The 57,671-nt window shown below is 45.3% G+C and carries 50 protein-coding genes, 1 tRNA gene, 1 pseudogene and 2 CRISPR repeat arrays (1 of these 54 running past the window's edge); of the genes and pseudogenes, 33 read left to right on the top strand and 19 right to left on the bottom strand.

Going from position 1 to position 57,671, the window contains the following annotated elements:
* The 5 genes from VST71_08750 to VST71_08730 all read right to left on the bottom strand — a co-directional run.
* Window positions 1-1,570 carry the 5' portion of a DUF4388 domain-containing protein gene (locus tag VST71_08750; protein ID MEC4685802.1) on the bottom strand. Its footprint begins 161 nt before the window's first position, so the window shows 1,570 of its 1,731 coding nt (coding positions 1-1,570); the start codon lies at window positions 1,568-1,570; its stop codon lies beyond the left edge, outside the window.
* Window positions 1,571-1,751: 181 nt separating this feature from the next.
* Window positions 1,752-2,729 carry an acetyl-CoA carboxylase carboxyltransferase subunit alpha gene (locus tag VST71_08745; protein ID MEC4685801.1) on the bottom strand — a complete coding sequence of 326 codons (978 nt, stop codon included), beginning with the start codon at window positions 2,727-2,729 and terminating at the stop codon, window positions 1,752-1,754.
* Window positions 2,729-6,235 (bottom strand): DNA polymerase III subunit alpha, encoded by a 3,507-nt coding sequence (locus VST71_08740; GenBank protein ID MEC4685800.1) that lies wholly within the window; start codon window positions 6,233-6,235, stop codon window positions 2,729-2,731. The genes VST71_08745 and VST71_08740 overlap by 1 nt, the downstream gene beginning before the upstream one ends.
* Before the next feature lie 82 nt (window positions 6,236-6,317).
* Window positions 6,318-6,938, bottom strand: a complete 621-nt coding sequence (locus VST71_08735) for a class I SAM-dependent methyltransferase (GenBank protein MEC4685799.1) — start codon at window positions 6,936-6,938, stop codon at window positions 6,318-6,320.
* Between the two features lie 183 nt (window positions 6,939-7,121).
* On the bottom strand, window positions 7,122-7,559 hold the full coding sequence (locus VST71_08730) for a DnaJ domain-containing protein (protein ID MEC4685798.1): 438 nt from the start codon (window positions 7,557-7,559) through the stop codon (window positions 7,122-7,124).
* A gap of 195 nt (window positions 7,560-7,754) precedes the next feature.
* Here VST71_08730 and VST71_08725 point away from each other — a divergent pair, with 195 nt between their 5' ends.
* On the top strand, window positions 7,755-8,537 hold the full coding sequence (locus tag VST71_08725; protein MEC4685797.1) for a hypothetical protein: 783 nt from the start codon (window positions 7,755-7,757) through the stop codon (window positions 8,535-8,537).
* A 42-nt stretch (window positions 8,538-8,579) separates the two neighbouring features.
* On the opposite strand, the gene VST71_08720 is transcribed toward VST71_08725, so the two are convergent.
* Entirely contained in the window at window positions 8,580-9,710 is a 1,131-nt protein-coding gene (locus VST71_08720; protein MEC4685796.1) for a PAS domain-containing sensor histidine kinase, read from the bottom strand.
* 176 nt (window positions 9,711-9,886) lie between these two features.
* Between VST71_08720 and VST71_08715 the strand changes: the two genes are divergently transcribed.
* From VST71_08715 to VST71_08620, 20 genes are all read left to right on the top strand, one after another.
* On the top strand, window positions 9,887-10,135 hold the full coding sequence (locus VST71_08715) for a ribbon-helix-helix domain-containing protein (GenBank protein ID MEC4685795.1): 249 nt from the start codon (window positions 9,887-9,889) through the stop codon (window positions 10,133-10,135).
* Complete coding sequence (locus VST71_08710; GenBank protein MEC4685794.1) at window positions 10,116-10,529, top strand: pilus assembly protein; 414 nt, start codon at window positions 10,116-10,118, stop codon at window positions 10,527-10,529. Before VST71_08715 ends, VST71_08710 begins: the two co-directional genes overlap by 20 nt.
* 690 nt (window positions 10,530-11,219) lie before the next feature.
* Window positions 11,220-11,908: a CRISPR direct-repeat array (repeat unit 35 nt; unit sequence GTTCAAAAGAGCCGCTGTTAAGAGGCAACTGAAAC).
* A 364-nt stretch (window positions 11,909-12,272) separates the two neighbouring features.
* Window positions 12,273-12,707 carry a nucleotidyltransferase domain-containing protein gene (locus tag VST71_08705; protein ID MEC4685793.1) on the top strand — a complete coding sequence of 145 codons (435 nt, stop codon included), beginning with the start codon at window positions 12,273-12,275 and terminating at the stop codon, window positions 12,705-12,707.
* Window positions 12,704-13,159, top strand: a complete 456-nt coding sequence (locus tag VST71_08700) for a DUF86 domain-containing protein (GenBank protein MEC4685792.1) — start codon at window positions 12,704-12,706, stop codon at window positions 13,157-13,159. Before VST71_08705 ends, VST71_08700 begins: the two co-directional genes overlap by 4 nt.
* Window positions 13,160-13,782: 623 nt before the next feature.
* Window positions 13,783-15,360, top strand: coding sequence for a hypothetical protein (locus tag VST71_08695; protein MEC4685791.1), 1,578 nt, complete (start codon window positions 13,783-13,785; stop codon window positions 15,358-15,360).
* Window positions 15,344-16,090 (top strand): RAMP superfamily CRISPR-associated protein, encoded by a 747-nt coding sequence (locus VST71_08690; GenBank protein ID MEC4685790.1) that lies wholly within the window; start codon window positions 15,344-15,346, stop codon window positions 16,088-16,090. The genes VST71_08695 and VST71_08690 overlap by 17 nt, the downstream gene beginning before the upstream one ends.
* On the top strand, window positions 16,087-17,190 hold the full coding sequence (locus VST71_08685; protein MEC4685789.1) for a hypothetical protein: 1,104 nt from the start codon (window positions 16,087-16,089) through the stop codon (window positions 17,188-17,190). Before VST71_08690 ends, VST71_08685 begins: the two co-directional genes overlap by 4 nt.
* Window positions 17,190-17,684: a hypothetical protein gene (locus VST71_08680; GenBank protein ID MEC4685788.1), complete on the top strand. Its 495-nt coding sequence runs from the start codon at window positions 17,190-17,192 to the stop codon at window positions 17,682-17,684. Before VST71_08685 ends, VST71_08680 begins: the two co-directional genes overlap by 1 nt.
* Window positions 17,681-19,498 (top strand): RAMP superfamily CRISPR-associated protein, encoded by a 1,818-nt coding sequence (locus VST71_08675; protein MEC4685787.1) that lies wholly within the window; start codon window positions 17,681-17,683, stop codon window positions 19,496-19,498. Before VST71_08680 ends, VST71_08675 begins: the two co-directional genes overlap by 4 nt.
* A complete protein-coding gene (locus VST71_08670) occupies window positions 19,495-20,097 on the top strand; it encodes a hypothetical protein (GenBank protein ID MEC4685786.1) in 603 nt (200 codons plus the stop codon). Before VST71_08675 ends, VST71_08670 begins: the two co-directional genes overlap by 4 nt.
* A gap of 1 nt (window position 20,098) precedes the next feature.
* On the top strand, window positions 20,099-22,036 hold the full coding sequence (locus VST71_08665) for a TIGR03986 family CRISPR-associated RAMP protein (GenBank protein ID MEC4685785.1): 1,938 nt from the start codon (window positions 20,099-20,101) through the stop codon (window positions 22,034-22,036).
* Entirely contained in the window at window positions 22,014-24,215 is a 2,202-nt protein-coding gene (locus VST71_08660) for a hypothetical protein (protein ID MEC4685784.1), read from the top strand. Before VST71_08665 ends, VST71_08660 begins: the two co-directional genes overlap by 23 nt.
* On the top strand, window positions 24,199-25,164 hold the full coding sequence (cas6, locus tag VST71_08655) for a CRISPR system precrRNA processing endoribonuclease RAMP protein Cas6 (protein ID MEC4685783.1): 966 nt from the start codon (window positions 24,199-24,201) through the stop codon (window positions 25,162-25,164). Before VST71_08660 ends, cas6 begins: the two co-directional genes overlap by 17 nt.
* 200 nt (window positions 25,165-25,364) lie before the next feature.
* Window positions 25,365-26,568: a CRISPR direct-repeat array (repeat unit 35 nt; unit sequence GTTCAAAAGAGCCGATGTTAAGAGGCAACTGAAAC).
* A gap of 466 nt (window positions 26,569-27,034) precedes the next feature.
* Window positions 27,035-27,235: a type II toxin-antitoxin system Phd/YefM family antitoxin gene (locus VST71_08650; protein MEC4685782.1), complete on the top strand. Its 201-nt coding sequence runs from the start codon at window positions 27,035-27,037 to the stop codon at window positions 27,233-27,235.
* A gap of 143 nt (window positions 27,236-27,378) precedes the next feature.
* Window positions 27,379-27,579, top strand: coding sequence for a DUF2283 domain-containing protein (locus tag VST71_08645; GenBank protein ID MEC4685781.1), 201 nt, complete (start codon window positions 27,379-27,381; stop codon window positions 27,577-27,579).
* A gap of 109 nt (window positions 27,580-27,688) precedes the next feature.
* Window positions 27,689-28,045 (top strand): cupin domain-containing protein, encoded by a 357-nt coding sequence (locus VST71_08640; protein MEC4685780.1) that lies wholly within the window; start codon window positions 27,689-27,691, stop codon window positions 28,043-28,045.
* Between the two features lie 188 nt (window positions 28,046-28,233).
* Window positions 28,234-30,924 (top strand): UPF0182 family protein, encoded by a 2,691-nt coding sequence (locus tag VST71_08635; GenBank protein ID MEC4685779.1) that lies wholly within the window; start codon window positions 28,234-28,236, stop codon window positions 30,922-30,924.
* Between the two features lie 30 nt (window positions 30,925-30,954).
* A complete protein-coding gene (gene yedF, locus VST71_08630; GenBank protein ID MEC4685778.1) occupies window positions 30,955-31,563 on the top strand; it encodes a sulfurtransferase-like selenium metabolism protein YedF in 609 nt (202 codons plus the stop codon).
* Window positions 31,564-31,729: 166 nt separating this feature from the next.
* Window positions 31,730-31,804 (top strand) — tRNA-Val (locus VST71_08625).
* A 133-nt stretch (window positions 31,805-31,937) separates the two neighbouring features.
* Window positions 31,938-32,222: an HU family DNA-binding protein gene (locus tag VST71_08620; protein ID MEC4685777.1), complete on the top strand. Its 285-nt coding sequence runs from the start codon at window positions 31,938-31,940 to the stop codon at window positions 32,220-32,222.
* Window positions 32,223-32,334: 112 nt separating this feature from the next.
* Here the strand turns inward: VST71_08620 and VST71_08615 are convergent, their stop codons facing one another.
* From VST71_08615 to hisF, 3 genes are all read right to left on the bottom strand, one after another.
* Window positions 32,335-32,733 carry a hypothetical protein gene (locus VST71_08615; GenBank protein MEC4685776.1) on the bottom strand — a complete coding sequence of 133 codons (399 nt, stop codon included), beginning with the start codon at window positions 32,731-32,733 and terminating at the stop codon, window positions 32,335-32,337.
* A gap of 11 nt (window positions 32,734-32,744) precedes the next feature.
* Entirely contained in the window at window positions 32,745-34,739 is a 1,995-nt protein-coding gene (gene tkt / locus VST71_08610) for a transketolase (GenBank protein MEC4685775.1), read from the bottom strand.
* 67 nt (window positions 34,740-34,806) lie between these two features.
* A complete protein-coding gene (gene hisF, locus VST71_08605; protein MEC4685774.1) occupies window positions 34,807-35,652 on the bottom strand; it encodes an imidazole glycerol phosphate synthase subunit HisF in 846 nt (281 codons plus the stop codon).
* 98 nt (window positions 35,653-35,750) lie between these two features.
* Here hisF and aroB point away from each other — a divergent pair, with 98 nt between their 5' ends.
* The 6 genes from aroB (at window position 35,751) to VST71_08575 (ending at window position 41,272) form a co-directional block, all read left to right on the top strand.
* A complete protein-coding gene (gene aroB, locus VST71_08600) occupies window positions 35,751-36,830 on the top strand; it encodes a 3-dehydroquinate synthase (GenBank protein MEC4685773.1) in 1,080 nt (359 codons plus the stop codon).
* 85 nt (window positions 36,831-36,915) lie between these two features.
* Complete coding sequence (locus tag VST71_08595; GenBank protein ID MEC4685772.1) at window positions 36,916-38,400, top strand: cobyric acid synthase; 1,485 nt, start codon at window positions 36,916-36,918, stop codon at window positions 38,398-38,400.
* Between the two features lie 118 nt (window positions 38,401-38,518).
* A complete protein-coding gene (locus VST71_08590; GenBank protein ID MEC4685771.1) occupies window positions 38,519-38,815 on the top strand; it encodes a DUF1778 domain-containing protein in 297 nt (98 codons plus the stop codon).
* Window positions 38,793-39,308 carry a GNAT family N-acetyltransferase gene (locus VST71_08585; protein MEC4685770.1) on the top strand — a complete coding sequence of 172 codons (516 nt, stop codon included), beginning with the start codon at window positions 38,793-38,795 and terminating at the stop codon, window positions 39,306-39,308. Before VST71_08590 ends, VST71_08585 begins: the two co-directional genes overlap by 23 nt.
* Window positions 39,309-39,331: 23 nt before the next feature.
* Window positions 39,332-40,228, top strand: a complete 897-nt coding sequence (locus tag VST71_08580; protein MEC4685769.1) for an ADP-ribosylglycohydrolase family protein — start codon at window positions 39,332-39,334, stop codon at window positions 40,226-40,228.
* A 60-nt stretch (window positions 40,229-40,288) separates the two neighbouring features.
* Window positions 40,289-41,272, top strand: a complete 984-nt coding sequence (locus VST71_08575; GenBank protein MEC4685768.1) for a hypothetical protein — start codon at window positions 40,289-40,291, stop codon at window positions 41,270-41,272.
* Between the two features lie 22 nt (window positions 41,273-41,294).
* Here VST71_08575 and VST71_08570 read toward each other — a convergent pair whose 3' ends face one another.
* Window positions 41,295-42,035: a DUF481 domain-containing protein gene (locus VST71_08570; protein MEC4685767.1), complete on the bottom strand. Its 741-nt coding sequence runs from the start codon at window positions 42,033-42,035 to the stop codon at window positions 41,295-41,297.
* A 154-nt stretch (window positions 42,036-42,189) separates the two neighbouring features.
* On the opposite strand from VST71_08570, the gene purL reads away from it, so the two are divergent.
* A complete protein-coding gene (gene purL / locus VST71_08565; protein MEC4685766.1) occupies window positions 42,190-46,137 on the top strand; it encodes a phosphoribosylformylglycinamidine synthase in 3,948 nt (1,315 codons plus the stop codon).
* A 258-nt stretch (window positions 46,138-46,395) separates the two neighbouring features.
* Here the strand turns inward: purL and VST71_08560 are convergent, their stop codons facing one another.
* The gene (locus tag VST71_08560; GenBank protein MEC4685765.1) at window positions 46,396-46,971 is read right to left on the bottom strand and encodes a rubrerythrin family protein; all 576 of its coding nucleotides are present in this window, start codon (window positions 46,969-46,971) and stop codon (window positions 46,396-46,398) included.
* Between the two features lie 230 nt (window positions 46,972-47,201).
* Here VST71_08560 and VST71_08555 point away from each other — a divergent pair, with 230 nt between their 5' ends.
* The 3 genes from VST71_08555 to VST71_08545 all read left to right on the top strand — a co-directional run bounded on the left by VST71_08555 (window position 47,202) and on the right by VST71_08545 (window position 49,592).
* A complete protein-coding gene (locus VST71_08555) occupies window positions 47,202-48,023 on the top strand; it encodes a substrate-binding domain-containing protein (GenBank protein ID MEC4685764.1) in 822 nt (273 codons plus the stop codon).
* 85 nt (window positions 48,024-48,108) lie between these two features.
* Window positions 48,109-48,804 (top strand): ABC transporter permease, encoded by a 696-nt coding sequence (locus tag VST71_08550; protein MEC4685763.1) that lies wholly within the window; start codon window positions 48,109-48,111, stop codon window positions 48,802-48,804.
* 65 nt (window positions 48,805-48,869) lie between these two features.
* On the top strand, window positions 48,870-49,592 hold the full coding sequence (locus VST71_08545; protein MEC4685762.1) for an ATP-binding cassette domain-containing protein: 723 nt from the start codon (window positions 48,870-48,872) through the stop codon (window positions 49,590-49,592).
* Window positions 49,593-49,624: 32 nt separating this feature from the next.
* On the opposite strand, the gene rmuC is transcribed toward VST71_08545, so the two are convergent.
* Window positions 49,625-51,025: a DNA recombination protein RmuC gene (gene rmuC / locus VST71_08540; protein ID MEC4685761.1), complete on the bottom strand. Its 1,401-nt coding sequence runs from the start codon at window positions 51,023-51,025 to the stop codon at window positions 49,625-49,627.
* A 190-nt stretch (window positions 51,026-51,215) separates the two neighbouring features.
* Here rmuC and VST71_08535 point away from each other — a divergent pair, with 190 nt between their 5' ends.
* Together VST71_08535 and VST71_08530 are read left to right on the top strand one after the other, a co-directional pair.
* Complete coding sequence (locus VST71_08535) at window positions 51,216-51,644, top strand: peptidylprolyl isomerase (protein ID MEC4685760.1); 429 nt, start codon at window positions 51,216-51,218, stop codon at window positions 51,642-51,644.
* A 162-nt stretch (window positions 51,645-51,806) separates the two neighbouring features.
* A complete protein-coding gene (locus VST71_08530) occupies window positions 51,807-52,649 on the top strand; it encodes a M28 family peptidase (GenBank protein ID MEC4685759.1) in 843 nt (280 codons plus the stop codon).
* Here VST71_08530 and VST71_08525 read toward each other — a convergent pair.
* From VST71_08525 to VST71_08495, 7 genes and pseudogenes are all read right to left on the bottom strand, one after another.
* Window positions 52,646-52,879: a HypC/HybG/HupF family hydrogenase formation chaperone gene (locus tag VST71_08525; protein ID MEC4685758.1), complete on the bottom strand. Its 234-nt coding sequence runs from the start codon at window positions 52,877-52,879 to the stop codon at window positions 52,646-52,648. The genes VST71_08530 and VST71_08525 overlap by 4 nt on opposite strands.
* Window positions 52,880-52,977: 98 nt before the next feature.
* Complete coding sequence (locus VST71_08520; protein ID MEC4685757.1) at window positions 52,978-53,454, bottom strand: HyaD/HybD family hydrogenase maturation endopeptidase; 477 nt, start codon at window positions 53,452-53,454, stop codon at window positions 52,978-52,980.
* Window positions 53,445-54,110: a Ni/Fe-hydrogenase, b-type cytochrome subunit gene (gene cybH, locus VST71_08515; GenBank protein MEC4685756.1), complete on the bottom strand. Its 666-nt coding sequence runs from the start codon at window positions 54,108-54,110 to the stop codon at window positions 53,445-53,447. The genes VST71_08520 and cybH overlap by 10 nt, the downstream gene beginning before the upstream one ends.
* A 117-nt stretch (window positions 54,111-54,227) precedes the next feature.
* Window positions 54,228-55,937: pseudogene (locus VST71_08510) on the bottom strand (nickel-dependent hydrogenase large subunit).
* A gap of 93 nt (window positions 55,938-56,030) precedes the next feature.
* Window positions 56,031-57,125 carry a hydrogenase small subunit gene (locus VST71_08505; GenBank protein MEC4685755.1) on the bottom strand — a complete coding sequence of 365 codons (1,095 nt, stop codon included), beginning with the start codon at window positions 57,123-57,125 and terminating at the stop codon, window positions 56,031-56,033.
* 207 nt (window positions 57,126-57,332) lie between these two features.
* Window positions 57,333-57,560, bottom strand: a complete 228-nt coding sequence (locus VST71_08500) for a YjbQ family protein (protein ID MEC4685754.1) — start codon at window positions 57,558-57,560, stop codon at window positions 57,333-57,335.
* Window positions 57,514-57,654 (bottom strand): YjbQ family protein, encoded by a 141-nt coding sequence (locus tag VST71_08495; protein MEC4685753.1) that lies wholly within the window; start codon window positions 57,652-57,654, stop codon window positions 57,514-57,516. The genes VST71_08500 and VST71_08495 overlap by 47 nt, the downstream gene beginning before the upstream one ends.
* Window positions 57,655-57,671: the final 17 nt, after the last annotated feature.

The raw sequence follows: 57,671 nt of genomic DNA, 5'->3' as shown, positions 1-57,671 counted from the left end.
CCCTTGCCTTAAAACCAAGCATCAGAAAAACATGACCGAGTTCAGCGACATAATCGGCTTTTTGCGGGTTAAGTTTAACGGCTTCATTAATAGCCTTTGCTGCTTCCTTGAACCTGTTCAGTTTGCTGAGTGTAAGGCCGTGATAGTAGTGATAACTTGCGGTGGAGCTGTCAAAATATACTGCCTGGGCGAACAGGGTTACTGCATCGGAGTAATTTCTCATCATCAGCAACGTCCTTCCCTGATTAAACCTGGCTTTAGCCATTTCAGCCTTTGAAGCAGGTTTTTCCGGTTTGACGGAAAGAGACCCGTCGTATTCCCTTTTCTTTGCCTCGTTGGAAAGGGTTTCGTATGCCTCGGTAGCGAATGAAAAGATTGTGTTTATTTTTTCCTTAATATCGTCTGAGGGCAGGGAAAAATATTTGTCCGGGTGAAACTCTTTTGCTACCCTGTAATATGCCTCCCTTATCTCCTCTTCAGATGCCCCCTCATTTATGCCCAGGATTCCATAATATCCGAGGGTCTTATAGTTGTTGTTCATATTTTCTATCTTTTCCATGATTTCGTTATCTATCTCCAGCTCCTCTGCTGCCGGGACCGGACTTTCTGTTAATTCAATAGCTCCAATATTCAAAAGGGCATATATGGTCTTGAGTGTCTCTATGTCACTGGTTTGAGCGAGTGACGGTATCTCCTTTATTGAGTGCTTGCCGTCTAAATAAGACAGGATCCTCCTGTCGGTGTCACTCATGGAAAGGTGTTGAACGACTTCCTCCAGGTCTTTTGACAGACGCAATTCAATATCCGGCGGGGGGCACTCCTCTTTTAAATACAGGAGGTCATTGACCTTTTTATAACCATGAAATAGAAGATTGGTGGCGTTAATTCTGAGGGGGATCGACTCATTTGCATCAAGTGGACCCTCCTGAAATTCAAAATCGGCATCTGTAACATTAAAGCTGCTCAGGATAATCATTTCGACCTGGTTTTTTAATGCCCAGACGAATTCCTGTGGGGAGAGATAACCAAGTTCAGTCAGGATTATGCTCTGATTTTTTCCTGTTAGCTCTGATATCTCAACGGTTTTTTTATACTGGTCTATGGTAAGCTTGCCTGCTGTTAAGAGGGCTTTTGCAAGGCTCTCTTGTGCCTGGTTAGAGGAAGCAAAGATCAGGTCTCCATTTTTGATATAAATCTTTTTTTGTATTGAGTCGTTGTGGATTTCAAGGGTTCCTGTACTTGTGGTTTTCTGAAGCCCCTTCAGTACATCCGGCAGTCTGAAATCCTTTAACGAACCTCTAAGGTTATCAACTCTCCTGATGCCGACCTGTAAATCAGGGATCACTTTTTTTGCCCATACAACTTCACCAAGAAACTCTATTCCAAGTTCATGACTCTTTATGTTGACCGTGGTACCAGATATGATAGAAGAGGCATCTTTGATGACGGCGCAGATACCGTCTGAATAATCAATAATTCTGCCTTTATATGCTCCTGTGTTGGCCTTAAGTATCAGTTCAGCCTCTTTTTTGTATCTCTTGAAGTTCCTTTTATCCTTATCGTCTTTCAATATTTAATCTCCATTCTCAAGCGGGATAGCCTTTTAAGCAAAAAATTCTTATCAAGGGAGACGTTTTTATAGTGCATGTTTTCAATTTATGTAATTATATTATAAAGAAATGTTATAAGAAAAATACAGGAGCATTGTAAATATATCTTATAATTGATATGAGTTGAGCAGTGAATAGTGGTTAGTATTCCTGTTTGGAGAACTTACCTATACGTCTTAACTTTTTGTATCTCTCTTCAATGAGCTTTTCGATGTTTTTGTTTCTGAGTTCTTCAATCGTTGTAAGGACGGTCTCTTTTATTTTTGCAGCAGCGCTCTTTGGGTCTCTATGGATACCGCCGGGTGGTTCGGGAATAATGTCATCAATAATCCTGAAATTCAAAAGGTCCTGTGCTGTGAGTTTCAGTGCTTCTGCGGCCCTTTCGAACTCCCCTGTGTCAATATCTCCGTTTTTCCTCCACAGTATTGCTGCACACCCTTCCGGTGATATTACCGAGTAAACAGAGTGTTCAAACATATAGAGTCTGTCTGCCACGGAGATTGCAAGGGCTCCGCCGCTGCCACCTTCACCGATGACAATTGAGATTACAGGGATTCGCAGTCTTGACATCTCCATGAGATTTACCGCTATTGCCTCAGCCTGCCCCCGCTCCTCAGCGCCAATTCCCGGGAAAGCCCCTGGGGTGTCTACAAAGGTCAAAAGGGGTTTGTTAAAGCGCTCTGCAAACTTCATAAGTCTGAGTGCCTTTCTGTAACCCTCTGGTTGGGGCTGGCCGAAGTTTCTGTTAATCCTCTCCTTTGTCCCTCTGCCCTTCTGGTGGCCGATAATCACCATGCTTGTTCCTCCAATACTTCCAATGCCGCCGACAATGGCCGGGTCATCCGAGTATCTTCTGTCACCATGGAGTTCCATAAAATCATCAGTAAGCATATTTATGTAATCAAGGGTATAGGGCCTGTCGGGATGTCTTGCGATCTGTGTCTTCTGCCAGGGGGTGAGTCTTGAGAATATGTCATCCCTCATCTCCCCGGCCTTTTGTTCAAGTTTTTCAAGTTCGGCCGTTATATTGAGGTCCTGTCCGTTGCTGAGGCGCTTAAGCTCTTCGATTTTCAGTTCAAGCTCCTGGATGGGTTTTTCAAAGTCAAGATAGTATCGCATCATTTACGGGTTCTCCTGAAGGAGTGGTTATTGTTGGCATGGTGTGTTTCCTTATGCCCGTTCAGCCTGAGGAGTTTTACAGTTCCGATACCTGTAATGCCTTCCAGGGTATCAATAATTTCAACATCGGGTTTTATGTTGTATTCAGTAAGCAGTGTTGTTTCATAATCACCCGAGTTAAGCTTTATATATACAGGACAATTACCGCTGTGTTTATATAACAAATCCTTGATCTCTTTCAGTGTACTCTCCTCCATGATATCTTTATCGAGCCTCATTTCAAGTTTGAACTCCTGGTTCAGAAAGGCATCCTCCGGGGTGGTTATCTCCCTGGTGAGTATTTTTATCCCCTTTTCGCTCTTATCAATCGTTCCCCTGACCAGGATAAGGTTGTTTTTTACTATCAGATCGGAATAGTTTCTGTATATTTCCGGGAAGGCGATGCATTCAACCGTGCCCTCGTCATCCTCAAGCACATACACTGCCATGGGCTCTGATTTCCCCTTGGTAAGGGTTTTTTTAAGTGTATTTATTATACCTGAAACTGCTACCTCAGTGGTATCACCGAGCTCTTCGAGCCTTGATGTCTTTAAAATGCCCATGAGTTTAAGAAGCTTTTTATATTTATTTATGGGGTGTCCTGTTATATAGAAACCAAGGGCTTCCTTTTCGGCGTTCAGGAGCTCTTCATCACTCCACGGCTGCACTTCTTCTGCGTCGTCACTGCCGAAGAAACTCTGCTGACCGAAGAGGGAGAGGTTGTTTTTGCCGTCCATCAATCTGATTGTCCTCTTCATGGCCATGGCCCGTACCATATTGATTTCTGATTTTTTGGAGTCCCCATTCTGTGGCTCGGAATCCACAACGGGTATCAGGCTGTCCAGTGCGCCTGCCTTTACAAGACTCTCCATTACCTTGCGGTTAACCTTTCTCGTGGCGATCCGTTTTATTAAATCCTCGATTGACTCAAATTGTCCGTCCTCTCTTGCCATCAGTATCTGCTCTACAGCGGCCTCACCTACACCCTTAACGGCATCGAGACCAAACCTTATTGAGTTTTCCACCACAGTGAACCGGCTTTCGCTCAGGTTTATGTCAGGCGGAAGAATCTCTACTCCCATAGTCCTGCACTCATTAATAAGCCGCACGATCTTGTCGGTCGAGTCCTCTTGCGAGAGGTTGGCGGCCATGAACTCAACAGGAAAGTGGGCCTTAAGGTAGGCGGTCTGATATGAGAGATAGGCATAGGCGGCAGAATGAGACTTGTTAAATCCATACTCTGCAAAGAAGGCCATGAGGTCAAAAACCTTCCGTGCCTTTGCCTCTATAATACCGTTTGCCATGGCCCCCCTGACAAACTCCTCAAGGAGTTTGTCCATCTTTTCCCTGTCCTTTTTTCCCATAGCCTTTCTCAGTACATCCGCCTGGCCCATGCTGAAGCCTGCCAGCTTGTTGGCGATCCGCATAACCTGTTCCTGATAGAGTATTACTCCATAAGTCTCGTCAAGGACTTCCTTCAGTTGAGGGAGCTCATATTCAGTCATTGTCAGTCCCTTTTTTCTACTGATGAAGTCATCTATCATTCCACTGCCTATAGGGCCGGGACGATAGAGGGCTACAAGTGCAATCAGGTCTTCAAACCTGTTGGGCTGCATCTTTACCAGTATCTCCTTCATTCCCGAGCTTTCAAGCTGGAACACCCCGGTGGTATGTCCGTCGGAGAGGAGCTTGTAAGTCTTCAGGTCATCAAAGGGGATTGATTTGATATCGAGCGCCTTATCAGTGCCCTGCAGGTATTTCAGTGTTTCTTCTATCACTGTAAGGGTTTTCAGTCCAAGGAAGTCGAACTTCAGTAACCCAATGGCCTCAATGGATTTCATGTCAAACTGAGTAGTGACGGTCTCATCTGAAGGGGATTTATACAGGGGAGTGTAGTCAGTCAGCGGGGTAGGGGATATGACCACACCGGCGGCATGGGTAGAGGCATGTCTTGAAAGACCCTCCAGCCTTTTGGCAATGTCTATCAGCTCCTTTATCTCGGGCTTGGTCTTGTATACATCCCTGAGCTTTGGCTCTGCTGCCATTGCACTGTCAATAGTAACGCCTGGGCCGCCAGAGATGAGCTTTGCAATCCTGTCCACCTCTGCATAGGGGATATCAAGTGCCCTGCCGACATCCCTGATAGCCGCCCTTGCAGCCATGGATCCAAAGGTTATTATCTGGGCAACGTGTTCAGAGCCGTATTTTTCAGCTACATAGTTTATGACCTCGGGTCTGCGGTCCTTACAGAAATCCACATCAATGTCAGGCATGCTGATGCGGTCGGGGTTTAAAAAACGTTCAAAGAGCAGGTTGTATTTAATCGGATCAATCTCGGTAATGTCCAGACAATAGGCCACGAGACTGCCTGCTGCAGAGCCCCTGCCCGGGCCAACGGGTATTCCCCTGTTACGGGCAAAGTTTATAAAGTCCCAGACAATAAGAAAATAGGATGCAAAACCCATCTTCTCGATCGTCTTCAGCTCATAATCCAGTCTTTTAAGATAGACCTCCTCAGGTTCTGAGCCAATCTTTCTCTGCAGGCCTTCCACTGAAAGCCTTTTGAGGTAATCCTCAGGTGTATCCCCGCTTTCAACCTCAAACCTCGGCAGGAGAAACCGGTCAAGCTGAAATTCAAGATTGCACCGTTCCGCTATCTTCCGTGTATTCAGTACGGCCTCAGGTGTTTCACTGAATGATGCTTTCATCTCCTCAGGGCTTTTGAAATAGAGCTGGTCGGTTTCAAACCTGAGCCTTTCACGGGCATTAATGGTCTTTCCTGTCTGTATGCACAGGAGGATGTCGTGGGCCTTTGAGTCCTCTTTTTTGAGATAGTGACAGTCGTTGGTGGCTACCAGGCCTATATGGAGTTCTTTTGAGAGTTCCTGGAGTTTTTTGTTTATTTCATACTGGACCTCAATTCCGTTGTCCTGTATCTCCAGATAGAAGTTTTCAGGGCCAAGGATGTTTTTGTACCGAAGTGCAACCTCCCTTGCCTCATCAATCATGCCCTGGGAGAGATAATACGGTATCTCGCCGTGCAGGCAGGAACTGAGTGCAATGAGACCTCCGCTGTACTGTGAGAGCAGGTCTGCGTCAATCCTTGGTTTGTAGTAAAAACCCTCAAGATACGCCTTGCTCACGAGCGTGACGAGGTTTCTGTAACCGTCCATGTTCCTTGCAAGGAGTATGAGGTGAAAGGCATTTTCTCCGGAGGACGAGGATTTTTTGTTTAGTCTGCCGTCAGGGGCAACATAGACCTCGCAGCCGATTATGGGCTTGATCCCGGCCTTTATGGCAGCGCTGTAGAACTTAACAGCCCCAAAGATATTGCCATGATCCGTTATGGCTACTGCGGGCATCCTGTATGCAGTAGCCGTCTCGATCAGTTCCTTTATCTTTATTGCTCCGTCCAGGAGGCTGTACTCTGTGTGTACATGGAGTGGTACATAATCTGCATGTTGCATGGATTAATATTAACCATACAGAGGATTCCAAGTCAATCAGAGACCCTGTTTCAGACCGTGATATCACTACCGGCCTTGCTCTTCAGTGCTCTGTTGAGGCCTTGTCGCGTCTTCGCATCAGGCATGCCCAGGAGCGGGGTGCCTCAGGAAGTTTAGAGTCAAAAGATGTGGTCTTCAGGGAGATGATCTCAAACCATGATTCCACTGCCGATACAATATCAAGGGCAGACCGTGTTGGTGGTCCGGATTCCCGTTTGGGTCCGTCGCTGCTGGCAATGAGGCTGAACCAGTAACCTCCGGGATTCAGGTGTCTCCATACGATTTCAGCCAAACGTGATCTTTCTTCCGGGAGATCAAAAGTATGAAAACAGCCACGATCAAATACGAAACCAAAAGGACCTGAAGGTATTTCGTCTCTGAGAATATCTGCAACAATGAATTCAATCTCTACACCGGCTGCTGCGGCCTTTTTGCGGGCTATCCCGATTGCAGTCGGCGACATGTCCAATGCAGTTACTCTAAAACCCTGCTGTGCCAGCCAGATAGCATCACTGCCGGTTCCTGCACCAAGTTCCAGGGCAGGGCAGGGGGCTATTTGCTCTTCTCTTATAACAAGCTCAAGGTTTTTGTCATGTCTTCCGGTATCCCATGGCAGGTCTCCTTTCCTGTACCGCTCATCAAAGTCAGTTCTCATTCTGTTCATTAACTATACCTTTTGAGGCTCTTGCAAAAGTCTTCTATTTGTCACCCTGAACTTGTTTCAGGGTCTCTTAACTTATTGTTTTTATTAGATTCTGAAACAAGTTCAGAATGACATTTTGCTATGTTTTCAGACTTTTGCAAGAGGCTCTTTTGATTGTATTTTGAAACTCTCCGTGAGGAATGTTTAGTGCTGAGACCTGTTTCCATTACTCTTTCTGATAACTTCAAGGGTATTATTAAGTCTGAGTGTCAACTCCTCAGCCTTCTCCTGGAGTTCTTCGTTCAGGTGACTGACCTTATCAGGGTGACATTTGGAGATTTTCTCTTTGTATGCCTTTTTTATCTCCACCCATGAAGCATCAGGTGAGACCCCCAGGGTCCTGTATGCTTCCTCCAGGCTTAGGAGCCTGGTATCCTGCTGACGGGATTGACTGCCGGCATTATCTCGGTTATTGCTGTGTGAATAGGTCCCCTGTTTTTGCCGGGCCGTCTTCCTGTAAGATAAGTAATATAACAACCCAATGGCGATAAGATCGTCAAAGAAGCCCGGGAAAAGGTCCAGAGGGCTGATAATATAGATAATCAGGACTATTAACCATATATAATACGAGGCATTGCCCATAGTATTTTCGTTTCTCCCCTGTGTTTATATAAATAAAATTCCTGTCAGGACAATATCTATTATAAAACATATCGTTCAAACTGTACACGTACAGAGCACAGGAAGGCAATTCGACCTGTTGCTAATAAAGGCGTAATCGCTTATGATATGTTTATGGTCGGATTAGGGAAACCTGATAGGGAGATATAAAAACATATGGTCCATTCCTTGAATATCGTTGCTATTCGTAATACACCTGAGAATAAAAATAACGCTGCAGCAATTCTTGGTGAGATTATTGGTACAACACTGTACGAGGCAGGCTCCCGTTTACGTGTTGCCGGAAAGTTTCCTGTTATTGTTGCCGTGTATGCAGAACCTGCATCTGCAGATGAAACAGCAGCCAAACTCAGGTCTGCAGGCTTTGAAACGGTTGTTTTGGACCCGGAGGAGATTGAGTCTGATACGAGCCGTTTTATCGTACGAAGCTTTTTCCTTGATGATATGCAACTGCGTGTTGAATCGAGAGAGGGTGAGAGTCTTGTTGTTGATTACAGCCGAATAGGGATCATATTGCGTGGCACCTGCATAGAGCAGTTCACCAGGACCACGATTGAAAAGGAGAAGAAATTAAGTCTGGGCCGTGCCGTAATTTCCGGCGGGCTTGTAATGAGCAAGTCTACGGAAAAGCATCACGTGGATACTTTGGAAAACCGCGAAGGTTTTCTTAATTTATATGCCGGAATGAAACACATAATCGCATTTCGGGAAAATTCCCTGGTCTATTCATCCCTTGGTTCCATGCTGAAGCCCACCCGATCAGCAAACTTTGCATTTATTACTGCTGAGCTGAAGCGCCGGTGTCCTGATGCGTCCTATAGTGACTCTCTTTTGAACAGGTCAGCACAGGCTCAGATATTAGGGCCTTTATTCAACCCTGTTGAGTATCTGGATATTGCAATATCACTCATGGCAAAGTCTCTTCGCCGGAAACAGTAAAACAGAAACATGAAAGTAAAACTGTAAACCCTGTCTGTCCTTTCATAAGGGCACGGAAAACGTGAATACCGTTCCTTCTTCCTCGGATGTTGTAAAACTCACCTGTCCGCCAAGGATTTGTTCCCCGAATAATTTCATGGAATATGTGCCGATTCCCCTTCCTGCACCCTCTTTGGTGGTAAAATTGCGTTGAAATACCCTTTGAGCGATATCCTGTGGAATCAGTTGCCTGTTCCATACGTAAAAGGAGAGAAGATTGTCGTTGTGGTCCAGCCATACTTTTACCGTACCGTTCTCCCCAGCGGACTCAAGGGCATTCGTGAGCATGTTATAAAGGACACGCAACAATAATGACATATCTGTATTGATTGACAGGGCAGGGTAAGATGTTGGAAATTGCAGGTTTTTGTTGCGGGCTACCGGGTGGTTGACGAAAAATGATTGAAGTTCTTCCAGTATCTGTCCTGTTGAGGTTTCGTGTATCAGGGGATGATATGTATAGGTTTCGCTTTGTGAAAGGCTTCTTTGTATCTCCACTTCTTTTTTCAGACGTAACGATGACTGGTGAATGATTTTGATCAGATTCTCCTTGTTATCTTCAAGTGAAAGCATTTCACTTGCCCCAACAAGTCCTGTCAGCATGTTGTTGACATCATGAAAAAACGTTCTTTCCAGTGCTGCCCTTTGCTGCTGGATGCTGATATCCTGCAGGAAGAGTAAAAGGAATCTTGTTCCGGAGATATTTATCGGGTGAGATCTAACCAGCAGTGCAATATCAACTGTCCGGCCCCCTCTGTTTGCCGTTAGCGCGCAGATTCTTTCAACAGGCTTGTCCTGGCTAAGGCTGGAGACTATTGCTATTGCGGCCCCGCAGGTTGAACAGAATTTGGTGGTGCCGCATCCGGCAGGTTCGTCCTGGGCATGAATACACTGCAGCGCTTCCCCTGTCCGCAATCCCAGGGCTTCAGCCGGATCCTTAATGCCAAGCATTTTCAGAAATGAATCGTTCAGGGTAATAATCTGCCGGTGTTCATCCAGGATGGCGAGTAATCCGCTGATTGAATGGAGCAACCCGGACATTACAGGGTTTCTGTTTACTGTCTCAATTTCCTCAATAAGCTCTTTTTCATTGGCCCGTTCTGCAGGGGCGAAGTAGGTGTCCATCTTTTTCATAGCTCAGCAACAATTACCCCTGACCTGATTTGTCATAACATCTGTCCTCACCGTCAGCTAATCCTCACACACCTCACCATAGCATAGAAAAGACTAAAAATCAACAGGGAAAAAACGACAATTGACTTTCTCACCTCCTTGTATTACAATATGTAATACAAGGAGGTGAGATTACTATGTTAACTGTCAGATTACCAAAAGAAATGGAAGATGAAATAGACAGAATAGCTGCTTTAGAAAAGGCCACAAAATCCCAGATAATAAAAGAAGCTTTAAAAGCATATATAAAAACAAGGAAAATGGAAAAGACCCCATATGAACTTGGAGTGGATTTATTCGGAAAGTATGAATTTAAAGATACAGAACTTTCACAGAATTATAAAAAGAAATTAAAGGATAAATTAATTGAAAAAGGTTCTCATTGATGCTGGCCCAATAATCGCATTGTTTAACAGAAAAGACAAATATCACAATAGAGTAACAGAATACCTAAAAAGATATGCAGGGAAATTAATTACTACATGGCCTGTTATAACGGAAGCAAGTCATATGCTGGATTTTAACGTAAATGCACAAATTGCATTTTTGGAATGGATAAATAGAGGTGGAGTTGAAGTATTTGAAATATCGGTTAACAAAATAAAAAGAATAATAGAAATTACTAATAAGTATAAGGATATACCAATGGACCTTGCTGATGCCAGTTTAATTATAGTTTCAGAAGAAGCTGGAATAAAGGAAATACTAACAATAGATAACGATTATTATATTTACAGAACCATAAAAAAAGAAATGATAAAAAATGTTTTGGATTATTGAATCATCAATAAAGACTGTCACCCTGAACTTGATTCAGGGTCTCTCATGATATGTCGAATCCTGGAGATTTCCCGGTATTTAACCGCAGAGAGTAATGCTTTTTCAGGGATGTGCACAATAAGCACATCCCCATTATGGTTATCGAATAAAAATACCCAACCAGACAGTGCACCAGACCGGAAGGGTTGGCGGTCCTGGTTGAGAGGCATGAGTCCCTTCCATCTGGTGACCAGCACGTTATCTGTAAAGGGAAGGAATTTGGGGTCGAAACATTTGACATAAGAAGTAAAAACAGGGGATGCGGGTTTCGTTATGTTGAATGTTGAGACCCCTATAAATTGCATTCAAGGCAAGTGCATTTACTGTCTTCGGTCTGCCCCTGTATCCACTATTATAGTGTATAATGGAGAGATAGTTATACAACAAGCGGATTCGGCAGATACCGCTTGAGTACCGCCTGAGAAATACGAATATAAGGTAACAGTTTAACAAAAGGCGAGTAACCTGGGGAATTTTAAAGAGAAAAAGAGTGTTTTTTATAAAATCTCTCAGGCGGGCGTTGCAAACACTGGTTCTTTGACAACTTTAAGGCTGTTTTTGGTACAATTTTAAGGGAAATGGAAAGAGAAAATTTAGACAGGCGGGAATTGCTCTGTAGAGGCTTATGTATCAAGGGTTTACAGAGGGAGGGTTCAAAAGAGCCGCTGTTAAGAGGCAACTGAAACTATCCATTTCTCTCTTGTTTGGCGTGGAAGTTATTTCATGTGTTCAAAAGAGCCGCTGTTAAGAGGCAACTGAAACTTAGTTTCAAACTCCTCTTCGGAAACAACCCGAGAGTTCAAAAGAGCCGCTGTTAAGAGGCAACTGAAACTTCTCCGAAAACCTTCCACTCTGTGGACGAACCCTGTCGTTCAAAAGAGCCGCTGTTAAGAGGCAACTGAAACCATTTTTTGAGTAATATCCACCATAACAGGAGAAAGTTCAAAAGAGCCGCTGTTAAGAGGCAACTGAAACCCGGTGGCGGTATCTGAGGACAAGTTCCCCAGCATCGCGTTCAAAAGAGCCGCTGTTAAGAGGCAACTGAAACTCTGCTCCTGAGCTATCTTGGGGGCGTTCTGCTCAAGATATGTTCAAAAGAGCCGCTGTTAAGAGGCAACTGAAACGGGATCTTGTCTTCCGCGCTGAGTGACCAGACTGCGTTCAAAAGAGCCGCTGTTAAGAGGCAACTGAAACGTCTTCATCCTCTTGATTGTTCATCTTTGACTCATTTTTGTTCAAAAGAGCCGCTGTTAAGAGGCAACTGAAACATCCGATCCTCCTCCCCGAAAAATGAAAAATTGCATTGTTCAAAAGAGTCGTAAGTAAGGGCGACTTAAAACCTTGCATCGGTCCAGTTACAGGTTGAATATGCGGAAAAGCATTTTGACTGTTGTCAGATTTATTCCTGCCTGTCAGAAGTCAATGTTTCCGGGCAATCCAGCCAGATATGTACGCCCTGAAATTACACTTCCCGGGTGCAGGTAAAGGGTTTACCAGCTATAGACGGTATATTTTTTGTTGACAGAAATGGTAGCATTTTGCTATATGCTGAAAGTTGCACTTCAAAGCAGGAGGGTAAAAGTGGGGCTTGAAATTAAAAAAGATAGAAGCTATACCCTGGGATGTTGTGTTTGACGAATTCAATATTGTTCAGCCCGAATGATCTTCTGGCCAGGTTCAGGTGACTGAGGAAAAGAGGAGAAGATGAGGAAGGAAAGGTTTGACAGGATTTGTAAGGACTACGGGATACTTGCGGCCTATATTTTCGGCTCCAGGGCTGAGGAGGGTGCTGCCTTTCTCGAAGGCAAGGAATACGAAAAGACGGAGGATCCTCTTGCTGATATAGACATGGGCGTTGTGTTCCTTGAAAGACCGTTGAGTCCAAAAGAGAGGATAAGGACCTACGGAAGGCTCTATTCAGAACTGAACGAAATACTCTCGCCTTTTACGCTGGATCTTATCTTCCTGCAGGAGACCGGCGTTATTCTTCAGTTTGAGGCGATCAGCGGTTTGGTGGTCTACAGTTGTGACGAAGACCGGAGGCTTGAATATGAAGAGATGGTAATAAAGCTCTATCAGGACTGGAAGCCTGATTACGACCGGTACACAAAAGAAGTGCTGGAGGCTATAAGCGGATGAAGTTGAATATGGAGATGCTGACAGGGAGAATCGACGCCATAAGAGTTGCGCTTTCACGTTTAAGAGAACTGAGTGAACTGTCAAGGGAAGAGTTTCTTGAAGACTATAAAAACCCTGCCTCTGCTGAGACGTTTATCCGGCATTGTCTTGAGGCAATATTTGATATCGGAAGACATGTTCTTGCTAAAACAGGCAAGGTCAGGTTGACACATGAATACAAAAACATAGCAAAGGGACTTGGAGAAAGCGGGATTATATCAAAACCACTCATGTATAAACTCATGGAGATGGCAGGTTATCGTAACAGGATTGTCCACTTTTATCATGAAATCACGGATGAAGAATTATATGAAATACTTCAGAACGACCTGAAAGATATAGAGCATTTTATTCTGGAAATTGGAAGGTTTATAAAGGATTATAAGGTAAAAGAAAATACGATGAGGAATTGAGAAACGAGACTTTCAAAGTCAAACTTAGAGTTCTTTAGCAACCTAAAAAAATTAAGCTCAGAAAAGAGTTCGGTCCGTTTTTTTTATAAAATCTCTCAAGCGGGCGTTGCAAACACCGGCTCTTTGACAACTTCAAGGCTGTTTGTGGTGCAATTTTGAGGAAAATGGAGAGAGAAAATTTAGACAGGCGGGAATTGCCCTGTAGAGGCTTATGTATCAAGGGTTTACAGAGGGAGGGTTCAAAAGAGCCGTTGTTAAGAGGCAACTGAAACATTCCTCCCCTTACTACCTGAAAACCCATAATATACCGTTCAAAAGAGCCGTAAGTAAGAGGCGACTTAAAACCTTGAATCGGTCCAGTTACAGGGTGAATATGCGGGAAAGCATTTTGCCTGTTGTCAGCTTTATTCCTGCCTGCCAGAAGTCAATATTTCCGGGTAATCCAGCCAGATATGTACGCCCTGAAATGACACTTCCGGGGCGCATGTAAAGGGTTTGCCAGCTATGGACGGTATATTTTCATTTGACATGATTCGGATACTGTGCGTGCGTGTGTGTTGACATTCAGAGACGGAACAACTATAATTTCAACACGACTACATGAAACAAAAATAGAGAGGGCAATGTCTGAATATGTCTTCATAGACTGTAACCGCATACAGGAATACGTCTTTGCTTCCAGACGTCTGAAAGAGATATGCAATGCCTCGTTATTACTTTCCTGGATAGAGGATGAAAATATTCGGGATATAGCTAAACGCTCCAGATGCAAAATCATCCGTGCTGGCGGTGGAGTGGTTATAGCTGAATGTGATAGTTATCAGAACGCAAAGGACTTTGAAATTAAGGCTATCAATTCATACAGAGAATATGGAATCTCTGTAACCTCACAAATCTTTCCTCATTTATCAAGCTCACCTGCGGACTTTTATAGAGAAGTACTAATGCCGATGTTTAGGGAGATGCAGGTGAGGAAGAGCCAGCCATGTGATAATGAGCTAATCATCTCATCTATCTTATCGGTACCCTGTGAAAGTTCAGGCATTGGAAACGCTGAAAACGTTGTAGTTCTTCCAGGCAATAAAGAGAGAAGATTCAATACATCTGAAGCAGAGAAGTTCATATTTGACAAGAAAAATCCTGATAACAAGTATTCTGAAGTAGAAAAGCAACTCATTGATTATTTTAAATATTCCCTTCCGAAAGATTTTGGCGGTATTGTAAGTTGGAACAATAGGGAAGATATACAGATAAAAGAAGCCGGCACTTCTGAGAAGAGGATAATGGGGATTATCTATGCAGATGTGAACGGACTCGGTAAGTTAACAAAAAATGTAGGAAAAAACAAAGACCTTTATGAGCTTTTCTCCCCTGAACTTACAAAAATAATAAAAGACTCTCTGTTTGAATCTTTTAAGGTTGTAATCGAACCTGCGATTAAAGCGAAGCTACCTTCTCCTGGTATTACTGCACTACCTGTAAGGGTCCTATATATTGGGGGCGATGACCTTGCTGTGGCTATACAGGGGTGTTTTGCACTGGATGTGGCATCTTCTCTTCTTAATACTTTTGAAAAAAAATCAAAGAAACTTATGGAAACGTTTAAGGATATTCAAGAGTCAGATAATGATCTTCCTGAATACCTTACCATGTCCGCAGGTGTAGTTCTTGCTCCATATAACTATCCAATCCAGAACTTTAACCACATAGGAAAAGAGCTTGAGACAAGAGCAAAGGTTTATAGCAGAGTCAGTTCCGATAGTATCAAGCCTTCCCTTATTGACTTCTGTCTTATAAAAAACCAGACATCCGGTGACTTAAATTCCATAAGAATACGTAGGATGACAAAAACCGATTCTGGAAATGTAGATCTTATGCTCTATGGGGGGCCATACACACCTGATGAGATTATTAAACTTACGGAAACATCTCTTGAGCTTATTAGTGATGAATTTCCCATGAACAAACTGAAAGATCTGGCGATTCTGCTGGCGCAGAAAAGAGATGAAGCAAAAAAGGACTATAAACTATGGTACGAACGTTTGAGCGACAAAAATAAAGATTATATAGATACCCTGACTGGAAGATTTTCATTAAATAATGATCTTCCGGTGAAACCGAATATCATCGGGGACTCTACCCCGATAGTAGACATCATAGAGATGATGGAAATTTTCGGTCTGATTGAGGAAGGAGGATAAACTGTATAACATTCAATACAAGATTGAATTCTCTTCTCCCTTTATTATAGCTTCTTCAGTAACAGATCCTGGGAAGTATGATATGGTTTCTCTCCTTTCAGACGGAGTTCCCTATATCCCTGCCTCAAGTGTAAGGGGAAGGGTTAAGGCATCCATCTGGCAACATTGTTATGAAAATAAATACTGGGGGAGCTATGATCTCTGCGATGCTCAATCCAAAGGAGAAGGTAAGTACTGTCAGCCTGATTACGGAAAGGATAACTTCAGTCTTTGCCCTCTTTGTCGCATATTTGGGATACCTGGAGGCGAAATAAAAAGGAGTTTTGACTTCTCAGGAGCTTATGTTACGAAACCATATGATCAAATTTTCAAGAACTTATTCGAGTCTACCGGAGATATTTATACACGACGTGCACGGAACAGTATCGATCCCTTACTGAGAAGAGCGAGAGAGGATGCACTTTTTTCATCAGGACTGATTGATATGCCGGTTGGTCTTGTGGGGAACATATTAGAAATGCCTGACCATAAACGATATTCTGATGATATACGTTACTTTGATTATTCATTGGCTTTACTCTGCCTTAGACTGATAACTGAAATTGGTGGGAATAGAAACAGGGGGCTCGGTCAATGCCGGGTTATCCCTGAAAACGGTTGGAAATCACATATCAATAAACATATAGCCGATTGGAAGAATGCTATAAGACAGGCAGAGAGAGTGTTATGATTTATCCTGTCAGGGCTGAAGTTACTGAAGAAATCTGCCTTTCACAGAGGCAGGGATTTGGAAATCAGTATGAAACTCTTCCTTTTATCCCCGGCAGGATTCTATGGGGAACTGTAGCCTCATTAACAGGTATCAGGCCTGGGGACAAACCTGATAAAAATTTCATGAACATTTTTTACTCCGGCAATGTAGTATTCTCCAATCTTTATCCTGAAGACAAAGGCGGCTATAGGACAAAACCAGCACCTCTATCTGCAAGGACATTCAAAAGTGCCCCTGGGTTTAAAAGTGACGGGGTTGACTATTCACAAAACGGTTATGCAGATGGTGTTGATGACTGGCTTTTAAGGGGTATTCCCGAGAACGTTGAATATGAGGATTACGTAAAACATCAGGGGTTTTACTCAGGGAATCCCCCTGCGTGCAATACATTTCATCTATCTTTCAACCAGCTTACACAACATGAACGGGACAATATAAGGGGAGTTACCAAAGCAGGAAGGCTCTTTTCAAGAATAACGATACCAAGAGGCACTGTCTTTATTGGATATATAAAGTCAAATATAAATGATTTAGATAAGACGTTAGAGGATACACTTAAAAAAATGGGTATAATAGATGGCATTGAAATTCCCATTGGTAGAAGTCCCGGCAGGATTTTTTTGAAGAAAGAGGATGATGTTACCAAGGTTCTGAATGAAAATATAAATTTTTATCCAGAATACTTCAGTATTAGCTGTTATTCAGACACCATATTACCTGATTCATTCCATAGGTATCTGACTTATGTGCCTGAAACAATTATATCGGATATTGTCAGGGATACGGTTGAATTTTGCAAGCTTGAACGATTTTTTTCATCTAAGAAAGTTGTTCATGGCTGGAATGGCGCCTATCAGAGACCCTTGGAGGCAGAGATTGCCATTTCAATGGGGAGTTCTTTTCTCTTTCGATTTGAACTTAAGAGGGATAAGAACCAAAGTGATTTGATAGGGGCTTTTAAAGAACTACAGGCTCATGGATTGGGATTAAGAAGACAGGAAGGATTTGGAGAAATAAGGATTAATGACCCATTTCATTTTCAATCAGGGGTTATGTAATGAATGAACGCTTCCGTAAGAGACTAATAAAAGAAGCCGTAAAGCTGGGAGCAAGAAAGGCAATTGACCACGTCTCAATATTTGCAGAGATTCTTGATAATAACAGAGCAAAAGGGGAAGAAATTAAATACTTTTTATCAAAGTTTAAGGGGGCTGAAACTAAAACCCAGAATGAGCAATTCATAGAACTTATTTTCAGAGACGATGAGGTTAAAAACTGGGCCATGTTTTTTGCACATGAAAATCAAAAGGAGGAAAGTGCCTGGAAGAGTAATATTGTTAAAGAGTTAGCCGATAAACTTCCATCATGGTCTAAAAAAGAAAGAAATGAATATACTGATAGCAGATTGGAAGATAATCTCGGGAGTTTTATTAAGGAAACAAGTGATATTGATATAAATTCTTTTGAATTACGTCGAAATGATTTTATGGAATGGAGAAGGGATATTTTGCGAAGTATTATTAGAGATATTTTAAAGGGTATTGCTTCATGAAGAGTCATTATTTTAAAGGTGAGCTTGTTCTTCAAAGTCCACTTCATCTTGGCTCTGGTGAAAAAGATGATTATATTGATAGTCTTGTCTTACGAGAAATGGATGGAGTTCCTGTAATTTCCGGAACGTCCATCTGTGGCATAATGGCATCCCTTGCAAAGAAAAGACTGAGACTTGAAAAAGTGCCAACAGAGAATATTGATGCTGAACCTGTTTTTAAGGCGCTCTTTGGGTCAGCAGCAGAAGAAAGGAATGGCAGAAACGAAGGTAGAGAATCAAGACTTATTGTGCATGACGCACAGTTAATTCCTGCTTCAATGGGCACGTCATTTATACAGGATAGAACTTCCATCAACCGGGAGAGGGGTAGCGCTGAGGAGCAGCATCTTTTCCATGATGAAGTTATTTCTTCAAAAAGCAGATTCAGTTTTTCCTGTGTATTTAGAGAAAAGAATGTTATTGAGGAAGAAAAAGCTCTTCAAGACCATGGCAGGGGACCAGATAAAGAAGCATTCCATTTATTCCTTGACCTGCTTGAATTAATGGAAAAGGGCTGGGCTTCTATCGGGGGAAAGACAGGCACAGGTCATGGAGAATTTACGATTGAGAATTTAAAATGTTCCGTATTCGATAGTTCCAACCCTGAAGATGTCTTAAGGTTTGTGCTCGATGGAGTAGACGCCTTGGAACAGATTAATTTAATAAATTTAAGAGACAATTTAAAAACCAATCCCTTAAGAACAAGCAATCACTCAGGTGATAAGTATCCTGGGCCAGAGGTTCTCATTATAGAAGGTGTGCTCAGACCCATTGATCCGATTATGGTAAAGACAGGTTATTCTCTTGAATCAGTCAGTTATAAAGGATCTAAAAAGGAGGAAGGACAGCCAATTGATAAGTTGCAAGATTTTCCACCCCTTAATGATCTAATATCGGTTGATTCAGCTTTCTGCCTTAATGAAGAAGGGATACCATATCTTCCGGGTTCTTCAATTAGAGGTTGCCTCCGTTCCCATGCAGAGCGGATGGTACGAACAATGATCTTCGAAAGATTTAAGAATAATGATCCTTTTAAAAATGACAGGGACGGCAGATTTACTCTGAATGCCATCTGGGATTTGAAAAGACTTAGAGACAAAGGTAAAGAGTTTAAAAAAGCAGGTTTTAATGATGTATATGATAATGCCTGTATTATCAGTAAATTATTCGGTTTTCCTGCAATGGGTGGAAGGATATATTTTTCTGATGCCGTCCCGATAGATGCAAATAAATTTAAAAATAGGCTCAAACTCCTTGACCATGTGGCAATTGACAGGTTCACTGGTGGTGCGGCTCACGGCAAGAAATTTAATTCAAGACCTTTCTACCCATTCTATGAAGTGGGTAGATTCCCTGAAAATGATGACCTGCCGGATGATTCAGGAGATATCTGTTTTAAGATAGAAATCCATGACTTTAAATTGTGGCACTTCGGGCTTGTATCATTATTGCTTAAAGACCTCCATAATGCCAGGATTTCGGTAGGTTTTGGGAAGAATAAAGGCTTCGGTAGAGTAAAACTCCTTCCGGGGAGTACAAGGATGGAAGCGATTACACATGGTAACGGTGTGCTTTCTGAAATGGCTACTACTCCTACTTCAAAGGTTGGAGGATTTCGGTATGTCTCTGCAACAATAAAACCAGATAGGTATTTCTGGATTTCACCTGAAAACGGGATATTGTATGAGGTCGTTAAGAATGCAGTCTCTTCATTCAGAGAAAAAGTCTTAGAATGGACCCCTGAAAATATAATCCCGGAGGCTGAGATAAAGTGAATTTAACTGTAATAGCAGGAATAGTTGATGGAAGCTCACTTCAATCTTGGCTATATAGTGAACCTACAAAAGAACGGCTTAAACAGGCAGATAATATCCATGCCCTTATTGAATATGTTCACCGCTATAATTTTGCCGACCTTGGAAGATTATTTGCTGACTTAAACTGTGAGCAGATTGCAGAATATGGGCTTAAAGGAAGGATATTCTGGGATAAAGGACAGCTTGAATGGAGAAGGCTTTATGAAGGTAAATTTTCACTCTTAATATTGATAGAAGATGGTAATTGGGATGAATTCCCAGAAGCATTTAAGCCAGAGCAAGACTTTGATAAAGATATAGCTTCTTTTAAAGACAGAAACCTGATGCTCTGGGGAACATATAATGACAAGGAGAAAGCCTACTACGAACTCAGGGTCGCTGGTTCAAGACCGATTGAATACCCTGATGCCATAATGAAACTTCAAAAAAAATATCCAGTATTAAAGATAAGGGAATATTTCAATAAGCAAAAAGAGCCCGTCCTCTGGAGGTTCTTATACCCTGAGGCTAAGGATATCGAAGAGCTTAAATTAAAGGAAAAAACCGTGGAGGATTAAAATGAAATTCATTTATCCATATAACTTTGTCCCCTGCGAAGATGAAACAAAGAGGGATAAATTCAAACCAACTCATCTATATAATGGGCTATCCGGACGTATAGAATATAGACTTAAAACTTTAACTCCCCTTTTTATTCCTGACCCTGAAGGAACCACAGTTTACCAACTGGCAAATGAAGCTGAAAAGAAAAAAACCCATAAAGTTATGGACTTCTTTAATGTTAATGACCGCCTATGTCTGCCCCCGACATCAATAAAGGGAATGGTGCGCAATGTGGTGGAGGCAGCAACGAATAGTAGTTTTGGAGTACTATCATCTTATCCATATCCTACGGTTAGAAAGCCACCTGATCAAGCTGAACCTCTTGTTGTTACAAAGGAAGGAAAAGACAATGGAAACGGGTGGGAATTTAAGGAGGCCGATGCTTTTAAAGTAAATAAAGATTGGTGTGGAGAGAGTGAAGGAGACAGCAATTACATACCATATTGTGCTGAAATAGAATTCAGATCATCAGGTAGAAAAGTTGTTTATCTAAAATATGAAAATGAAGGTAAAAGTATAGAGAAGGGAAATAAAACAGAAGGTGATATATACGGAAAAGGTTTGCTTTACAGGCCCGTTAAACCAATAGAGGATCAGCCGAAATTGTTTAAGATAATCTGTCATTTTGATGGAGAGAATAACACAGCTGATTTAGACTTTTCAAAAGTTGCAAAGAGAACCGACATTTCTAATAGAATGATTAAACAGTATAAAGAGGCATATCCAGAGTGGAAGTTAAAAAAACATTCTATACTATTTTTCATGAAAAGATTTCATTTTAGTAATGAAGAGACATGCGATAAACCTACAATTGGAAGAGTATTAGCACATAAAATGGTAGAGGAGTGTTCTGTAGAAGATCTAATAAAACATTCCACACGATCTGCCCTTTATCCAAAAACTCCAGAACGGCTCTGTCCCGCAACAAGGCTTCTTGGTTGGGTTCCGGAAAAGGAAGGGTCTGAACAGGGCATAGCTGGCCGTGTCAGATTTAAGACGGCGTGGTCTGATAAAAAGCTTGAAAATACCATACTTATACCACTGAAGATACTTGCCAGCCCAAAGCCAAAATATTATCCTTTCTATCTTAAGCCAAAAGACAACAACATCGATCCCAACGAAAAGGCTGCCTATTACACAAAGTCCGAAAAAGAGTGGGCTAAAATACCGGGGACCATAAGAGGTAGGAAGTTCTATCTTCACCACCCTGCAGCAATGAAAGATGACTGGCAAACACACATAAGCTACGAACATGAACATCTTTCAGAAGAAGGGAAAAAAGAGCCTACACAGCCACATATCAACCAGAACTCAACCTGTGCTGTTTTACCACCAAATGCTGAGTTCAAGGGAACTATTGAGTTTGAGTCCCTTGATGAATATGAGCTTGGTATGCTTCTCTGGTGTTTGACATTATCAGACAATCCTCTTAAGGCTTCACAAGACTTTGCACATAAACTTGGCATGGGGAAGGGAATAGGAATGGGAAGTGTTCAGTTTAATATTGAAACTGTTGTTATTGAAAGACCTGAAAAGAGCTGGTTTGACATGGAAAGCACTGAAGTAGAACTTGACTCTATTGATACTAACCCTGTAACAGAAAGCAATTTACAGGAATATGTCAGAAAATTCAAGGCATGGCTGGTAACAGGTTCTCCTGAAGGAGAGGATCGAAGCAACAACTTTAAAGAGTTACCATTCATAAAAAATCTTCTTTTGATATTCGAGAAAAACCTTGCAGGTGATACACCTGTTCAATATTATCCGCCTGGAACTTACGCTGATAAAGGATTTGAATATTTTATGAAACAAAGGGCAAAAAGGCTGCAAAATAATGAGGAACCCCTTAAAACCCCAGCAGCAATAAAGAGTGGGAATCATCAGAAAGGATAATATGGAAATCCACATCATTACAGTTGGCACCTCTCTATTAACGAATACTGGCTATCTAAGAAATAAAAGAAGCAACCAGACAGATAAAGTTAAAAAACTAAATGACAAGTGTAACAAGATTGAGGAAGCAATCATTAACGGGCAACCACCTACAGAGCATGATATTAATGAAGTGCGAGATCTTCTATCTCAGTTAAACCCGGAAGATGAGATCAATTTAAGACCTCCTGACCTCAGACAACCTAGAGGAACTGACAGGCTCCCACAGGAGTTAAGCTATCTATGGATAAGAAAAAGGGATGAATTAAGGACGCAACCTGAATTTCCCGAATTGGTTTATCTCCTTCCATCAGGCACACCCGATTCCATGTTCTGTGCAGAAGTTATAAAAAGTTATATAAATAAACATGTTGAACTTAGCAACTACTTCAAAGCAGTCGACATCTGTCCTGTAGAAGGCATAAATGCCTTTGAGGGCATACAATTTAGAGACCAGGGTGTCAAAAATCTTTTTGAGGTTATTTATAAGCTGATTAACTTATATTCAGATAAAGATACAATTTACCTGAATATAACAGGTGGATATAAGGGAATAGTGCCTTATACCACACTTCAGGGAATGCTGCATCCCTCGGAAAAGGTGACAATCTGCTACCTTTTTGAGAGTTCACAGGAAATTATAAAAATCCCTTCCTACCCTATAGGGGTTGACTTTCAGCTCTGGCACAGAAATGCCGTGAGATTGAAGATGGTTTGCGAGCACGGGATAGCGTGCTTCAAGGAAAAGAATCTTGATCCTAAGTTAAAGGAGCTTATAAAGGATAATAACCTCGACGCACTTGGAAAGCAACTTGAACAAAAATACATTAAACAATCAAAAGAACAGCCTCTCGAGGTCTATTCAAAAGAGATAGTCAGAATCATCTTGTGTGATGATTCCAATGCTTCCGAATACATAGAGATACTTGAGGGTATCATCAACAAAGCAGGCGTCAACATCTGGACAGGCGACAAGATTCCAGAGATGGTTGAACATGCAAGGAGGCATCACCACAACCTTCTTGAATTTGCCGAGATGTTTCTCACCCCTATATTTGCAGAAAATAACACATTCCTCAACATAAAGGAAAGATTCTGTCTGATAGCTGCCATCCTTCTGCATGACTGCGGGCACAGTATTGATTATATGGATACTGGAATGAATAGGTTCGGTCTTGTCCCTCTCTTTCCCGGCGAAATACGGAAGTATCATCATCTGCTTGCCCCCAGGCGGCTTGAGGATCCCGATCTGGGGAAAACAATAGGATGGGTGAAAAAAGAATATCCAAAAGAAACAGGGATAGATGAGAAGCTCCATGACGCCGTCATGACGGTATGCCGTTACCATAGAAGGAGCACGCCTTTCAATGAAGATGAAGAGGAGTTTAACAATCCCTTTACTGGAGAAACCTTTCCACCTTTGATTAAATATAGGAATACTTTTAAAGATATCGGTGTTGACATCATGAAGGTTGCGGCCATGATACGCCTCATTGACGGATGTGACAATCAGGCCAGCAGGACGGGCACTAAAGAGGATGTAGAAATAACCCTTGAATTGCTGAAGAAGGATTACGAATCCACACACAAACGAGCAGAAGAAACCCTTGAGGCTTATAAGCATGTATGCATTGCCATAAAAGACAATACCGATGATGAGCTAAAAGAAGGCTGTAATTATATAGACTATATAAATATGAAACTTAAGGATGAATACATGGACTTCCGCATTAAATGTCTTGAAACACTGAAAAACACTAAAAACGACGGAGATAAGACCCTTGCCCGTCTATGGCTTGCTGCTGCTGAACTGGTAGACAGGGCAGACATGAAGCATAAGCAAGATGAGCACTATCTGAAACATCAGTGTGTAGAAAGGGTAATGGTGATCCCTTCAGGAAATTTTAATAGTAATGATAATTTTGAATTTAATATTGTGTTATACAAAAACGATGAAATTGCTGAAGAATATCTTGGTAATGAAAGGAAAGGATTCATCGAAGATGAACTGAAATCCGAGTATAGTGCAATTGAGGAATACCTATTAAATGAATGCAAGCTCAGGATCAGATACTGGTGGGAAGAAGGATATAAGGAAATGAGTAACGGGGGACAGCCTTTTTATGAATACCATGGATAAGGCAGATTTAAATTTATGCAATACTTCCAACATAATCCAGTCACTGAGCGGTTTTACTTTAACACCACTTGAATTTACACTCTCCCCTCTTGAAAAAATCCATCTCGGCCCTGACGAGGTTAAGGGCGACAGATGGCGTGGCGGATTCGGGGAGGCACTGAGGAATCTGGCATGTTTTTATAGGTGGGAGGAGACCGAGTGCACTCAGTGTAACCTTACACCAGATTGTTTCTACTTCTTATACTTTGCTACAAACAGACCCCATCCATACATAATGCGTCCCAAGCTCGATTCAAAAAGGGTGTATAATTCAGGGGAAGATATGTCACTTGAAATTGTTCTGATAGGTGAAGCAACTGGACATGCGGATAAGTTTATTAAAACTATTGAGGAGCTTGGCAGGACAGGTATCGGAACAAGAAGAGGAAGATTCAGGATAAAAGATGTAGAGGTAAGAAAACCCGTGAGTTTCAGAGGGTTTTTTCACTCAGAGGTTCAATCAATGGAAGAACTTACAATTGAACTCCTAACCCCCTTAAAAATAAAGGATGAAGAAAAGGGTATTTATTATACAGAGGTATCTTTTGAAACCCTGTTCAGACTTTTAATAAAGAGGATTATAAACCTTAACAACCTTTACTGCAATGGCAGGAGTTTTGACAAGGAGCGGATCGAACCCGAAAAACAGGACCTTTTAACCTTGGCCGGTAAGATTGAAACAAAAGCATATACAGAATGGCGGGATTTTAACAGATTTTCCTCAAGACAGCATAAATCCCTGAAAATAGGTGGACAATTAGGGATAATAAGGTATAATGGAGAAATAGGCCGGTTTTATCCATATCTTAAGATGGGAGAGGTGCTCGGAGTCGGGCAGCATACAACAAGCGGATTCGGAAGATACCGCTTGTTGCCGCCTGAGAAACAGGAATATAAGGTAAGAGTTTAACAGAAGGCGAGTAACAGGGGAATTTTAAAGAGAAAAAGAGTGTTTTTTATAAAATCTCTCAGGCGGGCGTTGCAAACACTGGCTCTTTGACAACTTTAAGGCTGTTTTTGGTACAATTTTGAGGAAAATGGAGAGAGAAAATTTAGACAGGCGGGAATTGCCCTGTAGAGGCTTATGTATCAAGGGTTTACAGAGGGTGGGTTCAAAAGAGCCGATGTTAAGAGGCAACTGAAACTTGATTATTTTAACACTAGACCAGTCCACGATCTCAACTGTTCAAAAGAGCCGATGTTAAGAGGCAACTGAAACCTTGAGCTTGCGCGTCAGACATAAAACCTCCTTCTGTTGTTCAAAAGAGCCGATGTTAAGAGGCAACTGAAACCCTCCCTGACTTCTCGGACAACCCAGTCGAAACTGAACGTTCAAAAGAGCCGATGTTAAGAGGCAACTGAAACTGCCTGTAGTTCTTTTTGCTGTTACAAGCTCCTTCTTAAGTTCAAAAGAGCCGATGTTAAGAGGCAACTGAAACGGAATGCTTCCCCTCCGGGAACCTCCCATCTCTGGGACGAGTTCAAAAGAGCCGATGTTAAGAGGCAACTGAAACAAATAGCGACCGCAGTTAGTCCAGTCGGGGTGGAGGGGTTCAAAAGAGCCGATGTTAAGAGGCAACTGAAACTAAAGGCCTCCTCCGGATCCGTAGGCAAGACTCCATTGGTTCAAAAGAGCCGATGTTAAGAGGCAACTGAAACATCCTGAACAACTGCTGTTAGCTCACGGCTGGAAACTGCGTTCAAAAGAGCCGATGTTAAGAGGCAACTGAAACTGAGTAACCAGTCGTGCCTAATGCCGCAATGACTTCACCGTTCAAAAGAGCCGATGTTAAGAGGCAACTGAAACTCTATTTCTTCTTCGCTCATCTCCGCCATTGCGGATCGTTCAAAAGAGCCGATGTTAAGAGGCAACTGAAACATGAATCTCCTTCCGCAATGTTAACCCCGTCTTTCGCGTGTTCAAAAGAGCCGATGTTAAGAGGCAACTGAAACTCCCAGTCGGGAAATTCCATAAAACTTGATGAATCGTGTTGAAAAGAGCCGCTGTTAAGAGGCAACTGAAACCACCATTGGCAAAGGTGATACTGCAATCCTCGCGTTGAAAAGAGCCGCTGTTAAGAGGCAACTGAAACACGCAGTTATCTTTTCCGAGCAACTGCAATGCTTGTTGAAAAGAGCCGCTGTTAAGAGGCAACTGAAACTTCAGCATCCTTAATAACTGATTCGACGTGAAAGTAGCCAGGTTGAAAAGAGCCGCTGTTAAGAGGCAACTGAAACATCATTTCCGTACTCACCATCAGTCAACTTAATTGACATAAGTTGAAAAGAGCCGCTGTTAACGTATAAGACTTAGGGGACGTTATTGACTACGTTGACTAACTATGTTATAGTAATGCAGTCAGGGGAACGTAATTACAAAAAAAACGACTACAACACGGAGAAAAAAATGCCACGGCTGACAAGGCTTGATGCACCGGGAACACTGCACCTTATTAACCCGGCAAATAAAAACAGCGTTTTTTAGCTGGTTAAGGGGTAGATATTACAGACACGCAGGTTTTTCTGAATAAGAGCCGTGGTAATAGAAGGAAAAGAGAAGAGGAACACACCCCTTAATCCCCTCTTGATAGAGGGGAGAGTTCTTGTCATTCATGTTTTTACGGGTAAGAGCGGAACGAGGTAAGGTGGAAGGCAGGTAAAAAAACAGTCTTGAGAAGGCAGGGAGAGTAGGTCAAGGGTATTGTTTGAACTTGAAGATGAGAAGATAATAATATATAGAATAAGTCATAGAAAAGAAGCATATAAGTAAGGAGAGGAAGATGATTACAATAAGACCTAAAATACTTGAAAAGGATGGAAAGAAAGAGTTTGTGGTTCTGACCTATGAAGAGTTTATGAAAATACAAGAAGAATTAGAAGATTATGAAGATTTAAAGGAGCTCAGAAAAACGAAACAGGAAGAGGCAAATGCCCCCACAGTTGATTTAAAAGAGGCGAAAAAAGAATCAGGATTAGAATAGCATATGGGGGAAGATAACAATACTCATTACTTCAAAAATATTTCAGAACATGAGGGGAGAATTCTGCATGTAGTTGTAAACCCTCGTGTTTCACCAAAGAAAGTGGTTACAGTATTTTTTGACCGCAGAGCAAGGAGGCAAAAATGAGATTAAAAGTTGACAAAGAAAACGATGCTCTTTATTTCCGACTGGATGAGTCGTCCATCGTAGAATCAGAAGAAGTCCAGCCAGGTGTGATTCTGGATTTCAACGCAGATGGCAAAGTAGTGGGTGTTGAAATGCTCAATCTCAGTGCCAGAATAAACCCCGAGCAGTTAAAAGTCCTTCAATTCGAGACAGTATAATATCCGCTAACGAAATCCAGTTATCTGACCGGGACCAGCCCTTGAATCGTGACAAAATAATCATAAAGTCAAAAGAGTGATTAAATAAAAAACAGTCCGGGGGGGATAAATGCAAAACAGGGACTTCTTCCCCGATATCATTACAAGCCTTCCACAGGCTGACATTCCTGCAAAAGGACTGACTTCATATCTTCTTCAATGCACAAATCACCAGGTTGCCTTCATGATCTTTGAAGAAGATATTGAAATACCCGAGCATTCGCATGAAGCACAATGGGGAGTTGTTCTGGATGGAGAGATAGAATTGACGATAGATGGGGAAAGACAAATCTACAGGAGAGGTGATACATATTTTATCCCTGAAGACATTCCACATAGTGCAAGGATAAAGGCACGTTACAAGGACTTAACCTTTTTCAATCAAAATGATAGATTTAAGGCTGGAAATAAACCGGATCGATCATGATAAAATGTACAATGAACGAATTTTTGAAATCCCTGAATAACAATACCTTCCAACGGATTGCAAACAGCATTTGCTGAACCATCAAAACGGAGAAAAGAGGGGTTGAGAAAAAAACAACTCCGGAGGGTATTGTCTTTCTGATTTTCCGGGATGGACTAAACTGCCGGGTCACCTTTATAATATAGCCTATGAAAAGAAATGTCCTCTTCATTGTGCTTGTCTCAGCCCTGCTTGCCCTGATACTGAGTTTTTTCACCTCCCTCAGCTTCTACACTGACTGGCTCTTTTTTAAGGAAGTTGGATATGAGGCGGTATTCAGGAAGAGTTTTCTTGCAAAGGTATTCACCGGCCTGGCCGCAGGCGGTATTGCAGCCCTGTTTCTTTTGATAAACATATTCATTGCAAACAGGCAGGAATTTCCCCAGGGCCGTATCTACAGCATTGAGAAAGAGCTCTATGGCTTAAAAAAGTTTGATATGAACAGGCTGATCAAGCACCTCGGTCTGTATCTTTCAGTTCTTGCCTCTTTGGTAGCAGTCATTGCTGCAGGTGGGTACTGGAAAGAGGTGCTTCTGTTTATGGGGGCTCAGCCCGCTGGTCTGGCAGACCCTGTATTCAGCAGGGATGTCTCCTTTTATCTCTTCAGACTTCCACTGATTGATTCCATAAACAGTTTTCTGAGTATTCTGCTCTTGACAGGCATTGTCTTTACTGCCCTGAATTATATACTCAGAGGCGGTATTACCTATATAGAGGGTTTGATAACCATTGACAGGAGGGTCAAGAGACACCTATCCCTTCTCGTGTCCATCTGGATTGTCAATCTGGCCCTGAAATTCTATCTTGACAGGTACGCACTCCTCTTTAATGAACACGGTGTGCTTTACGGGGCCTCATACACGGATGTCAATGCACGGCTCCTGATGTTGAATGTGCTCACTGTGGTCTCTCTTGCCACTGCTGTTGGGTTTTTTGTCGGTGTGACAAGGAGGTCCAAATATGCTGCCATCCTTCCTTTGGCCATTCTTGGTGGCGCCTACTTTCTGGGGATTGGTCTCTATCCATCCCTGCTGCAGAATTTTAAGGTCTCCCCCAATGAGATTGTCCTTGAAAAGCCTTACATTGAGCAGCATATAAAATTTACCAGATACGGCTATGACCTTGAGAGGATTCAGTCAGAACCTTTTGATGTGAGTGAGAAGCTTACATTTACAGACATCAACAGGAATATCTCCACCATCAGAAACATACGCCTCTGGGATGAGGGGCCACTGCTGAAGACATACAGCCAGCTCCAGCAGATAAGGACTTACTACAAGTTTGTTGATGTTGACAATGACCGGTACGATATAGAAGGCAAATACACACAGGTGATGCTCTCTCCAAGGGAACTCTCCTATGAGGACCTGCCCGGGAAGTCATGGATAAATGAAAGACTCGTCTTTACCCACGGCATAGGGCTTGCCATGGGGCCTGTAAGCGGCATAACAAGAGAGGGTTTGCCGGAATTTTTTATAAAGGACATTCCCCCTGTATCAACAACCAATGTCAAGGTGACACGTCCCGAGATTTACTATGGTGAGAAACCCAATGATTACGTGATTGTAAAGACAAAGGTAAAAGAGTTCAGCTACCCGACCACAGAAGGGAATGTCTATACGATTTATGAAGGCTCAGGCGGTATCAAGCTCTCATCCTTTATCAAGCGAATGCTGTATGCCACGTATTTCGGCAATTTCAAGATATTCCTCTCAACCGATATAACCTCGGAGAGCAGGATACTCTATTACAGAAACATAATCGAGAGGGTCAACACCATTGCACCCTTTCTCCTCTATGATTCAGACCCCTATATGGTTGTTTCTGAAAAAGGAAGGCTGTACTGGATTATAGATGCCTATACATTCACTGACAGGCTCCCGTATTCAAAGCCACTGCAACAGGGGATAAATTATATACGCAACCCCATTAAGGTAGTGGTGGACGCATATGATGGTGCGACCTCTTTTTATATTGTTGATGATGATGCGGATATCATTGCCCGTACTTACGGAAAGATTTTTCCCACACTCTTTAAACCCTTAAGTGAGATGCCTGATGGTCTCAGAAAACACATCCGTTATCCCCGCAGTCTTTTGAGGGTTCAGGCCAAAATGTTTTCACTCTTTCATATGACTGATCCAAGGGTTTTCTACAACAAGGAAGACCTCTGGGAAATACCGGTCTATAAGGGCAAGTCCATGGAACCTTACTATATAATAATGAAGCTTCCTGCCGGTCAGGAAGAGGAGTTTGTACTCCTGTTGCCGTTTACCCCGTCCAAACGGGATAACCTTGCTGCATGGATGGCGGCCAGGAGTGATGGAGATAATTATGGAAAGGTTGTAGTATACACGTTTCCCAGAGACAGGTTGGTCTTTGGTCCCAGACAGGTGGATGCCCGTATCGACCAGAACGCCTATATATCTCAACAACTTACTCTTTGGGGACAGAGTGGTTCTGATGTGATCAGGGGCAGTCTCCTCGTAATCCCCATAGAGCGGTCTCTCATCTACGTCCAGCCGCTCTACCTGGTTGCTACAGACAGGGTAGGGTTGCCGGAGTTGAGGCGGGTCATAGTGGCCTATGGCAATAAGGTTGTCATGGAGGACAATCTTGAGGCAGCCCTGAGAAAGCTTTTTAAGGGCTCATTGCCTGAGTTGAAGATTCCGGAGAAGGTTGTAGCAGAGCTTTCGCAGAAGGAACTCGGCAGAAAAGCCCTTGAGAGTCTTGAAAAGGCACGTGAGGCCCTCAGGAAAGAGGATTGGTCGGCATTTGGTGAATATCTGAAGAAGACGGAAGAGCTGCTCAGGGAGTTTTCAAAGCAATCAGGACGCTGAATATAGTATCTGCAGAAAAGGGAGGTCTTGATGAAGAGAGTGGATGCCAGGGGACTTGGATGTCCCAAACCGGTTGTGATGGCTGAAGAGGTGCTTGATACAATTGAAGAGGGAACCGTTGAGGTGCTTGTTGATAATGAGGCATCGGTGGGCAATCTTGGCAGGTTTGCCAGAAAAAATGGCATGCATGTAAAGACCGAAAAGAAAAACGGATATTGGTCTGTAAGGATTACAAAGGGATATGTATGCGATTTTACCCCTGAGGAGACCGTGAGCAAGGAAGAGTCGGCAGAGGAGAAAACCGGAAAGGATATCCTGATGATAATCGGCACCGATACCCTCGGCAAGGACGAGGAGCTCGGAAAGATACTTATGAAGGGGTTTTTTGAGACGATGAAAGTGACCCGCGACTTGCCTGACATGATTTTCTTCCTGAATGCAGGAGTGAAACTCACCACGATAAATGAGGAGATAATCCCGAGCATACGGGATATTGAATCCATGGGGGTAGAGATATTTTCCTGCGGCACATGCCTTAAACACTACGGCCTTGAATCAGAGCTGAAGGCAGGCTACAGGGGGACTACAAATCATATTGTAGAGGGAATAAAAGACTTCGGTAAAGTAGTCTGGATTTGACAGCCTGCCACTGATTTCTATATAATTTCAACAGCTATTTAGCCGCAGATATATGCAGATGTCCTCATATGTTCAGGATATTTAAATACGTTCTTTAAAATTTATGTATCTGTGTTTATCTGCGAAATCTGCGGCAAAAAAGTCTTTTTAATCTTTTGTACAACGTGGGCGATTAGCTCAGTGGGAGAGCGCTGCCTTCACACGGCAGAGGTCGGTGGTTCGAAACCACCATCGCCTACCATCATTTTACCCTTATTTCAGGTCAGCTCCATCCGATATCATCCTCCAAACCTGCGTAAATCAAAAAAATTTTGCCTTAATATGCAGAAATCCTGTAAAATGGTAGCATTATTAAAATATAAGGAGGTTTATTTATGAACAAATCCGAATTAATTGAGAAGGTGTCCGTTGCACTGGAGACCACAAAGACAGAGGCTGCAAAGGCAGTAAATGCTATGCTCAGCACCATAACCGCAACACTCAAAAAGGGTCAGAAGGTTACAATTGCCGGGTTCGGCACCTTCAGTGTTGTAAAACAGAAGGCAAGAAAAGGGAAGAATCCAAGGACAGGAGAAAGCATAAAGATACGCGCCAGAAAGGCTCCTAAATTTAAAGCCGGTAAGGGGTTAAAAGAGACCGTTGGCGGTAAGAAGAAGTAACTGTAGTTCATCCTGTTTCAGATAATCATAATCATAACGTTACTTTAATCTATAAATCAGGGGCATGGAGTGGATAAACTTTCACGCATGCCCCTTTCTGTTTTGTCTTTATTCAGCTCATTGCACTGAGAATCAGATCTGCAACAATTGCAGCTATGGATAGCAGGAATATGATAGCGTAATTAATGTCTTCAAGCGAGGCCTTGATGGAAGAGAGCAGGTACAGGAGGACCTTCCTGTCCTCATCCGACAGAGGGGCCTCGGATTTCAGTTTATCTATCAGCCGGAACCCGTCAACCGTCCTTTTCCTCTTCTTTGAGATTCCGTACCGGTAGAGGAAGAAGAAGCAGTATCCTATCGTACCTGTATACCATACAGGTCTTACCCATTGGGGATTTAAATGCTGAAATACTATTAATGACCTGAAGGCTACAGCAGAAATCAGACCAATGAGAAAGAATCCGTAGATAATCTGTTTAGGGACAATGTGAGGTTCTTTAGTCTGCATCATGAGACAACGCGCTATCCTGAGCTCAGGAGTTTCCCGGCCCTTTCAAGGATATTTTCAACTGTGAAGCCAAACTTTTCAAGCAGCACATTGTGAGGTGCAGATGCACCAAACCTGTCAATCCCGAGGATGTCTCCCTTTAATCCAACATATTTGTGCCAGCTCAATGAGCAGCCGGCCTCTATTGCAAGCCTTTTCTCGCATCCTGAGGGCAATACGCGTTCCCTGTATTTATTGGGCTGTTTGTCAAAGAGTTTAAGGGATGCCATATTGACGACCCTCACCTTTTTCCCTTCCTTCTTAAGCTTCTCCCAGACCGAGAGGGCGAGATGAACCTCAGAGCCTGAGGCCATAAGGATCAGGTCCGGTGTCCCTCTTGTATCTGCAATGATATATCCTCCCCTGTCTGTTCCATCTGCCGGGGCATATTTTTTCCTGTCTATTACAGGCAGTTTCTGTCTTGTAAGTATAAGGGCAACCGGGCCTCCTTTGTGCCGGAGGGCTGTTTTCCATGCCTCCCTTGCCTCGTTGGCATCAGCGGGGCGTATCTCTATAAGGTTCGGGATCGACCTTAGTGAGGCAAGATGCTCTATCGGCTGATGAGTCGGGCCGTCTTCTCCAAGACCGATGGAGTCGTGGGTAAAGACGTAGATGACATGCAGTTTCATCATGGCGGCGAGTCTTATTGCCGGCTTCATGTAATCTGAAAATACCAGGAATGTTCCGCCATAGGGAATGATGCGTCCTGAGAGGGCCATTCCGTTCATGGCTGCTGCCATGGCATGTTCCCTTACGCCAAAATGGAGGTTCCTGCCGCCTTTCTTTATCCCGAAATCAGCATATTTTTTCAGATATGTATTATTGGAGGGTGCAAGGTCTGCAGAACCACCGATGATATTATGCATTCTGTCGGCAAGTGCATTGAGCACTTTTCCTGATGCAGAACGCGTGGCTATTGCTCCATCCCCCGGATTAAATTCGGGCAGCCCGGCATCCCATTCGTCAGGCAGAATGCCGTTGTTGAATTCCCTCCACTTTATATAAAGCCCGGGATATTTTTTCCTGTATACCTTTAAGCGGTTCTTCCATTTACCCTCTGCTTTTTTCCCTCTGTCAACAGCCTTTCGCATGTGTTTCAGTGCCTTTTGCGGAACCATGAATTTCGGGCTCAGCGGCCAGTTGGCATTCATCCTTGTCAGCCGTACCTCTTCCTTTCCAAGCGGAGCGCCATGTGATTCGGAAGTGCCCTCCATGTTGGGGCTGCCGAAGGCGATATGCGTCCTTGCAATGATGAGTGAGGGTTTGTCTTCTTCTCTTTTTGCCTCACTGAGGGCGGTTTCAACCCCTTTCAGGTCATTGCCGTCAACCCGCTGGACATGCCAGCCGTAGGCCTTGAAGCGGGCCGTCACATTTTCAGAAAAAGAGAGGTCGGTGGATCCCTCAATGGTAATCCTGTTGTCCGAGTACAGATAGACGAGTTTTCCCAGTTTCAGGTGTCCTGCAAGTGAGGCCGCTTCTGAGGAGACTCCCTCCATGAGGTCGCCGTCACTGCAGATTGAGTAGATATTGTAGTCAACAATCGGGAAGCCCGGTTTATTGAAATATTCCCGCAGATATCTTTCGGCAATTGCCATACCGACACCGGTGGCAAAGCCCTGGCCAAGCGGACCAGTGGTTGTCTCTATTCCGGTCTTCGGGTCATATTCGGGGTGTCCGGGTGTCTTGCTCCCCCACTGGCGGAAGTTCTTTATGTCTTTAAGCCCAAGAGGATAACCACTCAGGTAGAGGAGACTGTAAAGGAGTATGGAACCGTGTCCTGCCGAAAGTACAAACCTGTCCCTGTTGGACCACTGAGGGTTTTTCGGATTATGCTTGAGGGCCTTGCTCCAGAGGACATATGCCATTGCAGCATCACCCATTGGCATGCCCGGATGACCGGACTGTGCCTTTTCAACCGCATCCACCGCAAGAAAGCGGATAGTGTTAATACAGAGTTCATCAATATTCATTCTTTCTTTCCTCCAGGGGGGTAAAAATTTCTTGTAATATTCTGAATAGTTGCTATTTTTAGAAAACTCATAGCCTTACAACCACGCCCTTTGATCTTAAATATTCCTTTGCTTCCCTTATAGTGTATTCCCTGTAATGGAATATGGATGCAGCGAGCACAGCGTCTGCCTTGCCATCGGTCAGGGCCTCGTAGAGGTGTTCAAGGTTTCCTGCTCCGCCGGATGCAATAACAGGTATGCCCACTGCCTCAGCTACAGTACTTGTGAGTTCTATGTCATAGCCGTCCTTTGTCCCGTCCCTGTCCATTGAGGTGAGCAATATCTCTCCAGCGCCAAGCTCTTCCATATATTGAGCCCATCTGACAGCATCAAGCCCCCTCGGTTTCCTTCCACCGTGTGTGTAGACCTCCCAGATGGGGGATTGGCGTTTGACGATTGACGATTTGAGATTCAGGAATTCGAGGGATTCGTTCTGCAACAGCCAGTCCGGAGGTTCTCCTGATGCCCTGCTGCATCTCCTGGCATCTATAGCGACCACTATGCATTGACTGCCGAACTTTTCGGATGCCTCCCTGATAAAGCCGGGATTTCTGATTGCGGTGGTATTTATTGCGACTTTGTCGCAACCTGCGTTCAGCAGGTCGCGTATATCGTCGAGGTTCCTTATTCCACCTCCGACTGTCAGAGGCATGAAGACATCGTTAGCCGTCTTCTCAACCACGTCAAGGATGATATTACGTTTTTCGTGTGAGGCCGTGATGTCGAGGAAGACCAGCTCGTCCGCTCCCTGTTCATCATAGTACAAGGCGTTTTCAACAGGGTCGCCGGCATCACGGATGTTTACAAAATTTACACCCTTTACCACGCGGCCGTCTCTTACGTCAAGGCATGGTATAATCCTTTTTGCAAGCATAGTTGAGTATTATAACAGTCTAGTTGAAAAAATGGACAGATTAGGGCTAAAATCCAGAACAAAGACTTGATTTTATCAATGCGGACAGAGGAGAGAGGATGAAGGAGATAAGGGTTGAGCTTGATGAGAGGAGCTACGGAATTTCCATAGGCAGCGGGATACTTGAGAGGATTGGTGAGAAGTTCAGGAAATATGAGTTCTCTCCAAAGACAGCCCTTGTGAGTAATCCCAAAGTATTTGGGCTCTATGGTGATGTTGTGGTCAACTCGCTGAGGAGTGAAGGATATGATGTCTCTACCATCCTGATTCCTGATGGTGAGGAGTACAAGGATTTTCTCTGGGCTTATCATATCCTGAGTGAACTGTTGAAGGTGGGGCTTGACAGGAAATCGGCAATCCTTGCCCTTGGAGGCGGGGTAATCGGAGATATAACCGGGTTTGCTGCATCAACCTACATGCGTGGTATTGCATATATGCAGCTCCCCACAACCCTCCTTGCTCAGGTGGACAGCTCTGTAGGCGGGAAGACCGGAGTTAATCATTACCTTGGCAAAAATATGATAGGGACCTTCTACCAGCCACGGCTGGTATGGATTGATGTAGACACGCTGAAGACCCTGCCCAAAAAGGAGTTCCTTGCCGGCATGGCTGAGGTGATAAAATACGGCGTTATCTGGGATGTGGAATTCTTTAATTATCTCAGGACGGAAAGGGAGAGGATATTGGCTCTTGATCCCGAATGCCTTGCCCTTATAATCGGACGTTCCTGTGAGATAAAGGCAGATGTGGTATCAAGGGACGAGCGCGAGGAAGGGTTGAGGGCCATACTTAATTACGGCCATACCATCGGTCATGCCATTGAGACAGTGACCGGCTACAGGCGGTATCTGCATGGCGAGGCAGTGGCAATAGGCATGGTTTACGAGGCTGAGCTGTCAGAGGCTCTCGGTTTTCTGGAGAAGGGAAAGGCTGCGGAGATAAAGGCCCTGATAGATTCATACGGGTTGCCCGTGTCTGCAGATACAACGCTTGATCCTGCACCGATGCTTGCGGCAATGGCGATAGATAAAAAAACAGTTGCTGGCCGGCTCAGGTTTGTACTGCCCGAGGATATCGGCAGGGTGAGGATAGAGACCGGGGTGGAAGAGGGTGCTATTAGGGATGTTATCGGAAGATAGATTTTTTGTAGCAGATTGGCAGGGAGAAAATTTTAGACAGGATGAACAGGATGAAAGATGAAAAAAGAGTGATGGAGTAATGAATATGAGCAGGTCATTGATGATACAGGGGACGGGCTCCGGTGTTGGGAAGAGCTTTATTGTGGCAGGGCTTTGCCGCATATTCAGGGATATGGGGATAAAGGTGGCGCCCTTTAAGTCGCAGAACATGGCCCTCAACTCCTTTGTTACAAAAGAGGGTGGTGAGATAGGCAGGGCACAGGTACTACAGGCAGAGGCCGCAGGTGTGGAGCCGTCTGTTTATATGAATCCCATCCTGCTTAAGGCTACAGGTGAGTCAGGTGCACAGGTTATACTCCTTGGCAAGGTGCACTCCACCATGAAGGCAATAGATTATTACAAATTCAGGAAAGTGGCGTGGGAGGCTGTGAGGGATGCCTGGGAGCGGATGAGCAGGGAATATGAGCTTATTGTGATCGAGGGTGCCGGGAGCCCTGCAGAGATTAATCTTGTGAAGGAGGAGATTGTAAATATGGCAGTGGCAAGGCATACCGGCTCTCCGGTAATCCTTGTTGGTGATATTGACAGGGGGGGAGTTTTTGCCTCCCTTTACGGCACAGTTGCACTTCTTGACGGTGATGCAGACTATATCAAGGCCTTTATAATAAACAAATTCAGGGGAGACATGGATATCCTCACGCCCGGCAACAGATTGATTGAAGAAAAGACCGGTGTGCCTGTGATAGGTGTGCTTCCCTATGTTGGAGACCTCGGTCTTCACGAGGAAGATGGCCTTGCCATTGAGAGAATCAGGCCGTCTGCCGGGGTAAGGCCCATAAGGATAACGGTACTGAGGTTGAGGTATATATCAAACTTTACCGACTTTGACCCGTTTCTCTATGAGCCTGACGTGGAGCTGCAATACAGTCTGAGAGAGGAGGATATCCTTAACTCCGACCTTGTAATCATTCCGGGTTCAAAAAATACTGTCAGGGACCTGCTTTACCTGAGAGAATCAGGCATTGAAGACCTCCTCAGAAATGCTGTATCAAAAGAGATCCCGCTGATAGGCATATGCGGCGGATATCAGATGCTTGGCAGGGTTATCAGGGACCCCTACGGGGTTGAGAGTGCCGAGCAGGAGGTTAGAGGGCTCTGTTTTCTTGATACCGAGACAGTGCTTGATACGGAGAAGAGCACCTTTCAGGTGATGGCAGAGGGTGTTGGCATTCCCCTTATTGACAAGGGGCTCAAAGGACTGAGAGGGTATGAGATCCATGTGGGCAGGACCCCTGTGACTTCCGGGCTCTTCAGGATAACCCGGGGTGAAGGCCGGATCATCCCTGACGGGGCATCAAACGGTGATGTGTGGGGCACATATATTCACGGTATATTTGACAATGACTCCTTCAGGAGATCACTTATAAACGGCCTGAGAATCAGAAAGGGTTTTGAACCCCTTGATACGGTTATTGAGTATGCGGCCCTCCGGGATAAGGCCCTTGACCGCTGGGCGGATTTGCTCAGGGAGAATCTCGATATAGAGTTTATAAAGAGACTTGTTTCCTGAGTTTTTTTTCCTTATCTTCGATAGACATACCGACAGGTTGTTGCCATTTTGGCTCCATAATGTTAAGCTAAATATGGTAGTTTGCATACTATTATGTGTGAGACAGAAAGGAGTTAAAATGTCGGTATGTAAAAAAAGTGAAAGGGTTTCAGCGCGGATACCGGCCAATGTGTATGAAACGCTAACTCAAGCTGCCGAGTTTACGGGTGCTACGCTGAACCAGTTTCTTGTACAGTCAGCACTTGAGAAAGCAGAAGAGATTATTGAAAAAGAACGGGTTATCAGAATGTCTAAGCGCTCCGCAAGTGTATTCCTTGATGCTGTTGAGAACCCGCCAAAGCCCAATCGCAGGTTAAAGAGTGCTGTAAAATCGTATAAAAAGTCATTCCCTGATGCTAAGAATAAAAACGCTTAGCAAAGAGCACAACAGGTCAGATTTTGACTGCGGTGTTCCTGAATTAAACCAATATTTAAAGAATATAGCCCGCCAGCATCTCAACAAAGGAATCTCCAGAACATTTGTCCTCGTCGATGATGCAGTGCCAACTGAAATAACAGGATTTTTTACATTAGCTTTTTGTGAAGTTTTCGTTGAAAAGCTTCCTCGCGAGTATGTAAAAAAATATCCTCATAAGGCTCCGGCAGCCAAGCTTGCCCGCCTTGCTGTAGCCAAAGAACGACAGCGTCAGGGATTGGGAATGCATATGCTGGTTAATGCAATAGAACGGATCATCAATGTTTCCAGCAACGTGGGAATTATCGGGTTCTTTGTAGATGCAAAGAATAATGATGCAAAAGCGTATTACGAGCAATTCGGTTTCATACCACTGCCTGACAGGCCGTTAGAGCTTTTCCTGCCACTTGCAACTCTCCGTAAAGCCTACGATACAGTTCTTGGGCATGTATGATGCGTAAATGGAGGGATAAGAAATTGGGACCTTCAAAATTTATCGGCAGCCTGATCGGTTCAGCCATTGGAGACTCACTCGGTGCACAGAGGGAAGGGACTTATGGTTTTAAGGAAGTAACAGAACCCGGTCCGGTGTATACCGACGATACTGCAATGATGATTGCAGTGGCTGAATCGCTGATCGAGTGTAACGGCTTTGACGGAGCGCACATGGCACGGCTCTTTGTGAGCAGTTTTGAGAGGGAGCCCCTGCGCGGCTATGGGGCTGGTCCTCCGAGGATATTTGAGATGATAAAATCAGGCCGTAAATGGGATGAGAATCCGGACAGGGAATTATATGACGGGGGATCCTTTGGAAATGGATCAGCCATGAGGGTAGCACCTGTCGGCTTGTTTTATTATAACGACCCTGAAAAACTGAGGGAGATATCCTGTCAATCAAGCCGGATCACACACAGCCATCCCCTTGGGATGGAGGGGGCGGCACTTCAGGCCTATGCCGTGAGTCTGGCCATAAGGGAGGAACGGGATTTTCCTGAAAAATTAAAGGAATTTACAAGGGTTGATATTTACAGGAAGAAGATGGATGCTCTGAAAGAATTACTGGATAAATTGGAGGACAGGGAACAGGTGGTGAGAGAGCTGGGAAACGGCATTGAGGCATTCAATTCAGTGCCCACGGCCATCTTTTCCTTTTTGGCCAACTCCAGTTTTAAAGAGGCACTGATTTATGCAGTAAGCCTTGGAGGAGATACGGATACTATCGGGGCCATGACCGGGGCAATTGCCGGTGCCTGGTGGGGGATTGACAGTATTCCCCCTGAGTGGAAAGAGAATCTTGAAAACCGGGATTATATGGAAGGGCTCGGAATGAGGATATGGGAGACCGCTATGTCTTCTCAGAAGGGGCTTTTTTAGTTGTATTCTTCGGGCAGGAGATGCATTTCTGTTGCAACCATCTGTGCGGTGACTGTAATCATGGTCCTTATCCCGTTCGGGACCGGCTTTCCGGTCGTTAATCAACTAATCCTTTCAGAAGCCAGCGCACAAACAGGGGGCTCAGAAGGACCTGAACTCCCTGAGGCTACATCTGAAGGCGACACCATAATAGACCGGTATCACAGGAATTTGTCGGAAGATATCCTCGGCATTGCAGACTGGCTCGATTCATTCTTTGATAATGACAGAACGGTTGCCGAAGAGAACAGGACACGATTAAGGATCAAACTTTACTCCCTTGTGGAAGAAGGAGCAAAACCTGCCTTTGATATCAAGACCAACTTCAGGCTCTCCCTTCCAAAATTGCAACAAAGGCTGAACCTTATGATTTCGGGAGAGCCGGATAATTCCCTCAGCCCGGATAACACGCCAACAGAGGACAGGAGGGAGAAGTTCGAGAGCACCGACAAACAAAACCTGCTTCTATCTCTTCAGTACAAATTAAAAGAGACTTTGAGGCGTAACATCTCGGCAAATATCGGATTGCGGTTCAGCCGTGTTACGCCCGTCTTTTATGCAGAAGGCCGTTACAGGCATCAGGTCAAACTTGATGCGTGGATCTTCCGGTTCACACAGTCCCTGAAATGGCTTGCTGATGAAGGCCTTGAAACCAGGACCCTTATCGACCTGGAAAGGCCTGTCTCCAACAGGTTCTTTTTCCGCACCACTGCTGACGGGTCATGGTTTGAACACAGGGACGGCTTTTTTTATAACCTGAATATGTATTTTTTCCAGTACCTGAGTTCCCGGCGCGTACTCAGCTATGAATGGATCAACGATTTTCAGACGCGGCCGAACAACAGGCTGGAAGAGACTGTACTGCAGATGAGGTACCGCCAGAGGATATGGCGAAACTGGATATTCTATGAGGTCTCCCCCCGGGTCTCCTTCCCAAGGAATGAGGGATTTTCATCGATTCCGGGGATAGCGCTGAAACTCGAAGCTATTATCGGGAAATATTAGGCAAAGGCCTCTCCTTTATGCGCTAAAAATCAATAATCAGGGTGGTCAGGAATGTTGTGTCAGTATGTTGAATTTCCGGGGAGGGCAGCAGGTTTTGATAGTTTACAACGTAACTGAGACCAAGCGAGAGTGCGCGGTTGATCTTTGCCTCTACAGAGGTTGCCGAATCTATAAAGAAGTTATCCGTATCCTTGAATGAGACGGAATAATCCAGCTTTTCCTTGAGTTTCAGGTTTTCAAGTATTTTCCACTCATATTTGACAGTAAGCTTTCCTGTCATGTAGCTGTCAGAGCTCACATCCCCTACTGAAAACTCATCATAACTGTATATGAGAGAGAGGAGTGACTGCAGCACGTGCCGGTCGGTCTTTATAAGGTCATAACCCAGACCCGGCCCGCCGTATAACCTGTATTCATAACCCGAGAATTTATCCATTGAAAAACCTGATGTCAGGAGGCCGAATAATCTTTCCGAGAGCACCCGTTCCCACCTGCCGTCTATTGATAATTTATTCGAGGTTTCCCTGCCGTCCTCTTTTGCATACAGTGCATTTGCAGTCAAAAAGTATCTGTTCTTGATACCCTCTTTTTTTGCCTCTGATTTTATAGAGAATGTCTGAGTGTCTGTATTGCCGGATGTCTGCACAAAAGATAACTCGGTCCGTGTCTTTATTTTACTTTCCTGCTCCTCTGTGCCGGCTTTTGAAGATATGGGTATGACAAGGCAGGCTAATATAATGAAGATGAAGATGGTTTTTTTCATTATGTGTCTCCGGAATACTTTATTCAGGTCGTTGTTTGCCGAATATTATAACCTAAACTTGAGCAATTTCGGTACTGAATCTGCGCCGGTTTTAAAAATTACGGGATTTTGGTTACAATACTCCACGTCAAACTCATCCAATGGTATATTTCAATTGAAACTTACATACTTTTACAGAAAACCAGCACTTGCAGAGACCAGGAAAGAGAACCTCCTTACACGTGTCAGGGAAGGGGTGTCTCCTGATGTGGACGATATAGAGACGGAGTTCTGTTTTTATGTTGAGGCCGCTGCCCCGCTTGCAACTGAGGAGCTGGAGACACTGCAATGGCTCCTCTCCGAGACTTTTGAGCCTGAAAACCTTTCCTCAGAGTCTTTTTTAGAGCAGGGCAGCACAGAAAATTTTTCAGCCTTTCTTGCGGAGGTCGGTCCGAGGATGAATTTCACGACCTCCTGGTCGACTAATGCGGTCTCCGTATGCCGCTCCTGCGGTTTGACGGGTGTCACACGCATAGAACGTTCACGCAGATACCGCGTACTGCTGAATTCCCCGCATGACCGTGAAACGCTTGACCGTTTACTATCACTCTTCCTGCCGCTCGTGCATGACAGGATGACCGAGTGTTACTACCCTGAAAGGCTGACGACCTTTGAGACCGGTATAAAGCCTGAGCCTGTCTATGTGGTTCCCCTTATCGAAGAGGGGCCTGAGGCCCTGCAGAGGATAAACAGGAAATTGGGCCTTGGTCTTGACGACTGGGATATTGATTACTACTACAACCTCTTTGTTAAGGAGATAGGACGTAACCCGACCAATGTCGAGTGTTTTGACCTGGGCCAGTCCAACAGTGAGCACTCCCGGCACTGGTTTTTTAAAGGGAGACTGGTAATTGACGGCAGAGAGGTTCCCGATACCCTCATGGATATTGTAACGGTACCCCTTCTTGCCAGGCCGGGCAACAGTGTTATCGCCTTTAAGGACAATTCAAGCGCCATAGCTGGATACGGGATTATGGGCCTTATGCCCCGGAATCCTGGAAATCCTTCCCCCTACTCCCCGGAACAACTGAAGTACCACATCATCTTTACAGCAGAGACACACAACTTTCCCACAGGTGTTGCCCCATTTCCCGGGGCAGAGACAGGTACAGGGGGGAGGATAAGGGATGGCCATGCCACCGGCAGGGGCAGCCTTGTTGTGGCAGGGACTGCAGCGTACTGTGTGGGTAACCTGAATATTCCCGGTTACCCTCTGCCCTGGGAGGATGAGACATTTGTTTATCCATCCAATCTTGCCACTCCCCTTGAGATAGAGATAGAGGCGAGCAACGGGGCCTCAGATTACGGCAACAAGTTTGGTGAGCCGCTGATACAGGGTTTTACACGCTCTTTTGGGCTGAGACTCCCTGACGGTGAGAGGCGGGAGTGGATAAAGCCCATCATGTTTACCGGAGGAGTCGGTCAGATAGATGCAAGGCATATAGAGAAGGGCGAGCCTGAAAAGGGAATGCTTGTTGTAAAGGTTGGAGGGCCGGCATACCGTATCGGTATAGGTGGTGGTGCAGCCTCGAGTATGATACAGGGAGAGAATGTTGAGGAACTCGACTTCAGCGCTGTGCAGCGTGGTGATGCCGAGATGGAACAAAAACTCAACCGGGTAATCCGTGCCTGCGTTGAGATGGCTGAGGATAATCCGGTCATAAGCATTCACGATCAGGGTGCAGGCGGAAACTGCAATGTTGTCAAGGAGATTATTTATCCGGCCGGTGCGAGGATTGAGATAAGAGATGTCCTTGTTGGAGATAATACACTCTCTGTGCTCGAGATATGGGGTGCGGAGTATCAGGAGAATGATGCCCTTCTCATAGGGCCTGACAGGATAGATGTTTTTAAATCACTCTGTGAGAGGGAGAAGGTGCCCTTTTCCGTGATTGGCGGGATTACAGGCGATGGGTACATTGTCCTGCATGATGCGTTTGATGACACCACACCCGTAAATCTTGACCTCTCAAAAATCCTGGGCAAGATGCCGCAGAAGACGTTCAGACTCGAACATATAAATACAGGGCTTCAGCCGTTGAGACTGCCCGAAGGGCTTACTGTGAGGGATGCCCTTGAGAGGGTTTTGAGACTCCTGTCAGTCGGTTCAAAGAGGTTCCTTGCAAACAAGGTAGACAGGAGCGTTACAGGCCTCATTGCACAGCAGCAGTGTACCGGTCCCCTGCAGCTCACCCTTGCTGATGCGGCAGTAGTGGCACAGAGCCATCTTGGCCTTACAGGTGCTGCTATCTCTATCGGGGAACAGCCGGTCAAGGGTCTTATAAGCCCTGCGGCAATGGCGAGGCTGAGTGTGGGGGAGGCGCTGACAAATATAGTCTGGGCAAGGGTTTCAGCACTTGAGGATATAAAATGTTCCGCCAACTGGATGTGGGCGGCAAAGTTGCCGGGTGAAGGGGCAAGGCTTTATGATGCAGCCGTTGCCTTGAGGGATATACTCCTTGATCTGGGGATTGCAATAGATGGGGGCAAGGACAGCCTCTCCATGGCTGCTGTTGTAAAAGACCCTGATAATGGCACGGAGGTGGTCAAGTCATCCGGAACCCTGGTTATCTCAGCCTATGTCACCTCCCCTGATATAACCATGGGGGTTACCCCTGATATAAAGATGCCCGGCAGAAGCAGGCTTATATATATCGACCTTGGAGAAGGAAGATACAGGCCTGGCGGATCAGCACTTGCCAATGTCTATGGTCAGGTTGGAGATAACTCCCCTGATGTAGAAACCCCCGGGCTTTTAAAACGCACCTTTAATGCAGTACAGCAACTGTTGGCAGACGGCCTTATACTTTCAGGCCATGACCGCAGTGACGGCGGCCTTGTCACCACCCTGCTTGAGATGGCCTTTGGCGGTAATTCCGGTCTTGAGATAGACCTCGCAGCAGACATTGACCCGCTGAGGGTACTGTTCTCAGAGGAGCTCGGCCTTGTGATGGAGTATATGCCTGAGAAAGAGGAGGCAGTTTTAAAGGTCCTGACAGACAGTGGTGTGCCCTGTCAGGTAATAGGAAAGACCCTCGCTGAAAAGACGGTACGGATAAAGGTTAACGGAAAAGAGAAAATAAAAGAGTCGATGCCCCTGCTGAGGGGGATGTGGGAGGAGACCAGCTATAATCTTGACAGGCTCCAGGCCGACCCCCTCTGTGTTGATGAGGAGAAGAGGGTTTCCCGTGAAAGAGTGGGACCGTCATACCACCTGACCTTTACGCCGGAGACGACCGCTCCTGACTTGCTCGAAAGGGAGAACAAACCAGGGGTGGCCATTATCCGTGAGGAGGGCAGCAACGGCGACAGGGAGATGGCGTCTGCCTTTCATCAGGCAGGGTTTGATACATGGGATGTCACCATGACCGACCTCCTGAGCGGAAAGGTTACCCTTGATGGATTCAGGGGCATAGCCTTTGTCGGCGGTTTCAGCTACGCTGATGTGCTTGACTCTGCCAAGGGCTGGGCCGGTGCCATACGGTTTAATTCAAGGATTTTTGATGAGTTTGAGAGGTTTTATACGCGTGAGGACACATTCAGCCTTGGTGTATGTAACGGCTGCCAGTTGATGGCACTGCTTGGATGGGTCCCCTGGAGGGGGATAGACGACAGGGAGCAGCCGAGGTTTATCCGGAATCGCTCGGACAGGTTTGAATCGCGGTTTTCAACAGTCAGGGTCTTTTCAGACCAGGCAATAATGCTCCGGAACATGGAGGGCTCGGTTCTTGGTGTCTGGGTTGCCCACGGTGAAGGACGGGCCTATTTTCCTGACAGCAGGATAGAGAAAGAGGTTCTGGAAAAGGGGTTGGCCCCCATCAGGTATGCCGATGACAATGGTGAGGTAACCGGGGTCTATCCATTTAACCCTAACGGCTCTCCTCACGGTATTGCAGCGCTCTGCTCCCCTGACGGACGGCACCTTGCAATGATGCCCCATCCTGAGAGGACGTTCCTCAAATGGCAGTGGGCGTGGATGCCGGAAGAATGGAGACGGGATTTGGATGCCTCTCCCTGGCTGAAGATGTTTCAGAATGCCAGGCAGTGGTGTGAAGGAATGTAGGGTTCGATTATGCCTTTGCAGTCAAGGTTTGTAAGGTTTTGCTCACTATTACCCCGAATCCGGAAGTGATATGGTTGTTGGAAGCGATATGACAGACCCTTCACTCATTCTCAACAGACATCCTGTCTGTCTCCGAGGTAATTATCACGCCTCACCGTCCGGGTGAGACAAGAGTGATAATTAAAACCGTTCAGAGTCAATCATATCGCTTCTTTCCCATGGTTGTGGCTTTTTTATCTCTGGATACTGGTGTTGGTATCAGTAATTCTCTTCGAATAATTCATAGTATGACCTTGGATGTTCACATGCCGGGCATATTTCCGGTGCCTCGGTGCCTTCGTGTATGTAGCCGCAGTTCCTGCATTTCCACTTTTCAGAGGTGTCCCGCTTAAAAACCCTGTCCTTCTCAATGTTTTCAAGTAGCGACAGGTAGCGTTTCTCGTGTTGGCTCTCAACAGCCGCTATCGCCCTGAACGCTGCAGCAATTGCCGGGAAACCCTCTTCATCAGCAATGCGGGCATACTCGGGATACATCTTTGTATGCTCAAAGTTTTCCCCCTCAGCCGATGCCTTGAGGTTTTCCCTTGTGCTTCCGATTACGCCTGCCGGGAATGCTGCTGTTATCTCTACTTCACCGCCTTCGAGGAACTTGAAGAATCTCTTTGCGTGCTCCTTTTCGTTCTCCGCTGTCTCCAGGAATATGGCTGATATCTGTTCGTATCCTTCCTTTTTAGCCTTTGACGCAAAATAAGTATAGCGGTTCCTTGCCTGTGATTCACCTGCAAAGGATGTCAGAAGATTCTTTTCTGTTCTGGTTCCTTTTAAACTTGCCATCTCTTCACCTCCGGTATAAATTAAGTTGTTTAAACGATGCCCGACAACATGCTTGTGCTGCACCCTGAATTGTAGGGTATTACCAGTATCAAATGCAACCTGTTTTCTTCCTGCACCGTCTGTTTTGGATGCTTCTGTCCGGTTAAAAAGAATCACTCATTTTGAGTATAATAAAAACTTGATATATCTGTACGTTTGCAATATAAAACAACAAAAGGAGATTTTACAGTATGAGATTATTCAGAAATGCCATGTTGCTGGTCTTTATGTTGTCTGTGTTATGCGTGAGCACAGTTGCTGCCGGGACAAGGATACGCTGTGCATCCACCACAAGCACCCAGAACTCAGGACTCTTTGATTATCTCCTGCCGATTGTGGAGAAGGAGACGGGTATAAAGGTGGATGTTGTGGCTGTCGGCACAGGGGCTGCACTGGAGATCGGCAAAAGGGGAGATGCCGATGTACTGCTTGTGCACGCAAAGGATGATGAGCTGAAACTCGTAAAGGAGGGCTATTTCGTAAATCGTCACGATGTTATGTACAACGATTTTATTATTGTCGGCCCTCCTGACGACCCGGCCGGGATTATGGGAGTCAAGTCTGCTGTTGAGGCGTTCGGAAAGATAAGTGCGGCCAAAGTGCCTTTTGTCTCAAGGGGAGATAACTCGGGGACCAACAAGAAGGAGATGAAGATATGGAAAAAGGCGGGTATGACCCCAAAGGGCGGCAGGTGGTATCTTGAGGTTGGTCAGGGGATGGGGAAGACCTTGAGGATCGCCAATGAGAAGAGGGCGTATACGCTTACTGACAGGGGGACATGGCTTGCACTGAAGGACAGGGAACGGCTTGATTTAAAGATACTGGTGGAGGGGGACAGGATGCTCTTTAACCAGTATGGTGTAATGGCGGTCAATCCGGAAAGACACCCGTATGTGAAGTACAGTGAAGCAATGAAGTTTATTGATTTTCTTGTTTCAGAGAAGGGGCAGAAGGCAATAGCTGCTTTCAGGGACTCCCGTGGGAATCAGCTCTTTCATCCGAATGCAAGGTGAGCCGGGGAATTATATCCGCAGATTTCACGGATTTGCGCAGATAAAAAACTTCTGTTGTTCAAACATTAGATGCTCCTGATATCCAATGAACGAAATACTATCTTCTTTCATAAAGGCCTTTCACCTGATAGCCTCTCTGGATAGAGAGCTGATGGAGATTATATTTCTGTCGCTTTATGTCTCCGGCGTGGCCATTGCCATTGCATCCATTGCAGGGATTGTTTGTGCTTATGTTCTGTCATTCAGGGAGTTTCCCGTTAAGGGGGCTTTTATAAATATACTGAATACTTTTATGGGCCTGCCGCCGGTTGTGGTCGGGTTGTTCCTGTATCTGATGCTTTCAAGAAGTGGGCCGCTTGGTTTTATGGGGCTCCTCTATACGCCATCGGCAATGATTGTCGCCCAGACAGTGCTGGCCTTTCCCATAATAGCGGCGATGAGTTATTCATCCATTACATCTGTCAGGCCGAATATAAGGCTGGCAGCCCTTGGTCTCGGGGCCACGGAGATACAGGCATCAGTAGCTGTAGTGAAGGATGCAAGATACGGGATTATATCATCTGTAATGGCAGGTCTCGGCAGGGTGATGGCAGAGGTTGGAGCGGTTCTGATTGTAGGTGGAAACATTGCCGGGTATACGCGGGTGATGACAACAACCATAGCCCTTGAGTACGACAAGGGTAATTTTGATCTTGCAATAGCGCTCGGGATAATCCTGCTCTTGATCTCCCTGGGGATTAACTCTGCCATGTATCTGTTCCAGAGGAGGGTGTACAGGTAAACAGACTCTGATTAATCCGCAGACATATCTGTTTGCCGGTAATTTTCTGTACATGAATATAACGGATGAACCTGATACTGAAAAATATATCCAGGACCTATGACAGTCACGTTGCCTTGAGAGATTGCAGCTTTTCTGTTAATGCAGGCTCTTTTAACGCAATCATCGGTCCAAACGGAAGCGGAAAGTCCACTCTGCTCAGGATAGCCTCGCTCCTGGAGGCTCCGGATAAAGGAGAGGTCATATACAGCGATAACAGGGGGGCTGTAAAAAAGGATATTTCCCTGAAGAGAAAGATAGCTGTTGTGCTGCCGGGGGACTCACTTTTTAATGATACGGTTTTCAGTAATGTTGCCTACGGCCTGCGTATCAGGGGTATGGACAGGCATGTTGTCAGGGACAGGGTTCATAACATCCTGGAGAGGTTTAAACTTTCAGACAAGATATATAAAAACGTGCGAACCCTGTCATCAGGTGAGGCACAGCGTACTGGGGTAGCAAGGGCGCTGGTCATAAATCCTGCGTATCTCTTCCTTGATGAGCCCACGGCCTCGCTTGACCCTGTTAATACGGAGATTATTGAAACCGCACTGAAGGAGATCAAGGCCGGTAATGGAATGACCATTATAATGATAACCCACAATATGTTTCAGGCAAGGAGGCTTGCAGACAGGGTTGCCTTTATTTATGGAGGTTGTATTATTGAAGAGGCAGAGAGTGAAAAAATCTTTTCCAGCCCTGGTCAGGATCTGACGCGCAGGTTTGTTACAGGGAATATGGTCTGGTGATGTGTGGAATATTTAAGGTGTATGAAGGGCTACTACACCGATTCAGGTATATCAATCCCCCTGGGCCGTTCATCGATCTCTTCGAGTACCGGCACTTCCTTCCTGCTGGAGATGCCGAGTTCCTTGAACCTCCGGACAGAGTGAAGCAGCCTTGACTCCACTGACCTGACCCCGTAGTTATAACTCTCGACCGCCTTTTCAAGGTGTGTTCCTGTCTTTGAGAAATGCTCCATTGCCACGGCAAACCTCTCGTAGAGCTCCTTGCCGAGTTTGCTGATTTCCTGTGCATGTTTTGTGAGTTCCGCCTGTTGCCATCCATAGGCTATTGCCTTCAGCAGGGCGATGAATGTGGTCGGGGTTGCAAGGATGACCTTCTTGATGCTGCCGTCCTCTATGAGTGCCGGGTCATGTTCGAGGGCCGCGCTGAAGAAGGATTCACCCGGCAGGAACATTACAACCATCTCTGGTGATTTTTTGAACTGGTCCCAGTAGGACTTTGAACCGAGTGCGTTCATGTGGGCACGCACCTGGCTTACATAGTTTGTTAAAGCCGTCTCTCTTTCCGCCTCCGTAGTGCTCGATATAACCTTCAGGTATGCATCCACAGGCGCCTTTGCATCAACCACAATCTCTCTTTCATTCGGCAGTCTTACGATCATGTCAGGCCTCAGCTTGCCGGTTTCAGTGCTTACGGATTCCTGCTCAAAGAAGTCACAGTTGGCGGACATGCCTGCGAGTTCTGCTGTCCTTTTGAGGGACAACTGTCCCCATGAACCGCTGACCTGCGGTTTTCTCAATGCAGTGACCAGCTTGCTTGTTTCCTGCTGCAGTTGTTGATGAGTGGTCATGAGTGTCTTTATCTGCTGGTTCAGGCTGCCGTAATCCTGCCGCCTGCTGGACTCAAGGGAGTGGATATGCGCTTCATATTTCCTGAGGGCTTCATGCAGTGGTTTAACGAGTCCGTTTATTGAAGCCTGGTGCTCTCCCAACTTCCCCTTTGTCTCTGCTGCAACCTTTCCAAGTTGTTCAGTGGCAAGCCTCAGGAAATCTTCGCTGCTGCTCTTCAGCGCTGCCGAGGAAAGGGCATTGAATGTATCGGTAAGCTCTTTCTTCATTGTCTCAAGCAGGTTTTTCTGTTCTGTGAGGCTTTTCTCCGATGACTCAAGTTTTGTTGCGGCCTCCACCCTCTGGGTCCTCTCTGCAGTTAATTCATTCCTGATCTCATCAATTAGTCTATCCTTTTCAAGTATTCCGCTCCTCAGCTCTTCAATCCTTGCCTCTGAGGCCTTAAGCCCCTCTCTTATTCCGGCCAGCTCATTGAAATGTTCTGACTGTAAAGCGGCTGTCTCTTTTGAGAGTTTGCCCCTCATGAGGAGCCAGACAATCACTCCGCCCGAGAGGAGGCCGATAATAAAAAATACTATATCCGTCATGCTTCACCTCTTTTGTTGTATTAAACTATTCTACTATATCCGTCCTTAAAATATTTCAGATAAAACAACCATGCCCTGCAAAACTCATCATTTAGTTTATATTTTAGTTGTACAGGGACATTAATTTATGGTACGCTAAATTAATTGTGTATAAATCAATTTACTGCATGATTCACGAAAGGAGAAAAGAATGGTTCAGGTAAAGGCAGGAGATACGGTAAGGGTTCACTATAGCGGCTTTTTAGACGATGGTACGGTCTTTGATTCCTCTCTGGAGAGGGAACCTTTTGAGCTTACCCTGGGGCAGGGGATGGTAATTCCCGGTTTTGAAGATGCTGTTGTCGGGATGGATGTCGGTGATACAAAGACCGTTAATATCCCAACGGATCAGGCCTATGGTCCATACAGGGATGAACTGCTGGTTGCTGTTGAAAGGTCACAGGTGCCACCCAATATCGAGCCTGATGTAGGCATGGAACTTCAGATACGCACACCTGAGGGAACAGTTACCAATGTCACCATCACCGAGATAGACGAGAACTCCATTACCCTTGATGCTAATCACCCACTTGCCGGGAAAGATCTTATCTTTGAGATCAAACTTGTGGAGATAGTTTAGAAAACACGGTATCGTGTAAAAAGGGCTGGCAGGGTTTACCTTTCCAGCCCTTTTTCTTTTTTAGACGGGAGTATGCTTTCCATCAGCAGGCAGTTCGGCTATGCTGGAACTCCTGGAGCTTGCCGGGTGATAGAGATTGTCATGGCAATTGTGAGAGAGTGAATGAAGAACAGGATTCTTGAGACAATCAGGGCACTGGAGGGCTTGAGGGATGGTTGCTATCATTATGATGTCCTTCAAGAGAGGGCGTCATATATCGAGAGAGAGTTCGTATCAGCCGGCTTTACGGTCCAGCGGGATGAGCTTGTTTTTAATGGAAAGTCATACCGCAATATCATAGCAACACCCTTTGGCATGGAGAGCAAAGAGGAGTGGGTGCTGACAGGAGCCCACTATGATGCAGTGGTGGATAGTCCCGGAGCAGATGACAACGCATCCGGCGTGGCTGTCATGCTTGAGGCTGCAAGGAGTCTGGGACCGCGGAGGGGTCTGAAGTTTGTGGCCTTTACCCTTGAAGAACCACAGCCGCATACCATTCATTTCCTTATAGGAAGTAAACACTTTGTGAACAGGATGAAGTCCATGGGGCAGATTTACAGGGCTGTCCTGATCCTCGAATCAGTTGGATATATCAGCCATGAACCTGAAAGTCAGTTGCTGCCGCCCCTTGTCAGGGCACCGCATGTGGGTGACTTTATTGCTGTTGTGGGGAATAAGAAAGCCGACAGGATTATGAAGGGATTTAAGGAGTCAGCCGAACGGTATGTACCTGAACTCAAGGTCGTAACCTACAGGGCGCCTGCAAGGGGTTTTCTGCTTCCCGAGACCCGGTTCAGTGACCATGCACCCTTCTGGGATGCCGGATATCCGGCCGTTATGATAACGGATACCGCAATGTTCCGCAATCCCAACTACCATACACCGTCTGATACCACTGAAACACTTTCACCGGATTTTATGGCCCAGGTGGCAGAGGCCCTGATTCATACTGTAGAGGGATTTTAGCGCTCCTCTTCCATCTGCCAGACTATCTCGTTGATGAGGCCCAGTGAATCAAGGGCCACATCTTCCTGAACCTTCTGGATTGCAAATCCCGCATGGACCAGGACATAGTCTCCTATCTTCACCTCTTCAGGCAATATCATAAGGCTTATCTCGCGCCTTGCACCCATGACATCAATTGTGGCCATGAGGTCGTTGATCCTGATTATTTTTGATGGAACTGCAAGGCACATGTGGGGTCTCCTGTATCAGAAAGTCATATCCGCAGATTACGCAGATTTCTCGGATTAAGATCAATAAATAATTTCAAGATATCGTCAATTGTCAATCGTCAATTCAAAACAGTTCCCCACCCGGAGAGCTTGTTTATGACCTTTTCAATTAAAGTGTCAACCTGCCTCTCTATTTCAGGACTGAGGCCGTAACCTGTTTCAATGGTGCGGGGTTGTATTCCTATCAGGCACATCTCCTCGGGCATTATTCCCAGCAACTGTCCTGCAGCTATCATATCAGGAAGGGCTATCTGGTGAACAGATAGTTTTGATGAAAAGTAATGGGGTATCTCATTGTTGTTGAGCTCTCCGACAGTGCCTGGTTCTGCCTTGAAGTCTACGGCATCTATGAAGATAACCCGCTCTTTTCCTTCAATAAAGGGCAGGAGGTCGAGTCCCATTGTCCCGCCGTCGATCAACTCAACATTGCCGGGAAGCTCACTTCTTCTCTTTAATTCGTTAAGTACGAAAACCCCCACTCCATCGTCACTGAGGAGTATGTTTCCGATACCGACTACAGCAGTCTCTACTCCCATTCTTTCCCTGAAACAAACTTGTCCCCGCTGAAGATGGAGCCCACCAGGCCGTTGCGTTCACTGAGGTCAAGATACCAGGCAATGTATACATGTGCAATGATAAAGACGGCAATTACGTACATGACGAGGTGGTGGTAGAGCCTTATTGTCTGAAGATGCATTATCCCTGTAAGCCAGCCACCGAGGATTGTCCATAAAGCGCCCTGATGGTTAACTGAGTAGAGGGCAAATCCGGAGACTATCTGAAAGATAAAGAGACCGAACAGAAAGAGATAGACTACTCCTGCAAGGGCTGTATGGCCGACTGCTTTGGGTGATTTTTTACTTAGGAATAAATAAAACTTCAGGGCTGCCCCGATCTCTCTCCACTGTTTGCCTGTCAGCGGCAGCCAGACCCTCCAGTTTGCATACCTGTTTCCTGCAAAGGCCCAGTATATCCTTATAATAATACTCATCATTAATGTATAGGCTGTTACAAAATGAATAAATCTCATCCAGCCCATGATATACTCTTTTGAAGATACGGCATACATGAAGGGATTGCCGATATAGAATCCGGTGATGGAAAGGGCGACTATGCAGAGCGCATTTATCCAGTGTGTGAGTCTGACCGGAAACTCCCATGCATAAACTCTTATCCTTTCAGCTTGTTGCATAACTGTCTCCTGACTTTATTTTCTCGCAAAGGCGCAAGGTTCGCAAAGTTTTCTTTGAACTATTAGAGCTTTTTCTTTCCTTTGCGCCCTTGCGCCTTTGCGAGATATCTTTTCTCATCATACGACCTTTATCCTCGTGACCTCTCTGCCGTCAGGGTCAACAACATGAACGGCACAGGCCATGCATGGGTCAAAGGAATGGACTGTCCTGAGTATCTCCAAAGGCTGCTCAGGGTTGGCTACGGGGGTGCCTATCAGGGCAGCTTCATAGGGTCCGCGCTGTCCCTTTGCATCCCTCGGAGAGCCGTTCCATGTGCTGGGGACCACACACTGATAATTGGCTATCTTTCCATCCTTTATCTTTAACCAGTGACCGAGTGCACCCCTTGGTGCTTCCTGCCAGCCATAGCCCCGGGCCTCTTTTGGCCATGTGTCAGGGTCCCATTTCTCGCCATTATGGATTCTGAAGTCGCCTTTCTTCATGTTGGCTGTAAGCTCATCAAGCCAGACCGGGAGCATCTCTGCTGTTACAAGTGTCTCGACCCCGCGTGCGGCAACCCTTCCAAGGGTTGAAAACAATGCCTCCGGACCTACTCCAAGGGTCTTGAGGACATGGTTTACCACCTCCTGAACCCTCTTGTGTCCGCTTGCATAGGCCACGAGCATCCTGGCCAGGGGGCCGACCTCCATGGGCTTGTCGTCATACCTTGGTGCCTTGAGCCAACTGTATTTATTGTCGGTATCAAGGAATTTATACGGCGGTTTTGGGCCTGTATACTTGTAATCCGTTACACCATCCCATGGATGTCTTGCACTGTTATCGCCGTCAGGGTATTCATACCACGAGTGGGTGACATATTCGGTGATCTTGTTGTGGTCAACAGGATGTACTGTGCCAAGGTCCTTATTGAGTATAATGCCCCGTGGCAGCCAGAGGTTATCGGTGTTGCTGATGTTGTCTCTGGGGAATTCTCCGTAGACAAGGAAGTTGCCTACTCCCTCGCCATATGCTGCCCATTCCTTATAAAAGGAGGCAACAGCGAGGAGATCAGGAATGTAGACCTTTTCCACAAACTCATGGGCCTTCTTTGCAAGACCTGAGATAAAGGCAATACTGCCTGCATTAAGGGCATTCTGACTGTTGGGGTCAACGGGGATGGACATCCCGCCCACAAGGTATGTCTGGGCATGAGGATTCTTTGCCCCAAGCAGGGCCTGAATCTTTATAACCTCTCTCTGCCAGTCAAGTGCCTCAAGATAATGGGCAACTGCCATCAGGTTTGCCTCCGGAGGCAGTTTGTAGGCCGGATGACCCCAATAGGCATTTGAGAACGGACCGAGTTGGCCACGCTCAACAAAGGCCTTCAGCTTTTCCTGCATCCCTTTAAAATAGGTTACAGAAGATTCCGGCCAGTCAGATAAGGACTGGGCAAGGGATGCGGTCTTTGCAGGGTCAGCGCTGAGGGCACTTACAATATCAACCCAGTCAAGGGCATGGAGGTGATAGAAGTGGATTACATGGTCCTGTACGTACTGTATACCGGTAATCAGGTTCCTGATAATCCTTGCATTATCAGGTATGGTTATATCCAGGGCATTTTCGACCGCTCTCACCGAGGCGGTTGCGTGAACCGTTGTTCAGACGCCTCATATCCTCTGGGTGAAGGCCCAGGCATCCCTCGGGTCACGGTCCTTGAGGATAATCTCTATACCGCGAAACATGGTGCTTGAGGACCAGGCATCAACAACCCTGCCGTTTTCCACCTTTGCTTCAATCCTCAGATGCCCTTCGATCCGTGTAATCGGGTCAACAACTATCTTGGCCATTTATTCTACACCTCCCAGGTATTATTGACTGTTTTTGATTTTTTTCAATACTCGATATTCAATGATAAATGTCAGATCATAAATGATAAATTGTCAATCGTCTTTTTTTCTTCCTGACAGCATTCGTCCAATCCCGTGTGCCACAAGCGCTACACCTGTTGCAGCGGCAAGTCCTGCGCCGACCTTGTCTGCCGTGGACTCCACTCCGAATCCCGGCGGCGGAGGGAGCCGCCTGTAGAACGGGGTCATCTTGTCCCAGAAGGCCGGTTCAGCACAACCTATACAGCCGTGTCCTGCCTGCACAGGCCAGCTTGTACCTTCGTTGTATTTTACTATGGGACAGTTCTGGAACGACTCGGGCCCCTTACATCCCATCTCGTAGAGGCACCACCCTTTCCTGTGTCCTTCATCTCCCCACTGCCTTACAAGCTGTCCGGCATCAAATGAGGCCCTTCGTTCACAGTTGTCGTGAATCCTCTTGCCGTAGGCAAACAGGGGTCTGCCAATGCTGTCAAGGGGCGGCAGGGAGCCGAATGTAAGGAAGTGCACTATTGTTGCAGTTATGTTTTCTGCGTTTGCAGGGCAACCGGGAAGGTTTAATACAGGTATGCCCGGAACAGCCTTTGTTACACTTACTGCCCCCGTAGGGTTAGGATTTGCCGCAGGTAGGCCACCGTAGGTTGCACATGTTCCCACGGCTATTGTGGCCATAGCATCAGTACAGACCTCTTTGACTATATCACTTGCTGCCTTACCACCGATGCAGCAATAAACACCACCATCCTTTAAGGGAATAGAGCCTTCTACCACTGCGATATACTTGCCCTTCTGCTCTCTGACAACATCCATCAGGGATTTCTCTGCCTGAAATCCTGCAGCGGCCATGATTGTCTCATGATACTCCACAGCGAGTATATCCAGGAGGATTTCAGCAACCGTTGGCTTGCTTGCCCTCAGCAGGGCCTCTGTGTCACCTGCACAGTCCTGAAACTCAAGCCACAGCATATATGGTTTCTTTTTCTGCTCAAGGGCTTCGGCTATCTGGGAGACAAATGTAACAGGCAGTGCAAGCGTGGCTGTCATCAGGGTACAGAATTTCATAAAATCCCTTCGCGAAACCCCCTTTTTCTTCAGGGCCTCATAAATCGTATCCTCAGATGAGCCGTCTCTTTTTGACACTATCCCCATAAATACGTTCTCCTTTTTTGGTTAAAGGTTTAAACACTGGTGTATCAGTTTATAAGGTAGCACATAAAATGGGAGCTGTCAAGAAATTGTTTTAAAAATGTCGTTGCCCAGTTGATAACTTGATTCAGGAGAAAATTTTCAAACCTATCCTTCCTTAATCCTGTTAATCCTGTCTGAAAGGCAGTTTCAGTTGCCCCTCTATCATAACTACTCCCCTGTAACATGTACAATTATATCCCTCTTCCTTCCCCTGTTATCAAAATCAATAAAGACTATCTGTTGCCATGTTCCCAGGGTAAGGCTTCCCTTGATGAGGGGAATGGTGAGCGACGGTTTCATGAGTGCAGCCCTTACGTGTGAGAAGCCGTTGCCGTCACCCCAGCGCCTGTCATGCTCGTAGGTCAGGGCCGGATGGAACAATCCTCTCGATGGCATCCCGCAGGTCCATGAGCACACCGGATTCGTATTCTATAGTTGTAACAGCCCCGGTCGAGCCGGGACAAAAGACCGTTACCAGCCCGTTCTCCATACCTGAACGTCCCAGAA

It is taken from the genome of Nitrospirota bacterium (assembly GCA_035873375.1).
GTDB lineage: Bacteria > Nitrospirota > Thermodesulfovibrionia > Thermodesulfovibrionales > JdFR-85 > BMS3Bbin07.
This window is presented reverse-complemented; position numbering and strand designations above follow the sequence as displayed.

Bases quoted from the DNA above. Each gene is read 5' to 3' on its own strand.
- VST71_08735 (MEC4685799.1), bottom strand. From the start codon at position 6,938: ATGAACAGAATGAGAACTGACTTTGATGAGCGGTACAGGAAAGGAGAC.
- VST71_08745 (MEC4685801.1), bottom strand. From the start codon at position 2,729: ATGCGATACTATCTTGACTTTGAAAAACCCATCCAGGAGCTTGAACTG.
- VST71_08500 (MEC4685754.1), bottom strand. From the start codon at position 57,560: ATGCCATCGAGAGGATTGTTCCATCCGGCCCTGACCTACGAGCATGAC.
- VST71_08570 (MEC4685767.1), bottom strand. From the start codon at position 42,035: ATGAAAAAAACCATCTTCATCTTCATTATATTAGCCTGCCTTGTCATA.
- yedF (MEC4685778.1), top strand. From the start codon at position 30,955: ATGAAGAGAGTGGATGCCAGGGGACTTGGATGTCCCAAACCGGTTGTG.
- VST71_08505 (MEC4685755.1), bottom strand. From the start codon at position 57,125: ATGGGGATAGTGTCAAAAAGAGACGGCTCATCTGAGGATACGATTTAT.
- VST71_08595 (MEC4685772.1), top strand. From the start codon at position 36,916: ATGAGCAGGTCATTGATGATACAGGGGACGGGCTCCGGTGTTGGGAAG.
- VST71_08530 (MEC4685759.1), top strand. From the start codon at position 51,807: ATGAAGAACAGGATTCTTGAGACAATCAGGGCACTGGAGGGCTTGAGG.
- VST71_08700 (MEC4685792.1), top strand. From the start codon at position 12,704: ATGAAGTTGAATATGGAGATGCTGACAGGGAGAATCGACGCCATAAGA.
- VST71_08645 (MEC4685781.1), top strand. From the start codon at position 27,379: ATGAGATTAAAAGTTGACAAAGAAAACGATGCTCTTTATTTCCGACTG.
- VST71_08495 (MEC4685753.1), bottom strand. From the start codon at position 57,654: ATGGAGAACGGGCTGGTAACGGTCTTTTGTCCCGGCTCGACCGGGGCT.
- VST71_08715 (MEC4685795.1), top strand. From the start codon at position 9,887: ATGTTAACTGTCAGATTACCAAAAGAAATGGAAGATGAAATAGACAGA.
- VST71_08720 (MEC4685796.1), bottom strand. From the start codon at position 9,710: ATGAAAAAGATGGACACCTACTTCGCCCCTGCAGAACGGGCCAATGAA.
- VST71_08725 (MEC4685797.1), top strand. From the start codon at position 7,755: ATGGTCCATTCCTTGAATATCGTTGCTATTCGTAATACACCTGAGAAT.
- hisF (MEC4685774.1), bottom strand. From the start codon at position 35,652: ATGCTTGCAAAAAGGATTATACCATGCCTTGACGTAAGAGACGGCCGC.
- VST71_08575 (MEC4685768.1), top strand. From the start codon at position 40,289: ATGGTCCTTATCCCGTTCGGGACCGGCTTTCCGGTCGTTAATCAACTA.
- VST71_08705 (MEC4685793.1), top strand. From the start codon at position 12,273: ATGAGGAAGGAAAGGTTTGACAGGATTTGTAAGGACTACGGGATACTT.
- VST71_08585 (MEC4685770.1), top strand. From the start codon at position 38,793: ATGCTAAGAATAAAAACGCTTAGCAAAGAGCACAACAGGTCAGATTTT.
- VST71_08550 (MEC4685763.1), top strand. From the start codon at position 48,109: ATGAACGAAATACTATCTTCTTTCATAAAGGCCTTTCACCTGATAGCC.
- tkt (MEC4685775.1), bottom strand. From the start codon at position 34,739: ATGAATATTGATGAACTCTGTATTAACACTATCCGCTTTCTTGCGGTG.
- VST71_08695 (MEC4685791.1), top strand. From the start codon at position 13,783: ATGTCTGAATATGTCTTCATAGACTGTAACCGCATACAGGAATACGTC.
- VST71_08545 (MEC4685762.1), top strand. From the start codon at position 48,870: ATGAACCTGATACTGAAAAATATATCCAGGACCTATGACAGTCACGTT.
- VST71_08525 (MEC4685758.1), bottom strand. From the start codon at position 52,879: ATGTGCCTTGCAGTTCCATCAAAAATAATCAGGATCAACGACCTCATG.
- VST71_08680 (MEC4685788.1), top strand. From the start codon at position 17,190: ATGAATGAACGCTTCCGTAAGAGACTAATAAAAGAAGCCGTAAAGCTG.
- VST71_08730 (MEC4685798.1), bottom strand. From the start codon at position 7,559: ATGGGCAATGCCTCGTATTATATATGGTTAATAGTCCTGATTATCTAT.
- VST71_08740 (MEC4685800.1), bottom strand. From the start codon at position 6,235: ATGCAACATGCAGATTATGTACCACTCCATGTACACACAGAGTACAGC.
- VST71_08685 (MEC4685789.1), top strand. From the start codon at position 16,087: ATGATTTATCCTGTCAGGGCTGAAGTTACTGAAGAAATCTGCCTTTCA.
- rmuC (MEC4685761.1), bottom strand. From the start codon at position 51,025: ATGACGGATATAGTATTTTTTATTATCGGCCTCCTCTCGGGCGGAGTG.
- VST71_08635 (MEC4685779.1), top strand. From the start codon at position 28,234: ATGAAAAGAAATGTCCTCTTCATTGTGCTTGTCTCAGCCCTGCTTGCC.
- VST71_08665 (MEC4685785.1), top strand. From the start codon at position 20,099: ATGAAATTCATTTATCCATATAACTTTGTCCCCTGCGAAGATGAAACA.
- VST71_08590 (MEC4685771.1), top strand. From the start codon at position 38,519: ATGTCGGTATGTAAAAAAAGTGAAAGGGTTTCAGCGCGGATACCGGCC.
- VST71_08650 (MEC4685782.1), top strand. From the start codon at position 27,035: ATGATTACAATAAGACCTAAAATACTTGAAAAGGATGGAAAGAAAGAG.
- VST71_08615 (MEC4685776.1), bottom strand. From the start codon at position 32,733: ATGATGCAGACTAAAGAACCTCACATTGTCCCTAAACAGATTATCTAC.
- VST71_08620 (MEC4685777.1), top strand. From the start codon at position 31,938: ATGAACAAATCCGAATTAATTGAGAAGGTGTCCGTTGCACTGGAGACC.
- cybH (MEC4685756.1), bottom strand. From the start codon at position 54,110: ATGCAACAAGCTGAAAGGATAAGAGTTTATGCATGGGAGTTTCCGGTC.
- cas6 (MEC4685783.1), top strand. From the start codon at position 24,199: ATGAATACCATGGATAAGGCAGATTTAAATTTATGCAATACTTCCAAC.
- VST71_08675 (MEC4685787.1), top strand. From the start codon at position 17,681: ATGAAGAGTCATTATTTTAAAGGTGAGCTTGTTCTTCAAAGTCCACTT.
- VST71_08555 (MEC4685764.1), top strand. From the start codon at position 47,202: ATGAGATTATTCAGAAATGCCATGTTGCTGGTCTTTATGTTGTCTGTG.
- VST71_08640 (MEC4685780.1), top strand. From the start codon at position 27,689: ATGCAAAACAGGGACTTCTTCCCCGATATCATTACAAGCCTTCCACAG.
- aroB (MEC4685773.1), top strand. From the start codon at position 35,751: ATGAAGGAGATAAGGGTTGAGCTTGATGAGAGGAGCTACGGAATTTCC.
- VST71_08535 (MEC4685760.1), top strand. From the start codon at position 51,216: ATGGTTCAGGTAAAGGCAGGAGATACGGTAAGGGTTCACTATAGCGGC.
- VST71_08560 (MEC4685765.1), bottom strand. From the start codon at position 46,971: ATGGCAAGTTTAAAAGGAACCAGAACAGAAAAGAATCTTCTGACATCC.
- VST71_08520 (MEC4685757.1), bottom strand. From the start codon at position 53,454: ATGGGAGTAGAGACTGCTGTAGTCGGTATCGGAAACATACTCCTCAGT.